54 protein-coding genes and 3 pseudogenes (1 of these 57 cut by a window edge) are annotated in these 56,047 nt (G+C 70.4%); 23 read left to right on the forward strand and 34 right to left on the reverse strand.

Annotated elements, in window-relative coordinates:
• Positions 1–425 precede the first annotated feature (425 nt).
• A complete protein-coding gene (locus ABZU76_RS40495; protein ID WP_354880234.1) occupies positions 426–1,604 on the reverse strand; it encodes a chromosome segregation protein in 1,179 nt (392 codons plus the stop codon).
• A 224-nt stretch (positions 1,605–1,828) separates the two neighbouring features.
• Between ABZU76_RS40495 and ABZU76_RS40500 the strand changes: the two genes are divergently transcribed.
• Together ABZU76_RS40500 and ABZU76_RS40505 are read left to right on the forward strand one after the other, a co-directional pair.
• The gene (locus ABZU76_RS40500) at positions 1,829–2,197 is read left to right on the forward strand and encodes an SPW repeat protein (RefSeq protein WP_354880237.1); all 369 of its coding nucleotides are present in this window, start codon (positions 1,829–1,831) and stop codon (positions 2,195–2,197) included.
• Between the two features lie 10 nt (positions 2,198–2,207).
• Positions 2,208–2,780: a TetR/AcrR family transcriptional regulator gene (locus ABZU76_RS40505; RefSeq protein ID WP_354880239.1), complete on the forward strand. Its 573-nt coding sequence runs from the start codon at positions 2,208–2,210 to the stop codon at positions 2,778–2,780.
• On the opposite strand, the gene mce is transcribed toward ABZU76_RS40505, so the two are convergent.
• Entirely contained in the window at positions 2,777–3,235 is a 459-nt protein-coding gene (gene mce, locus ABZU76_RS40510; RefSeq protein ID WP_354880241.1) for a methylmalonyl-CoA epimerase, read from the reverse strand. The two genes, ABZU76_RS40505 and mce, sit on opposite strands and share 4 nt — an antisense overlap.
• Before the next feature lie 139 nt (positions 3,236–3,374).
• Between mce and ABZU76_RS40515 the strand changes: the two genes are divergently transcribed.
• Positions 3,375–4,565 (forward strand): acetyl-CoA C-acetyltransferase, encoded by a 1,191-nt coding sequence (locus tag ABZU76_RS40515; RefSeq protein WP_354880243.1) that lies wholly within the window; start codon positions 3,375–3,377, stop codon positions 4,563–4,565.
• Positions 4,566–4,611: 46 nt separating this feature from the next.
• On the opposite strand, the gene ABZU76_RS40520 is transcribed toward ABZU76_RS40515, so the two are convergent.
• Positions 4,612–5,625, reverse strand: coding sequence for a hypothetical protein (locus tag ABZU76_RS40520; RefSeq protein WP_354880245.1), 1,014 nt, complete (start codon positions 5,623–5,625; stop codon positions 4,612–4,614).
• Between the two features lie 124 nt (positions 5,626–5,749).
• On the opposite strand from ABZU76_RS40520, the gene ABZU76_RS40525 reads away from it, so the two are divergent.
• Positions 5,750–6,466 carry a peptidylprolyl isomerase gene (locus ABZU76_RS40525; RefSeq protein WP_354880247.1) on the forward strand — a complete coding sequence of 239 codons (717 nt, stop codon included), beginning with the start codon at positions 5,750–5,752 and terminating at the stop codon, positions 6,464–6,466.
• 62 nt (positions 6,467–6,528) lie between these two features.
• Here the strand turns inward: ABZU76_RS40525 and ABZU76_RS40530 are convergent, their stop codons facing one another.
• The 11 genes and pseudogenes from ABZU76_RS40530 to ABZU76_RS40580 form a co-directional block, all read right to left on the reverse strand.
• On the reverse strand, positions 6,529–8,160 hold the full coding sequence (locus ABZU76_RS40530) for a cation acetate symporter (RefSeq protein WP_354880249.1): 1,632 nt from the start codon (positions 8,158–8,160) through the stop codon (positions 6,529–6,531).
• The gene (locus ABZU76_RS40535) at positions 8,157–8,519 is read right to left on the reverse strand and encodes a DUF485 domain-containing protein (protein ID WP_220246894.1); all 363 of its coding nucleotides are present in this window, start codon (positions 8,517–8,519) and stop codon (positions 8,157–8,159) included. Before ABZU76_RS40535 ends, ABZU76_RS40530 begins: the two co-directional genes overlap by 4 nt.
• Before the next feature lie 71 nt (positions 8,520–8,590).
• Entirely contained in the window at positions 8,591–10,333 is a 1,743-nt protein-coding gene (locus ABZU76_RS40540) for a cation acetate symporter (RefSeq protein ID WP_220246895.1), read from the reverse strand.
• Positions 10,334–10,454: 121 nt separating this feature from the next.
• Positions 10,455–10,805: a hypothetical protein gene (locus tag ABZU76_RS40545; RefSeq protein WP_354880251.1), complete on the reverse strand. Its 351-nt coding sequence runs from the start codon at positions 10,803–10,805 to the stop codon at positions 10,455–10,457.
• Positions 10,806–10,827: 22 nt separating this feature from the next.
• Positions 10,828–11,583 carry a LytTR family DNA-binding domain-containing protein gene (locus tag ABZU76_RS40550; RefSeq protein WP_354880254.1) on the reverse strand — a complete coding sequence of 252 codons (756 nt, stop codon included), beginning with the start codon at positions 11,581–11,583 and terminating at the stop codon, positions 10,828–10,830.
• Positions 11,580–12,638 (reverse strand): histidine kinase, encoded by a 1,059-nt coding sequence (locus tag ABZU76_RS40555; protein WP_354880257.1) that lies wholly within the window; start codon positions 12,636–12,638, stop codon positions 11,580–11,582. Before ABZU76_RS40555 ends, ABZU76_RS40550 begins: the two co-directional genes overlap by 4 nt.
• A 106-nt stretch (positions 12,639–12,744) precedes the next feature.
• Positions 12,745–13,218, reverse strand: a pseudogene (locus tag ABZU76_RS40560) (substrate-binding domain-containing protein); the annotation flags it as partial.
• Position 13,219: 1 nt separating this feature from the next.
• Positions 13,220–13,616 (reverse strand): annotated as a pseudogene (locus ABZU76_RS40565) (ABC transporter permease); the annotation flags it as partial.
• Positions 13,613–13,985, reverse strand: a pseudogene (locus ABZU76_RS40570) (ATP-binding cassette domain-containing protein). The pseudogenes ABZU76_RS40570 and ABZU76_RS40565, both read right to left, overlap by 4 nt.
• 3 nt (positions 13,986–13,988) lie before the next feature.
• Entirely contained in the window at positions 13,989–15,026 is a 1,038-nt protein-coding gene (locus ABZU76_RS40575; RefSeq protein WP_354880260.1) for a class I mannose-6-phosphate isomerase, read from the reverse strand.
• Complete coding sequence (locus ABZU76_RS40580; RefSeq protein WP_354880263.1) at positions 15,023–16,006, reverse strand: LacI family DNA-binding transcriptional regulator; 984 nt, start codon at positions 16,004–16,006, stop codon at positions 15,023–15,025. Before ABZU76_RS40580 ends, ABZU76_RS40575 begins: the two co-directional genes overlap by 4 nt.
• A 322-nt stretch (positions 16,007–16,328) precedes the next feature.
• Between ABZU76_RS40580 and ABZU76_RS40585 the strand changes: the two genes are divergently transcribed.
• The 3 genes from ABZU76_RS40585 to ABZU76_RS40595 all read left to right on the forward strand — a co-directional run bounded on the left by ABZU76_RS40585 (position 16,329) and on the right by ABZU76_RS40595 (position 22,777).
• Positions 16,329–19,565, forward strand: a complete 3,237-nt coding sequence (locus ABZU76_RS40585) for a GH92 family glycosyl hydrolase (RefSeq protein WP_354880266.1) — start codon at positions 16,329–16,331, stop codon at positions 19,563–19,565.
• Between the two features lie 138 nt (positions 19,566–19,703).
• Positions 19,704–22,103 carry a GH92 family glycosyl hydrolase gene (locus ABZU76_RS40590; RefSeq protein WP_354880269.1) on the forward strand — a complete coding sequence of 800 codons (2,400 nt, stop codon included), beginning with the start codon at positions 19,704–19,706 and terminating at the stop codon, positions 22,101–22,103.
• 302 nt (positions 22,104–22,405) lie between these two features.
• A complete protein-coding gene (locus ABZU76_RS40595; RefSeq protein ID WP_220237530.1) occupies positions 22,406–22,777 on the forward strand; it encodes a DUF3817 domain-containing protein in 372 nt (123 codons plus the stop codon).
• A gap of 96 nt (positions 22,778–22,873) precedes the next feature.
• Here the strand turns inward: ABZU76_RS40595 and ABZU76_RS40600 are convergent, their stop codons facing one another.
• Complete coding sequence (locus ABZU76_RS40600; RefSeq protein ID WP_220237531.1) at positions 22,874–23,374, reverse strand: MarR family transcriptional regulator; 501 nt, start codon at positions 23,372–23,374, stop codon at positions 22,874–22,876.
• Between the two features lie 88 nt (positions 23,375–23,462).
• Here ABZU76_RS40600 and ABZU76_RS40605 point away from each other — a divergent pair, with 88 nt between their 5' ends.
• On the forward strand, positions 23,463–23,768 hold the full coding sequence (locus tag ABZU76_RS40605; RefSeq protein ID WP_220237532.1) for a thiamine-binding protein: 306 nt from the start codon (positions 23,463–23,465) through the stop codon (positions 23,766–23,768).
• A 4-nt stretch (positions 23,769–23,772) separates the two neighbouring features.
• Here ABZU76_RS40605 and ABZU76_RS40610 read toward each other — a convergent pair whose 3' ends face one another.
• Positions 23,773–24,177, reverse strand: coding sequence for a hypothetical protein (locus ABZU76_RS40610; RefSeq protein WP_354880273.1), 405 nt, complete (start codon positions 24,175–24,177; stop codon positions 23,773–23,775).
• Between the two features lie 164 nt (positions 24,178–24,341).
• Between ABZU76_RS40610 and ABZU76_RS40615 the strand changes: the two genes are divergently transcribed.
• Positions 24,342–25,271 (forward strand): tetratricopeptide repeat protein, encoded by a 930-nt coding sequence (locus ABZU76_RS40615; RefSeq protein WP_354880276.1) that lies wholly within the window; start codon positions 24,342–24,344, stop codon positions 25,269–25,271.
• Positions 25,272–25,411: 140 nt separating this feature from the next.
• Here ABZU76_RS40615 and ABZU76_RS40620 read toward each other — a convergent pair whose 3' ends face one another.
• Entirely contained in the window at positions 25,412–26,836 is a 1,425-nt protein-coding gene (locus ABZU76_RS40620) for a neutral zinc metallopeptidase (protein WP_354880279.1), read from the reverse strand.
• Between the two features lie 98 nt (positions 26,837–26,934).
• On the opposite strand from ABZU76_RS40620, the gene glgP reads away from it, so the two are divergent.
• Together glgP and ABZU76_RS40630 are read left to right on the forward strand one after the other, a co-directional pair.
• The gene (gene glgP / locus ABZU76_RS40625) at positions 26,935–29,478 is read left to right on the forward strand and encodes an alpha-glucan family phosphorylase (protein ID WP_354880282.1); all 2,544 of its coding nucleotides are present in this window, start codon (positions 26,935–26,937) and stop codon (positions 29,476–29,478) included.
• On the forward strand, positions 29,478–29,984 hold the full coding sequence (locus tag ABZU76_RS40630; RefSeq protein WP_354880285.1) for a GNAT family N-acetyltransferase: 507 nt from the start codon (positions 29,478–29,480) through the stop codon (positions 29,982–29,984). The genes glgP and ABZU76_RS40630 overlap by 1 nt, the downstream gene beginning before the upstream one ends.
• A gap of 27 nt (positions 29,985–30,011) precedes the next feature.
• Here the strand turns inward: ABZU76_RS40630 and ABZU76_RS40635 are convergent, their stop codons facing one another.
• The gene (locus ABZU76_RS40635) at positions 30,012–30,407 is read right to left on the reverse strand and encodes a rhodanese-like domain-containing protein (protein ID WP_354880288.1); all 396 of its coding nucleotides are present in this window, start codon (positions 30,405–30,407) and stop codon (positions 30,012–30,014) included.
• Positions 30,404–30,949 (reverse strand): cysteine dioxygenase family protein, encoded by a 546-nt coding sequence (locus ABZU76_RS40640; RefSeq protein WP_354880291.1) that lies wholly within the window; start codon positions 30,947–30,949, stop codon positions 30,404–30,406. The genes ABZU76_RS40635 and ABZU76_RS40640 overlap by 4 nt, the downstream gene beginning before the upstream one ends.
• 327 nt (positions 30,950–31,276) lie before the next feature.
• Here ABZU76_RS40640 and ABZU76_RS40645 point away from each other — a divergent pair, with 327 nt between their 5' ends.
• From ABZU76_RS40645 to ABZU76_RS40665, 5 genes are read left to right on the forward strand one after another with little or no spacing between them, the layout of a single operon-like run.
• Positions 31,277–32,089, forward strand: coding sequence for an ABC transporter ATP-binding protein (locus tag ABZU76_RS40645; protein ID WP_220237539.1), 813 nt, complete (start codon positions 31,277–31,279; stop codon positions 32,087–32,089).
• 55 nt (positions 32,090–32,144) lie between these two features.
• Complete coding sequence (locus tag ABZU76_RS40650) at positions 32,145–32,924, forward strand: enoyl-CoA hydratase-related protein (RefSeq protein ID WP_354880295.1); 780 nt, start codon at positions 32,145–32,147, stop codon at positions 32,922–32,924.
• Complete coding sequence (locus tag ABZU76_RS40655) at positions 32,921–33,886, forward strand: class I SAM-dependent methyltransferase (protein WP_220237541.1); 966 nt, start codon at positions 32,921–32,923, stop codon at positions 33,884–33,886. Before ABZU76_RS40650 ends, ABZU76_RS40655 begins: the two co-directional genes overlap by 4 nt.
• Before the next feature lies 1 nt (position 33,887).
• Complete coding sequence (locus ABZU76_RS40660) at positions 33,888–35,084, forward strand: class I SAM-dependent methyltransferase (RefSeq protein ID WP_354880298.1); 1,197 nt, start codon at positions 33,888–33,890, stop codon at positions 35,082–35,084.
• Positions 35,085–35,138: 54 nt separating this feature from the next.
• Positions 35,139–35,900 carry an HAD family acid phosphatase gene (locus ABZU76_RS40665; protein WP_354880301.1) on the forward strand — a complete coding sequence of 254 codons (762 nt, stop codon included), beginning with the start codon at positions 35,139–35,141 and terminating at the stop codon, positions 35,898–35,900.
• 52 nt (positions 35,901–35,952) lie between these two features.
• Here ABZU76_RS40665 and ABZU76_RS40670 read toward each other — a convergent pair whose 3' ends face one another.
• The 6 genes from ABZU76_RS40670 to ABZU76_RS40695 form a co-directional block, all read right to left on the reverse strand.
• Complete coding sequence (locus tag ABZU76_RS40670; RefSeq protein WP_354880304.1) at positions 35,953–36,825, reverse strand: chitinase; 873 nt, start codon at positions 36,823–36,825, stop codon at positions 35,953–35,955.
• Between the two features lie 1,380 nt (positions 36,826–38,205).
• Complete coding sequence (locus tag ABZU76_RS40675; protein ID WP_354880306.1) at positions 38,206–39,012, reverse strand: hypothetical protein; 807 nt, start codon at positions 39,010–39,012, stop codon at positions 38,206–38,208.
• A gap of 78 nt (positions 39,013–39,090) precedes the next feature.
• On the reverse strand, positions 39,091–39,984 hold the full coding sequence (locus ABZU76_RS40680; protein WP_354880309.1) for a DMT family transporter: 894 nt from the start codon (positions 39,982–39,984) through the stop codon (positions 39,091–39,093).
• Between the two features lie 100 nt (positions 39,985–40,084).
• Positions 40,085–40,480, reverse strand: a complete 396-nt coding sequence (locus tag ABZU76_RS40685; RefSeq protein ID WP_354880312.1) for an MmcQ/YjbR family DNA-binding protein — start codon at positions 40,478–40,480, stop codon at positions 40,085–40,087.
• 178 nt (positions 40,481–40,658) lie between these two features.
• Positions 40,659–41,288, reverse strand: a complete 630-nt coding sequence (locus ABZU76_RS40690) for a class I SAM-dependent methyltransferase (RefSeq protein WP_354880315.1) — start codon at positions 41,286–41,288, stop codon at positions 40,659–40,661.
• 2 nt (positions 41,289–41,290) lie between these two features.
• A complete protein-coding gene (locus ABZU76_RS40695) occupies positions 41,291–42,295 on the reverse strand; it encodes an NAD(P)/FAD-dependent oxidoreductase (protein WP_354880318.1) in 1,005 nt (334 codons plus the stop codon).
• Positions 42,296–42,385: 90 nt separating this feature from the next.
• Here ABZU76_RS40695 and ABZU76_RS40700 point away from each other — a divergent pair, with 90 nt between their 5' ends.
• Genes ABZU76_RS40700 through ABZU76_RS40710 form a run of 3 tightly spaced genes read left to right on the forward strand, consistent with a single transcriptional unit; the run spans position 42,386 to position 43,863 of the window.
• Positions 42,386–42,979, forward strand: a complete 594-nt coding sequence (locus ABZU76_RS40700; protein WP_354880321.1) for a cupin domain-containing protein — start codon at positions 42,386–42,388, stop codon at positions 42,977–42,979.
• Between the two features lie 31 nt (positions 42,980–43,010).
• Entirely contained in the window at positions 43,011–43,418 is a 408-nt protein-coding gene (locus ABZU76_RS40705; protein WP_220237550.1) for a metalloregulator ArsR/SmtB family transcription factor, read from the forward strand.
• Positions 43,369–43,863, forward strand: coding sequence for an SRPBCC family protein (locus ABZU76_RS40710; protein WP_354880324.1), 495 nt, complete (start codon positions 43,369–43,371; stop codon positions 43,861–43,863). The genes ABZU76_RS40705 and ABZU76_RS40710 overlap by 50 nt, the downstream gene beginning before the upstream one ends.
• Positions 43,864–44,012: 149 nt before the next feature.
• On the opposite strand, the gene ABZU76_RS40715 is transcribed toward ABZU76_RS40710, so the two are convergent.
• The 5 genes from ABZU76_RS40715 to ABZU76_RS40735 all read right to left on the reverse strand — a co-directional run bounded on the left by ABZU76_RS40715 (position 44,013) and on the right by ABZU76_RS40735 (position 47,864).
• A complete protein-coding gene (locus tag ABZU76_RS40715; RefSeq protein ID WP_354880327.1) occupies positions 44,013–44,735 on the reverse strand; it encodes an SDR family oxidoreductase in 723 nt (240 codons plus the stop codon).
• Positions 44,736–44,851: 116 nt separating this feature from the next.
• The gene (locus ABZU76_RS40720) at positions 44,852–45,673 is read right to left on the reverse strand and encodes a helix-turn-helix transcriptional regulator (RefSeq protein ID WP_354880330.1); all 822 of its coding nucleotides are present in this window, start codon (positions 45,671–45,673) and stop codon (positions 44,852–44,854) included.
• A gap of 217 nt (positions 45,674–45,890) precedes the next feature.
• On the reverse strand, positions 45,891–46,247 hold the full coding sequence (locus tag ABZU76_RS40725) for a GatB/YqeY domain-containing protein (RefSeq protein WP_354880333.1): 357 nt from the start codon (positions 46,245–46,247) through the stop codon (positions 45,891–45,893).
• Positions 46,248–46,331: 84 nt separating this feature from the next.
• On the reverse strand, positions 46,332–47,234 hold the full coding sequence (locus ABZU76_RS40730; RefSeq protein WP_354880336.1) for a carboxymuconolactone decarboxylase family protein: 903 nt from the start codon (positions 47,232–47,234) through the stop codon (positions 46,332–46,334).
• Between the two features lie 18 nt (positions 47,235–47,252).
• Complete coding sequence (locus ABZU76_RS40735; RefSeq protein WP_354880342.1) at positions 47,253–47,864, reverse strand: helix-turn-helix domain-containing protein; 612 nt, start codon at positions 47,862–47,864, stop codon at positions 47,253–47,255.
• An 85-nt stretch (positions 47,865–47,949) separates the two neighbouring features.
• On the opposite strand from ABZU76_RS40735, the gene ABZU76_RS40740 reads away from it, so the two are divergent.
• Complete coding sequence (locus ABZU76_RS40740; RefSeq protein ID WP_354880345.1) at positions 47,950–48,609, forward strand: TetR/AcrR family transcriptional regulator; 660 nt, start codon at positions 47,950–47,952, stop codon at positions 48,607–48,609.
• A 52-nt stretch (positions 48,610–48,661) separates the two neighbouring features.
• Positions 48,662–50,263 (forward strand): FAD-dependent oxidoreductase, encoded by a 1,602-nt coding sequence (locus ABZU76_RS40745; RefSeq protein ID WP_354880348.1) that lies wholly within the window; start codon positions 48,662–48,664, stop codon positions 50,261–50,263.
• A gap of 3 nt (positions 50,264–50,266) precedes the next feature.
• On the opposite strand, the gene ABZU76_RS40750 is transcribed toward ABZU76_RS40745, so the two are convergent.
• The gene (locus tag ABZU76_RS40750) at positions 50,267–51,433 is read right to left on the reverse strand and encodes a C40 family peptidase (RefSeq protein WP_354880478.1); all 1,167 of its coding nucleotides are present in this window, start codon (positions 51,431–51,433) and stop codon (positions 50,267–50,269) included.
• A 485-nt stretch (positions 51,434–51,918) separates the two neighbouring features.
• Positions 51,919–52,866 (reverse strand): nucleoside hydrolase, encoded by a 948-nt coding sequence (locus ABZU76_RS40755; protein WP_354880351.1) that lies wholly within the window; start codon positions 52,864–52,866, stop codon positions 51,919–51,921.
• Positions 52,867–52,919: 53 nt separating this feature from the next.
• Here ABZU76_RS40755 and ABZU76_RS40760 point away from each other — a divergent pair, with 53 nt between their 5' ends.
• Positions 52,920–53,675, forward strand: coding sequence for an acyltransferase (locus tag ABZU76_RS40760; RefSeq protein WP_220237559.1), 756 nt, complete (start codon positions 52,920–52,922; stop codon positions 53,673–53,675).
• A gap of 75 nt (positions 53,676–53,750) precedes the next feature.
• Here ABZU76_RS40760 and ABZU76_RS40765 read toward each other — a convergent pair whose 3' ends face one another.
• Positions 53,751–55,085: an APC family permease gene (locus ABZU76_RS40765; RefSeq protein WP_354880353.1), complete on the reverse strand. Its 1,335-nt coding sequence runs from the start codon at positions 55,083–55,085 to the stop codon at positions 53,751–53,753.
• Complete coding sequence (locus ABZU76_RS40770; protein WP_354880356.1) at positions 55,082–55,963, reverse strand: carbon-nitrogen hydrolase family protein; 882 nt, start codon at positions 55,961–55,963, stop codon at positions 55,082–55,084. The genes ABZU76_RS40765 and ABZU76_RS40770 overlap by 4 nt, the downstream gene beginning before the upstream one ends.
• Before the next feature lie 77 nt (positions 55,964–56,040).
• On the opposite strand from ABZU76_RS40770, the gene ABZU76_RS40775 reads away from it, so the two are divergent.
• On the forward strand, positions 56,041–56,047 hold the 5' end (the start) of the coding sequence (locus tag ABZU76_RS40775; protein ID WP_354880359.1) for an FCD domain-containing protein. 719 nt of this gene lie beyond the right edge of the window; 7 of the gene's 726 nt are visible here — the first part of the coding sequence; it begins with the start codon at positions 56,041–56,043; the stop codon falls past the right edge of the window.

Consider the following 56,047-nt stretch of genomic DNA (forward strand, 5'->3'; position numbering starts at 1 on the left):
CGGAGACCAGGGAGTGCGTCGGGCGGTGCGATCGGCCCCCGGCCGATCGCACCGCCCGATCCCAACACCGGCGCGATCTCGCGCTGTGGTTGCCTCCAGGACCTGGCCGGTCGATCTGTTGCTTCGGGTGCGTGCCGGTCGGAGGTGCGCCCGGGCGGGCTCGGCGTTCGGGCGCCTCTGTGGGGTTGCGCCGGGGCTGGAAGTCCGGGGTCGGTGGGAGTGCGTATGACCGGGACGGCGAGCAATGTGGGGTGTGGGTTCGGCGGCGGTCCGTCGCGTTGGGTGCGTGTCGGGGCGGCTCGGTGCTGGGGGCCGTTGTGGTTGCCCGGAGGCCCGGGGCAGTGGAGTGCGTCTGGGCTGGACGGCAAGCAACCCGGGTCGGGGACCCGGGTTGCTGGGAACAGACGAGCCTCGTTCGGAGGAGGTCAGTCGCCGGGGGGTTTGCCGGCCCGGCCGGAAGTGGGCTGCGGCTGGGGCTTCGGGACGTCGTTGGTGCGGAGGCGGACTGTCTTCTCGACGTCGCCCGAGGCTGAACCCGAACCGGCGGGGGCGCCAGCCGGGACAGGGGTCTTCGGCCCGGTGGAAGCCTTGATGTCCGCCGGCACCAGCGTTTCCGCCTCGCCGAGCACGTGGTGGGCCTCGGCCAGCACCGTGCGCGCCTGGCGCACCTGCTCGGCCAGGCTGGTCCGGACGTTGCGCAGCGCCTCGACGCGCTCGTTGGCCTGCGTGATGCGGCGGTTCGACTCGTCGGTGGCCGTGCGGACGCGGCGGCGGGCCTCGTCGGCGGCTTCGGCGAGGCGGGCGTTGGCCTCGGTGATCGAGTCCTGCTTGCGCTTGTTCGCGTCGGCGACGGACTCGCGCTGGCGGCGCTCGATGTCGGCGCGGGCCGCTGTTTCTTCTTCCAGCACCTTGGCGCGGATGGCGGCGGCGTCCTCGGCGGCTTCGCGCACGCGGCGCTCGGCTTCGGCCTTCGACGCGGCCTCCTGCTCGGCCAGCACGCGCATCGCCTCGGTGCGGCGGGCGGCCATGGCGATCTCGAAGTCCTCTTCGACCTGCGTGCGGCGGGCCTCAGACTCCGCGTCGAGCTTGTTGCGCTCGGCCTCGGCCTTGTCGGTGATCGACTTCGCCTCGGCGCGGGCGTCCTCGAGGACCTTGCGGTGCTCGGCTTCCATCTCCTTGCGGCGCAGGTCGAGCTCGGTGAGCAGCTGCTCGTACCGCGCGCGCATGGCGCTGGCGTCGGTCTCCGCCTTGGCGCGAATGTGGCCGGCCTCGGCCTCGGCGCGCGCCCGCGTGTCGGCGGACTCGTCCTGCGCGAGGCGCAGCATCCGCTGCAGGCGCTCGGACAGGCCCTCGACGCTCGTCGGCGGCTGCGCCAGCCGGTCGACCTGCCCGCGCAGGTCGGCGATCTCACCGCGCGCGATCTCCAGCTGCCGGGCGAGATCACCCGCCTGAGCGATGGCGGCGTCGCGGTCGCCGGTGAGCATCTTCAGGTCGGAGTCCAGCCGTTCCAGGTGTTCGTCGACCTGCGCTCGGCTGTACCCGCGCTTCGCCACGTCGAAGCCGGCTCCCAGCGGTACAAGCTCCCGTTCCTCGCCAAGGCTCATGGCCCTACCGTAGCCGCTACGGGGTCACGGACGGGTGAGCACCCACGGTGTCCGGACGAGCCTGCGCCGAGCGGCGGAACACAGTAGCCCGATGGCTGAAAACCACGCCGGAACCGGTTGTGCGCAACTGTGACCTACAAATCTTGACCGGCCGGCCAACCAAGGCGCATGATCGAAGCAGGGTAACTTCCTGAACAGCAGGTTCTCTGCGGAGGTGAGCACGAATGAGTGAAGTCTCGACGCGCGCCTGGACCCGGCCCCACGACTGGGCCGAGGTCGTCATCGGTGTTGTCGCCGCTCTTTCACCCCTTTGGCTGAGCACGGACACGATGACGATGTGGACGATGGTGATCCTCGGTGCGCTGATCGCCATCGACGGCCTGGTGTCGCTCGCGGCGCCGGGTGCCGTCTACGGCGAGGGCATCCAGGTCGTCCTCGGGGCGTTGCTGTTCATCGCGCCGTGGGTGATGGGGTACACCGAGTTCAACGGGGCGTCCTGGACGTCCTGGGTCGCCGGTGCGCTCACGATCATCGCCGGCGCCGCCGCGATGCCGATGGCCACCGCCGCCCACCGGACGGCGATGCCGCACTGAAGGAGCTGACATGACGGATGACTCGGCGAAGGAGCGGATCCTCTGCGCGGCTGAGGCGCTCTTCGCCGAGTCCGGCTTCGACGCCACCCCGACGTCCCGCATCGCGGAGCGCGCCGGGGTGCCGAAGGGTCTTGTCCACTACTACTTCCGCCGCAAGTCCGACCTGCTGGCTGCGCTGGTCGCCCGGCTGCCCGACGAGAACATCGAGCCCGCCGCGGTGGTGGTGCCCGGTGATCTCGCCGGGTCGCTGCGCCGGCTCGTTTCGGAGCTCGACCGCCGCTTCGCCGGCTCGCTCGGCCTGTCCCACGTGCTCTGGCGCGAAGCCGACACCCACTACGTCGTGCGCGACGCACTCGGAGAACGCTTCCAGCACCTCGTGCGCCTGGTCCGCTCGGTGATCGTGGACGCCACGGGCGGCCGCCTCGCCGTCGCCGACCTCGACAGCGCGTCGGGCCTGCTCGCCCGCGCCGTCAGCCACCGCCACGCCACCGCCCGCCACTCCGGCGACGACCGCCCCGCCGAGTTCGACGGCGAGCTCACCTTCCTGGCCAACGCGTTGTCGGCGAAGGCGAAAGAGTCCTAACGCGCAGCCGGCTCCACCAGCTCCACCAGCACACCGCCGGCGTCCTTGGGGTGCACGAAGTTCACGCGGCTGTTCGACGTGCCGCGCTTGGCGTCGTCGTACAGCAGCCGCAGGCCTCGCTCGCGCAGGGCGGCCGCGGCGGCGTCCACATCGGACACCCGGAAGGCGAGCTGCTGGAGGCCGGGCCCGTTGCGGCCGAGGAACTTCGCGATCGTCGAGTCGTCGCGCAGGGGGGCGAGGAGCTGGATCATCGTTTCGGTACCGGCGGTGCCGGGTGCGCGCAGCATCGCTTCGCGGACCCCCTGCTCCTCGTTCACTTCCTCGTGCGCGACCTCCAGGCCGAAGTGCTCCTTGTGGAACGCGATCGCTTCGTCGAGGTCGGGTACCGCGATCCCGACGTGGTCGATCGCGGTCACGAACGGGGTGAGCACGGCTTGGATGGACTCAGTGTTCATGGGGGCAGGATAAGGGCCACCACCCTGGTGAAGCCCCCTGAAATCCGACGTGCGCCCCCTCACACTGGCTCCATCAAGAAGCCGCGGGCCCGGGTACAGTCGTGAGACTGTCGGTGTTCAGAATTCTTGGGAGGACGACGTGTCCGGTTCCGTGATCCTGGGTGCGGCCCGTACCCCCATCGGGCGGCTGCTCGGCTCGCTGAAGGACTTCACCGGGGCGCAGCTCGGCGGCATCGCGATCAAGGCCGCGCTGGAGCAGGCCGGGGTTTCGCCGTCCGAGGTCGAGTACACGATCATGGGCCAGGTCCTCACCGCGGGCGCCGGCCAGATTCCCGCCCGCCAGGCCGCTGTCGCCGCGGGCATTTCGATGGACGTCCCGGCGCTCACGATCAACAAGGTGTGCCTCTCGGGCCTCGACGCCATCGCGCTCGCCGACCAGCTGATCCGTGCCGGCGAGTTCGACCTCGTCGTGGCCGGCGGCCAGGAGTCGATGACGCAGGCGCCGCACCTGCTGCCGAAGTCCCGCGGCGGCTTCAAGTACGGCGACGTGACGATGCTCGACCACATGGCCTATGACGGCCTGTTCTGCGCCTTCGACCAGGTCGCCATGGGCGCCTCGACGGAGAAGCACAACACCCGCTACGGCATCACCCGCGAACAGCAGGACGAGTTCTCCGCGCGCTCCCACCAGCGCGCCGCCGCCGCCATCGAGGCCGGCTTCTTCCGCGAGGAGATCGCGCCCGTCACCATCCCGCAGCGCAAGGGCGACCCGATCGTCTTCTCCACCGACGAGGGCGTGCGCGCCGAAACCACCGTCGACGGCCTCGGCAAGCTCCGCCCCGCCTTCGCCTCCGACGGCACCATCACCGCCGGCTCGTCGTCGCAGATCTCCGACGGCGCCGCGGCCGTGATCGTCGCCAGCCCGGAGAAGGCCGCCCAGCTGGGCCTCACGCCTCTGGCCGAGATCGGCGCCCACGGCGTCGTCGCCGGCCCGGACGCGTCGCTGCACGAGCAGCCGTCCAACGCCATCCGCAAGGCCCTGGCGAAGGCCAAGCTCGACGTGAGCGACCTCGACCTGGTGGAGATCAACGAGGCGTTCGCCGCGGTCGGCGTGGTGTCGTCGGACAAGCTCGGCCTGGACGCGTCGAAGGTCAACGTCAACGGCGGCGCCATCGCTCTCGGCCACCCGATCGGCGCCTCGGGCGCTCGGCTGGCCGTGCACCTGATCCACGAGCTGCGCCGCCGCGGCGGCGGCCTGGGCGCCGCGGCCCTGTGCGGCGGTGGCGGCCAGGGTGACGCTCTGCTGCTGCGAGTTCCGGCCGCGAAGTAGCGTTTTCTCGACGAAAGGCCGGGCAAGCTGCCCGGCCTTTCGTCGTTCATCCGAGCCAGGCGTGCTGAGCTGCTTCGAACAACGGCTTCGTCACCGCCGTACTGAACTGCGGACCCACCAGATACCTCGTGCATCCCGCGTCGCGCTCGCACGGCTTGCCCGCGGCGTCGAAGAAGCCCGCCTGCGTGTTGTCGCCGACGACCGTGCCGAGGCCGGTCTTCGCGTCGAAGTCGCGCAGGCGCGGGCCACCGCTGGAGCCGCCGCCCATCACGCACGCCGTGCCCCACTGGTTCGGCGAGTCGGGGAAGTCCGGGGTGCCCGGCCATTCGCGTGCCGGGCCCGTGCAGAACGCCAGGCGCGCGCCCGTGTACTCCGGCAGGCCTTCGCGAGCGGAGTCGGCCGAGGCTCGCGGGTAGCCGAATTGGTAGACGTCGGCGCCGCCGGGGCGGTCGAAGCCGATCTTCTGCGCCGCGCCCACCTTGTCCTGCACGGAAACGCCGTACGCGCCGCGGTTGAGGACCACGAAAGCCTGGTCGAAGGCGTCGAACTTCTGCGCGTCGATCTGGTCGTTCGCGAGCCACGTGCTGTCCGCGACGCCGAAGCGGCCGACGAACTTGCCGTACGGCGCCTGCCCGTCGTGGTAGCCCGGGACGAACATCGAGTGGGCGTTCCACTGGTTGTTCTCGCCGAGGAGGTCGGTGTTGTTCACGCAGTGCCCGGCCGTGACGACGGTGCTGCGGTTCGCGCCGGCCACCACGGTGGCCGTGCAGCTGGAATCCTCGCCGTGGTCGGTGAAGAAGAGCCGGCCGACCGTCTTGGACACGGCGTTGCCGGTGATCCAGGGCGCGCCGTCGGGGCCGCCCGTCGGCGGGTTGTCCGACGAAGGCTGCGTGAGCGCGTTCATCCGTTCGGGGGTCCAGTAGTCGAGCACGGCCTGCTGTTCGGCCGCGGAGACGGCCAGGGGCTGCACGACCGGTCCGGTCGCGGCAGACGCGACCGCGGGCAGCGCGAATGCCACCGCGGCGGCCGCCACCGCGCTGAGGAAGAGGCGAGTGATCATGACCCGGGACGCTAGGGAACAGTTGTCAGGAGCCCGTCAGCGTTTCGTGAGCGCCCGACTTTCGCGGGAAGCCGAATGGTCCGGACCGTTCGTATACTGCTTCTCTCACTGGGAGGGATACCGCATGAAGAGGCTCCTCGTCACCACACTGGCCATCGGCGCGCTGTGCGCAGCGTTCACCCCGGCCGCACAAGCAACGCCGGCCGCTTCGCCCACCACCACCCACGGTGCGTGCCAGTACACCGAAACGCCCGACGAACCCGCCGCCCGTCCCGTGCCCCTGCCGCCCGACCCGCAGCACACCCCCGACCGCGGCAAGGTCGACGTCCCCGTGATCACCAACCAGGGATTGCTGCCGCTGAAACTGGACCGCGCCGAAGCCCCGTGCACGGTGCAGAGCTTCCTGCACCTGGCCCGCCACGGCTTCTTCAACGGCACGACCTGCCACCGCCTCACCGCGTACCCGACGCTGCAGGTCCTGCAGTGCGGCGACCCGACGGGCACCGGCGAAGGCGGCCCGGGCTACAGCTTCCGCGACGAACTGCCCACCGACCTGCCGCCCTCGACCACCAACCCGTCGGGCCCGGGCCGGATCTACTCCCGTGGCCTGGTCGCCATGGCCAACGCCGGCCCCGACACCAACGGCAGCCAGTTCTTCCTCGTCTACGGCGATTCCACCCTGCGTCCCGACTACACCGTGTTCGGCACCGTCGGCCCGCTCGGCCTGAACACACTGGACCGCGTCGCCGCCGGCGGCATCGTGCCGAACGAGGGCGGCGCCATCGACGGAACGCCCGTCCGCAAGACCGACCTGGAACTGGTGCTGCCGCTCGGGTTGTAGGACCCCAGGCACAAAGCGGGCCGGGACCCAACCGGTCCCGGCCCGCTCCTGCAACGCAAACCTCAGTGCTGCACAGCCTTCTCCGCATGCGCCCCCGTCAAGGACCGCACCTCCATCTCCGCGTACTTCTTCGCGTTGTGCTCCTTCGACAGCATCGTGCCGAGCCAGCCGAGGAAGAACGCGACCGGGATGGACACCAGGCCCGGGTTGTCGAGCGGGAACCAGTGGAAGTCCACGCCCTGCAGCATTGACGCGCTCTTGCCGGTCTTCGCGTCGATCGGCTTGCCCGACACCGCCGGCGAGAAGACGATCAGCACCAGCGAAACGATGAGCCCGCCGTAGATGCTCCACAGCGCGCCCTGGGTGTTGAACCGCTTCCAGAACAGCGAGTACAGGATCGTCGGCAGGTTGGCCGACGCCGCCACCGCGAAGGCGAGCGCCACGAGGAACGCGACGTTCTGGCCGTTGGCCAGGATGCCGCCGACGATCGCGACCGCGCCGATGACCACGGCGGTGATCCGCGCGACGCGCACCTCCGAACCCGGCGCCGGCTTGCCGCGCTTCACCACGTTCGCGTACACGTCGTGGGCGAAGGAGGCCGACGCGGTGATCGTCAGGCCGGCCACCACGGCGAGGATCGTGGCGAACGCGATCGCCGAGATCAGGCCCAGCAGCACGGGCCCGCCGAGGTTCAACGCCAGCAGCGGCGCCGCCGAGTTCACGCCGCCGGGGGCGGCCTTGATGTCGTCCGGGCCGACGAGTGCGCCGGCGCCGTAGCCGAGCACCAGCGTGAACAGGTAGAACACGCCGATCAGCACGATCGCCCAGACCACCGAGCGGCGGGCCTCGCGGGCCGTCGGCACGGTGTAGAAGCGCATCAGCACGTGGGGCAGGCCCGCCGTGCCGAGCACCAGCGCGATGCCGAGCGAGAAGAAGTCCAGTTTGGACGTTCCCGTGGCGCCGTACTGCTTGCCCGGCCCGAGCAGCGTCTCGCCGGCCTTGCCCGCCTTGTCGACGGCGCCCTGCAGCAGAGCCGAGAAGTTGAAGCCGTACTTGCCGAGCACCCACAGCGTCATCGCGAGCGCGCCGACGATGAGCAGCACGGCCTTGATGATCTGCACCCACGTGGTGCCCTTCATGCCGCCGATGAGCACGTAGGCGATCATGATCACGCCCACCACGGCGATGACCACCGACTGCGCGGCCTTGCCCTCGATGCCCAGCAGCAGCGCCACGAGGCCGCCGGCGCCGGTCATCTGGGCCAGCAGGTAGAAGAACGACACGATCAGCGTCGAGATCGCCGCCGCGGCCCGCACCGGACGCTGCCGCATGCGGAACGCCAGCACGTCGCCCATCGTGAACTTGCCCGTGTTGCGCAGCAGTTCGGCCACGAGCAGCAGCGCCACCAGCCAGGCCACGAGGAAGCCGATCGAGTACAGGAAGCCGTCGTAGCCGTACACCGCGATGGCGCCCGCGATGCCGAGGAACGACGCGGCCGACAGGTAGTCACCGCTGATCGCGATGCCGTTCTGCGGGCCGGTGAACGCGCGCCCGGCGGCGTAGTAGTCCGACGCCGTCTTCGTGTTGCGGCTCGCGCGGAACACGATCACGAGCGTGATCAGCACGAACACCGCGAAGATGATGATGTTCAGCGTCGGGTTGCTGCCCTCGACGCCTGCCGCGAGGGTTTTCATTCGGACTCCTTGGCGGCGGCCGGGTTCTCGATGTCTTCACGGATCCGCTCGGACAGCGGGTCGAGCTTCCGGTTGGCGTAGCGCACGTACAGCCACGTGATGAGGAAGGTCGACACGAACTGCAGCAGGCCCAACAGCAGGCCCACGGTGAAGTTGCCGGCGATCTTCGTGCTCATGAAGCCGTGGGCGTAGTCCGCCAGCAGCACGTACAGCAGGTACCAGGCCAGGAACAGCGCAGTCATCGGGAAGACGAAGCGGCGCAACCGGCCGCGCAGCTGCCTGAACTCGGCGCTCTCCTGTACGTGTTCCCAGTCCATGTCCGGCGGGTCACCGGTCAGGTCGGTGTCGGTGGGACTCATCGTCACTCCCTCGCGACGCTGCGAATTGTGGTCCGCGCCACAGTAGGGAGGCGAGCGCCCGCGAGGAAGCGTCAGCGGTTCAAACGCCGGGCGACACGACGAACGGTCGACGAGCGGTACGCGGGTGCGGACGAATGGGGCGGCTCCGGGCCGGGCGCTCGCTCGTCGAGGTGCAGGCGGAGCATCGCCGCGCCGGCCCAGGACGGCGGGCGGCCGCGCAGGGAGACGGCCACCATCACGCCGAACGCGAGTGGTACCGACCAGGGTGCCGGTTGTGACACCAAGATCGCCACCCAGCCGTCGAGCCGCGGCCCGGCCAGTGCGAACAGGATCGAGCCGGACGACGCGACCAGCCCCGTCACCACACCGCTGATCGCGCCCGCGGCCGTGAGGCGCGGCCACCAGATGCCGAGCACGAGCAGCGGGCAGAACGTCGACGCGGCCACGGTGAAGCCCCACGTCACGAGCACCCCGGCGTCGAGCTGCGCCGACGGCAGCGCCAGCACCACCATCACGGCGGCGGCGAACACCACGGTCACGCGCAGGCGGCGCAGGCCCCCGGGCATGAGGTCGTAGGCGATGGCACCGGACATCACCAGGAGCAGGCCCAGCGACGTCGCCAGGAACGCCGCGAACGCGCCCGCGGTGAGCAGCGCCGTGAACAGCTCGCCGGCCCAGCCGGTGTCCACTTGCGCCGGCAGCGCGACGACGACCGTGTCCGTGTCGCCGGAGAGGTAGATCTCGGGCACCAGCACGCGGCCGAGCACTCCGTAGACGCCGGGGAACAGGTAGAACACGCCCAGCAGCGCCACGGTGATCGCGGCGGTCCGGCGGGCGGCGCGACCGTCCGGGCTGGTGTGGAAGCGCATCAGGACGTGGGGCAGGCCCATGGTGCCGAGCATCGTCGCGATGAGCACGGCCCACGTGCCCAGCAGCGGATAGCCCTTGTCGAGGTCGAGCAGCGGCCGCTGCCAGTCGGGGCCGCCGAGCGCGGCGCCGTCGCTGACGTCGGGCACGGGCGCGTTGGTGGCGAAGACCAGGCGCTCTCCACTGTGGACGGTCAGCTCGCCCGGCGGGAGCGTGCGCGGCCCGGTCGCGGTGACGATGGTGGTGGGCTCGCGCAGGACCACGGTCACGTCGTGTTCGAAGTCCACCGGCGTCTCGTGGGTGAAGCGGGTGAACTCCACGGGCGTGAGCGCGGCGTCGCGGTCGGCGTCGCTCACGTGCAGTACCAGCCACAGCGCGGGCACAAGGAACAGCAGCAGCTTCAGGAAGAACTGGAACGCCTGCACGTACGTCGCCGCGCGCATGCCGCCCAGCGCGAGCGTGACGCTCACGGCCGTGCCCGCGATGACCACCCCGACCCAGTACGGCGTGCCGCCCACAGCCGTGAGCACCAGCCCGGCCGTGCGGAACTGCGGGACGACGTAGATCGTGCCGATCACCAGCACCACGACTGCCGCGATCCGTCGCAGCGCCGGCGAGGCCAGGCGCGCTTCGGCGAAGTCCGGCACCGTCAGCGCCCCGGACCGCCGCATGGGCGCGGCGACGAGCACGAGCATCGCGATGTACCCCGCCGTGAACCCGACCGGGTACCACAGCGCGCCGACGCCGTCCTTCACCACGAGCCCCGCCACGCCGAGGAACGACGCGGCCGACAGGTACTCCCCGGACACCGCCGCGGAGTTCACGAAAGGCGAGATCCGCCGCGAGGCCACCAGGAAGTCCGACGTCGTGCGCATCGCGGCCACCCCGCGCACGCCGATGAGCAGCGTGATGAGCACGACGGGCGTCACGGCCAGCGCGAGGTCCATCAGCGCACCCCACCAGACCACTGCGCCCCCATGCGGCGTTGGTTGCGCTGAACGCACCGAACGCCGCATTGGGTGCGTTGAGCGCACCCAACGCCGCATTGGGGTGCCGTGCGGAGGGCCGTCACCGGTCGTCCTCGGCCTTCTCCGCGCGCCGCAGCTGCCAGCGTGCCAGCCCGGCCATCACGGGGTAGGGCAGCAGCGCGATCATCAACCAGGACAACGGAATGCCCCACACTCGCACCCCGTCCAGCCCCGGCGCCGCGGCGAACACCACGGGCAGCCCGAGCACGAGCACGAACATGGCGACCAGCGCCGGGATGCCGCGCTTGCGTTGCGTTCGGTAGAGCACGGCGGCACGTTCGGCGTCCGAGGTCCTCAGGCGTGGCATCCGCCACCGGCCGCGCGCCTGCCTGCGGGAGCGGGCGAGGCGCGTCTGCGGGCTCATCACGACGACCCGCCGGACCCGGCTCACAGGGCTCTCGCCAAGGCGGCCCTCACCAGGACGACCCCAGCTGCCCCTGTTGCGCCGCCTCCAGCAACCGGTCCCGCAGCTCCCGCGCGTGCCGCCGGCTCACCGGGACGTCGCCGACGGGGGTGTGGGCCAGCAGTCCACCCGTGGTGTCGCTGCGCAGTTCCAGCACGGCGGACACCGACAGCAGGTAACCCCGGTGCACCCGCGTGAACCCGGTGCCCTCCCAGTACTCCGCGAGCCGCGAGATCGGCATGCGCACGAGGTGCACCCCACCGCGGGTGTGGAGACGGACGTAGTCGCCGTGGGCCTCCACGAACAACACGTCGTCGCGGCGGACGTATCGCGTGCGGCCGCCCGCGTCGACCGGCAGGGCGGCCATCGCGTCCGGCGCCGCGCGCTGGGCTTCCGAAGGCGCCATGCGCACGACCTTCGCCAACGCCGCCGCCAGCCGTTCCGTCCGCACCGGCTTGAGCAGGTAGTCCACGGCGCCGATGCCATACGCCGCGACGGCGTGACCGTCGTGCGCGGTCACGAACACGATCACCGGCGGCTCCGACAGGCGGGCCAGCAGCGTCGCCAGCTCCAGCCCGTCCAGACCCGGCATGGAGATGTCGAGGAACACCGCGTCGAAGTGGTCCGCCTGCAACAGCTTCAGCGCGTGCAACGCATCGCCCGCGCCCACGACCTCGCCGACCTCCGGGGCCTCGCGCAGCATCCGGCACAGCTCGTCCAGCGCCGGCGCCAGGTCGTCGACGGCCAGCACCCGCAGCCCGCTCACGGCAGCACCCCCGGCTGGAACCGCGGCACCCGCACGACCACGCGCGTGCCGGCACCCACTTCCGTCTCCACGGTCAGCCCGTACCAGGCGCCGTAGACGTTGCGCAGCCGTCTGTCCACATTGGCCAGCCCGAGGCCGCTGCCCTCGGTGACCCGGCCGGCGAGGATGTCGGCGGCCAGCTTCGGGTCCATGCCGACCCCGTCGTCCTCCACGCTGATCACGCAGTCGTTCCCTTCCGCCTGCCCGTGGACCTGCACGAGCCCGGTGGTCGCGCGCGGCTCGACGCCGTGGCGGATGGCGTTCTCCACCAGCGGCTCCAGCACCAGGTACGGCACGGCCACCGCCAGCACCTCCGGCGCCACGCGCACCTGCACCTTCAGCCGTTCGCCCAGTACCGCGCGCTGCAGCGCCAGGTACGTCTCCACCGCGCGGAACTCCTCGGCCACCACGGTGTACTCGCCGTGGCGCGCGAGGCTGTAGCGCGTGTAGTCGGCGAAGTCGAGCATCAGATCCCGCGCGCGGTCCGGCTCCGAACGCACCAGCGAAGCGATCACCGTCAGCGCGTTGTACACGAAGTGCGGCGACATCTCCGCCCGCAACGCCCGCAGCTCGGCCTGCGCCGCGTGGTCCGCCGATGCCTCGAGCCGGCCGCGTTCCAGTGCCTGCACCACGACGTCAGCCGCCTGCCGCACCACCTCCGAACCCCGCGCGCCCACCACGAGCAACGCGCCGGCCAGCTCGTCGTGGACGTGCAGGGGCACCGCCTCCACCCCGTCGACGGAAGCGGGCTCCTCGCTGTGCAGCACCTCGTCGAGCACGTGGGCCACGGTGGCATCGGGCCCCGGCCGGCCCGACCACAGCAGCGAGCCAGACAGGTCCGTGAGCCCCAGGCCCGCCGCGCCGAACAGCCGCCGCAGCCCGTGGGCCGCGCGCCGCGCGTGGGTGCCGGCCAGGCCGTCGATGAGGTCGTCGGTGATCTTGCGCGCCGCGGCCAGCACTGGCACGGGGTCGGCGCGCGCGGCGGCGCGCCACGGCAGCCGGACACCCTCGGTCATCGGCGGCCTCCCCTCGGCGACGGGGTCTGGGGGAGTAGATCCTAGCCCCGAACGCGGCGAAGGGGACTTTCCGCGCGGGAAAGTCCCCTCCGAGAACCCGGGAAGGTCAGCAGTTCTGCTTGTAGAAGTACTGCGAGTTCGCGTCCATGTCGTCCTTGGTGATGGAGTGCAGCTGCGCGGTGAGGGTCCGCGTCACGGGCTTGCCCTCCAGTGCCGCCACGGCCTGCTGCACGCCCTGGGTGCCGATCGCGGCCGGGTCCTGGGCGATGAGGCCCTGGTACTCGCCCTTGCGCAGGCCGTCCACTTCGGACGGGCTCGCGTCGAAGCCGACCAGGTTGACCTGGCCGATCTTGCCCGCGTTGCGCAGGCCGGTCGCCGCGCCCTCACCGGTGTTGAGGTTGGTCGCGAAGATGCCGATCAGGTCCGGCGTCGAGGCCAGCGCCGCGGTGACCTTCGAAGCCGCCTGCTCCGGCTCGTTCTGTGTGAACTGGATGCCGGCCGACTTGAGGTTCGGGTGGTTCTTCAGCTCGTCCTCGAAGCCCTTCGCGCGCGCCGCCGTGGTCGACGTGCCCGCGATCGTTCGTGCCTGCGACCACGGCCGCGACCAGCCCGGCGAAGATCACGTCCGAGCCCGCGTTCGTCGCGTTGCCCCCGGGGGCTGAGCGCTTCCATTGTCTTCCCGGCCACCGTGCCCGCGAAGATCAGCACAGCGCCCACGGACAGGTCGATGCCGGCGGTGATGATCACGAACGTCATGCCCACTGAGAGCACGAGCAGCACCGACGTCTTCATCAGCGTCGTCTGGAGCGTGAACAGCGTCGCGAACTCGGCCGGCGCGAGCACCGTGAACACGATGATCAGCGCCCGCAGCACGAGCGCGATTCAGAACGTGTTGGCGCCGATCAGCCGCTTGCCCGGCGGCACTCTGGCGAATCCACCGTCCACAGTGGTCTGGATGTCCTTCGTGGGCGTGCTCACGCGGCCTCCTCCTGAACGAGGGCGCCGGTCATCGGCGCCACGAGGTCTTCGAGCTTCGTGTCCGCCCCGGCGAACCGGGCCACGCGCTTGCCCAGCTGCAGCGCCTCGGGCATGTTGTGGCTCGATCCCGAGCCGCCGCGCGGTCACGGGGGAGTCGAGCTGCACCTCGGAGCCGTCGAGCAGGATCCTGCCGGACGTCGGCTGCTCGGCGCCGGAAAGGCACTTCACGAGCGTCGACTTGCCGGCACCGTTGTCGCCGATCAGGGCCGTGACCTCACCCGCACGGGCCTGGAAGGATGCGCCGCGCAGCGCTTCCACCGAGCCGTAGTGCTTCGTGAGATCCACCGCGTCCAGCAGGATCTCGCTCATGGCCTACCTCTTCTCGAGTGCGGGCGGGCGGCAGCGGATCGCGGTGAGCGTGCCCGACGCCTCGACCTGCCCGGCGTCGAACGGCACCACGTAGGTCTCGCCCTTGGCGAGGGCGAACTCGCCGCCGTGTTCGGTGCGCAGCGTGCCGGCGCCGTCGAGCACCACGAGCACGGAGAACGACGGGTCGAACGCCAGGGAGCCACCGGTCAGCTGCACGCGGTCGGCGCGGAAGAACTCGTCGGAACCCGCGGCCAGCAGATCGACCGACGTTGCCTTGTCCTCGGCGGTGTGCTTCACGATCGTGGTGAGCCGCTCGGCGTCCCAGCCGGACGTGTCGAGCGTTTCGATCGCGGTGTCGAAGCCGATGCCGAGGTGGCCCTTCTCCGGCGAGGCCAGGAAGTCACGCCACTCCAGTGTCAGCGAGAAGTCGGTGGGCTGCTGCAGTTCCACCACGAACACGCCCTCGCCGATCGCGTGCGGCAGCCCGGCCGGGATGTACACGGTGTCGCCGGCCTGCACCGGCACGCTGTTGAGCGCGCCCAGCATGGTCGGTGCGTCCTGCTCGCGCGTCCACTCGGCGACGGTCGCCTTGCTCACCGTCTCCTTGAACCCCGGGTACACGCGCGGGTCGTCGCCGTAGGTGCCCACCACGATCCACGCCTCGGTCTTGCCGAAGTGCGAGTCGAAGTGCTGCTTGGCGAACTCGTCGGACGGGTGGAAGTGCACGGGCAGCCGCTGGCCCGCGTCGAGCAGCTTCACCAGCAGGCCGGTGGAGTCTCCGAGCTTGGCGACGTGCGCGGCACCCAGCCAGGCTTCGGCGTTGCCGCGCACGGCGTCACGCAGCCAAGCGCCGTCGGGGAGCCGGGTAAGACCATTGGTCTCCTGGCCGAACATCGTGGTGACCGAGCCGACCCAGTCCTCCGGCCCGAACTTCGAGTCCGTGCCGGTGGCACCGCGCAGCGCGGCGATCGCGTCGCCACCGCGGTAGAACTGCGGCGGCTGGTTGGCCGGGAGCCGGATCGGTTCGAGGTGCGTGCTCACGGGGCGACCTCACCGGAACCACGGGCTACGAGATGCACGGGCAGGACTACCTTTCTGGGTGCGGACTGATCCCCCTGGATCCGCGCGAACAGCAGCTCTGCCGCCGCGTGCCCCAGGGCGCTGACGTCGTGTGCGACGACCGTCACCGGCGGGTCCAGCAGGTCCGCCAGCTCGAAGTCGTCGAAGCTCACCATGGCGGGCCGGTGATCGGCGTGGGCCAGCGCGCGCAGCAGGTGCACGGCCACGCGGTTGTTGCCCGCGATCACCGCGGTCGCGGCCGACGGACCCGTCAGCAGCGTCGCCACGGAGTGGGCGATCGTCTCCGGCGTCGGTGTGCGCATCACGACGAGGCTCTCGTCGTAGGAGACGCCGTTGCGCACGCAGCCCTCGCGGAAGCCGCGCAGGCGCTCGGCCGCGGTGAAGATGTCGGGGCTGTCACCGAGGAACGCGATGCGGCGGTGGCCGTGCCGCACCAGGTGCGTGACCGCGTCGATGGTGCCACCGAGGTTGTCGACGAGCACGGTGTCGGCCACGATGTCGCCGGCCGGGCGGTCGAGGAACACCACCGGCGTGCCCGCGCGCATCTCCGGCACGAGGTAGCCGTGCTGCATGCCGGCCGGCACCACGAGGATCCCGTCGACCCGGCGCGCGCAGAACTCCAGCGCCAGCTCGCGTTCGCGGTCGGAGTTCTCCTCCGACGAACCGGTGAGCACGTGACGGCCGAACGACGTGGCGATGCGCTCTACCGCGCGGTTGAGCTCGGAGTAGAACGGGTTGCCGACGTCTTCGACGATGAGGCCGATCGTGCCCGTGGTCGAGCCGCGACGCAGGTTGCGGGCGCCGAGGTTGCGGCGGAACCCGAGCTGCTCGATGGCCGCCACCACGCGCTCGGCGGTGTCGGGGTGCACCGCGGGCTCGTCGTTGACCACCCGGGACACGGTTTTGATGCTGACGCCGGCGAGCCGGGCCACATCGCTCATCGTGGCCCGTCGGCTCGCCGGGCGGGGAAGCCCGTCCGCTTCCCGGCCATGAGGAGACAACGTTGTCATAGTGGCGCAGATTGCACACCAAAGGCCGGGTCGCTGTCAATGCCCGCTTCGCGCCGAATGAGATTCAGCCTGCGAAAGTTGTGAGGCAGATGGCTGATCAGTGTGTCCTGAACCGGACAGGCTCTCACGGCGGACTTGACGTTTTCGTGAGGGATTGCCCAAGGTTGCCCGCATCGACGGTGTGCGCGACAAGGTTGTCATCCCACTCCTCCGCGGCCCTGACGGCCGAGTCGCGCCGACGACTGGAGAGGCGATGGCGATGGCGCGAGCGCGCTGGAGAGCCGGACTGATCTTCCTGGCCACGGCGGTGGTGGCGGCGGTCGCGCCGGCCACCGCGGCGGTGGCCGCGAAAGCCCCGGACACTGATTTCGCGAAGTGGGTGAACCCCTTCGTCGGCACCCGGCCGGGCGGTGAGGACCAGGGCACGGGTGGCGGTGCCGGCAACACGTTCCCGGGCGCGGTGGCGCCGTTCGGGATGGTGCAGTGGAGCCCGGACACGGTGAAGTCGCAGCCGGGCGGCTACTTCTACGACGACAACGCCCTCACGGGCTTCAGCCTCACGCACCTCTCGGGTGCGGGCTGCTCGACCTACGAGGACATCCCGTTCATCCCGTACGTCGGCGAGGTCAGCACCTCGCCCGCGACGGACCCGGGCCACTACACGTCGAAGTTCAGCCACGACAACGAGCACGCCACCGCGGGCGAGTACGACGTCACCCTCGACAGCGGCGCGAAGGTCGAGCTGAGCGCGACGCAGCGCACCGGCTCCGCGCGCCTGACCTACCCCGCCGGCGCGTCCTCGACGCTGCTGGTCAACACGTCCGGCTCGGTCAACGGCACCGACGACGCGTCGATCACCATCGGCAAGGACACCATCAGCGGCTGGGCGACCAGCGGCCGCTTCTGCGGCGCGCAGAACACCTACCGCGTGTACTTCTCCGCGAAGTTCGACACCCCGTTCGCCTCGATCGGCACGTGGAAGAACGGCGCGGTGACGCCCGGCAAGACGTCGGAGACCGGCGGGGCGAAGGCGAAGGTGGCGCAGCCCAACGGCGTGAACGCCGCCATCGCGCGCCCGGCCAAGGCCAAGACGCAGGACACCACCGTGAGCGGCCCCGGCAGCGGCGGCTACGTGACCTTCGCGAACCTCAACGGCGCGCAGGTCAACGTGCAGGTCGGCCTGTCGTTCGTGTCCGTGGACGGCGCGAAGGCGAACCTGAAGGCCGAGAACAACGGCAAGAAGTCCTTCGACCAGATCGCGGCCGGCACGCGCAAGGCGTGGAACGACCAGTTCGGCAAGGTCGCCGTCAGCGGTGGCTCCGACGCCGACATGACCACGTTCTACACGTCGCTGTACCACTCGCTGATCCAGCCCAACGTGTTCTCCGATGTGGACGGTTCCTACCCGGGCTTCGACGGCCGGATCCACAAGGCGGACAAGGGCCACGCGATGTACACCAACTTCAGCGGCTGGGACATCTACCGCTCGGAGATCCCGCTGCTGGCCACGATCGACCCGGCCCAGACGTCGGACATCGTGCGCTCGATGATGGCCTACGCCGAGCAGGGCGGCTCGTGGGACCGCTGGACCGTGGCCAACGACTACACCGGCGTGATGAACGGCGACCCGTACCACATCATCGTTTCCAGCGCGTACGCCTTCGGCGCGCGTGACTTCGACGCCCAGAAGGCGTTGCTGCTGATGATCAAGGGCGCCACGCAGCCCACCCAGGGCTACACCGAGCGGCCCGGCCTCGCCGACTACATGCGTCTCGGCTACGTGCCCGGCGCCGGCGCGGACACGCTCGAGTACACCAGCGCCGATTTCGCCATCGCGCAGTTCGCGAAGCGCCTCGGCGACAGCGCCACGTACACCACGTTCATGAAGCGCGCGCAGAACTGGCAGAACCTCTACAACCCGGGCACCGGCCACCTGCAGCCGCGCAACGCCGACGGCTCCTTCGCCGGCACGTACGACCCGGCCAGCTCGCAGGGCTGGGTCGAGGGCAACGGCGCGCAGTACGAGTGGATGGTTCCCTACGACCTCGGCGGCGTCGTCTCGGCGTTCGGTGGCGACACGGCGACCCAGTCGCGGCTGGACACCTTCTTCACGCAGCTGAACGCGGGCACGCAGGAGCCGTTCGCCTTCATGGGCAACGAGCCGAACTCCAACGCGCCCTACGTCTACTCCTACGCGGGTGCCCCGGCCAAGACCCAGGCCATCGTGCACCGGTCGATGGACGAGCTCTACAACCCGCGTCCCGAAGGCCTGATCGGCAACGACGACCTCGGCCAGATGTCGGCCTGGTACGTGTGGTCCGCGCTGGGTGTCTACCCGGAGATCCCGGGCCGCGCCGAGGTGCTGCTGTCCACGCCTCGGTTCGAGCACGCCGTGCTCACGACCGGCGCGGGCAAGAAGATCACGATCAACGCGCCCGGCACAGGTGACTACGTCGGCTCGTTGAAGGTCAACGGTGGGGCGGCCTCGAAGTCGTGGCTGCCCGAGGCCCTGATCTCGACCGGCGGCACGCTCGACTTCACCCGCTCGGCCACGGCCACCCAGTGGGGTGCCGCGGCGGCCGACGCCCCGCCGTCGTTCCGCGAGCAGGAGAAGCCGAGCCTGGCGTTCGCCAACCCGGCCCGCGTGGTGACCCCGGCGGGCTCGACCGCGACGGCGAGCGTCGGTGTGCAGGACCTGTCCGGCACCGCGAAGACGTGGACCTACACCGCGGGCAGCGCCGACGGCATCACGCTCTCGCCCGCATCGGGCTCGGTCGCCGTGCCCGCCAACGGCAAGGCACAGGCCACGGTCAACGTGACCGTCCCCGCAGGCACCGCCGACGGCGCCCGCCGCATCCCGGTCACGTTCTCCGCGCCGGGACTGGCGAGCACCGAGGCCGTGCTCACGGTGCTCGTGGCGCAGCCGGGCAGCTGGCTGGCCACTGTGGACAACGCCGGCATCTCGCCCGACTCCGACTCGACGAAGGCCAACTTCGACGGCGGTGGCTGGAGCTACTCGGCCGACGCGCTGGCCGCGGCCGGCGCCAAGCCGGGCGGCACGGTGACCAGTGACGGCCTCAACTTCACGTGGCCGTCGTTCCCGGCGGGCGACCCGGACAACGTGGTGGCCAACGGCCAGAAGGTGACCGTGACCGGCTCGGGCCGGCTCGCGCTGCTCGGCGCCGGCTCCAACGGCAACGCGCAGGGCACGCTCACCATCACCTACACCGACGGCACCACGTCCACCGCCACGGTCGGCGTGTCCGACTGGACGCTGGGCGGCGGCGCCGCGCAGCCGTCGTTCGGCAACCGGATCGTGCTGTCCACGCCGTACCGCAACGCTTCGGGCACCGACCCGCAGCAGATTCGCACGATGGTGTTCGGCACCGCGCCGATCACCCTCGACGCCGGTAAGACGGTGGCGAGCGTGACGTTGCCGTCGAACGTCAGCGGTGGCGCGATGCACGTCTTCGCCATCGCCGTCGGCTGACCGTCCAAAGCGCCCCAATGTGGCATTGGTTGCGTTGAGCGCACCCAATGTGGCGTTCGTTGCGTTGAGCGCACCGAATGCCACATTGGGGCGCTCGACGCAACCACCCGCCACGGACTCTTTTCCGGAGGGAGCTCGATGAGGAGCAGAACACTGGCGAGTGCGGTCACGCTCGCCGTCGTGGCGGCCGGCCTCACGCCGGTGACCGCCTCGGCCAGACCGGCCGACGCACTGGAGTCCGTGAACACGTTCATCGGCACGCAGGACGAGGGCAACACGTTCCCCGGCGCGTCCGTGCCCTTCGGCATGACGCAGGTGAGTCCGCAAACCACCCACTACGCCGGGTACCTCTACACCGACACCGCGATCCGCGGCTTCGGCCACTTCTTCCTCTCCGGCGCGGGCTGCTGGGAGCAGGGCGGCCTGGTGTCGACACTGCCCACCACGGGCGATGTCGGCCCGGGCGCGGCCTTCGACACGTCCAAGCCCGCCACATTCGACAACGCCAACTACGCCGCGCCCTACACCCACGACGGCGAAGTCGGGAAACCCGGCTACTACAAGGTGCACCTGACCGGCTACGGCGGCGTCGACGTGGAGACCACGGCCTCGACCCGCAGCGGCGTCGAGCGCTACACGTTCGACAAGTCCGGTCCCGCCAACGTGTTCGTGAACGTCGGGCAGGCCAACGCCAAGGAACCCGTGACCGGCAGCAGCGTCCGGATCGTCGACGACCACACGATCTCCGGCACCGTCGAGTCGCAGGCCTTCTGCGGCGGCAAGGCCTACACGACGTACTTCACCACGAAGTTCGACAAGCCGTTCTCCGGCTACGGCACCTGGTCGCCGACCGGCGGCACTCCTTCGAGCAAGTCCTCGGCGGGCGGCGCGGGCCTGCGCGGAGCGTGGCTGAACTTCCCGAAGGGCGACCAGATCACCGCCACCACGTCGATCTCCCAGGTGGACGCCCACGGCGCCGACGTGAACCTCGCCGCTTCGCGGGTGCGCCCGTTCGACGCCGTGAAGGCCGACGCCCAGCGCACGTGGCGCCAGGAACTGTCCAGTGTGGACATCACCGGCGGCACGCCCGACGAGCGCACGGTGTTCTACACCTCGCTCTACCACGCGTTCCTGCAGCCGCTCACCGCGAACGACGCCGACGGCCGCTACTACGGCTTCGACAAGAAGATCCACCGCGCGATCGGCTGGACGTACTACGACTTCTTCTCGCTGTGGGACACCTACCGCAGCCAGAACCAGCTGCTCGCGCTGCTGAAGCCCGACCGGGCGCGCGACATCGCGAAGAGCATCCTCGCGATCCACGAGCAGGGCGGCTGGCTGCCGCGGTGGGCGTACGCGAGCCAGGAGACCAACACCATGACCGGCGACCCGGTCACACCGTTCCTGGTCGACCTGTGGCGCTTCGGCGCGCTGAAGGGTGACGAAGTCGAGGCGTATGAGGCCCTGCTGCAGAACTCGCAGCAGATCCCGCCGGCGTCCTCGCCGTTCCAGGGCCGCTCGGGCAACGCGAGCTACCAGGCCGACGGGTTCGTGCAGTACGACCCGAACTTCCCGAAGAAGGGACAGGACACCGACCCGAACCACGGCGCTTCGGCCACGCTCGAGTACGCCCTCGGCGACTGCTCGCTCTCGACCATGGCCGCGGCACTGGGCAAGAAGCAGGACGCGGCGGCGCTGGCCGCGAAGGGTCGCACGTACCAGACGCTGTGGGACCCGACCGTGACCGACCGCGGCTTCACGGGCTTCTTCCGCCCGAAGGTCGCCGGCGGTGACTGGTTCACGCCGGCGGGCCAGCCGTACAGCCCCCAGAGTCAGGACGGCTTCCACGAGGGCACCGCGTGGCAGTACCAGTGGCTCGTGCAGCAGGACGTGCCCGGGCTGATGAAGGAGATGGGTGGCGCGGACAACACTCACGCCCGCCTCGACGACTTCTTCTCCTACGACAACCTGGTGAAGGACCCGGCGAAGACCGTCCGCGAAGACTGGGTGGTCGGGCCGTACTCCTACTACAACCAGTTCCGCTACAACCCCAACAACGAACCCGACCTGCACTCGCCGTGGATGTACACGCTCACCGGCCAGCCGTGGAAGACCTCCGCCGTGGTGCGCGCGGCCCACACGCTGTTCACGAACGCCCCCAACGGCGTCACGGGCAACGACGACCTCGGCACCATGTCGGCGTGGTACGTCTTCAGCGCGCTCGGTCTCTACCCGGCCGTGCCCGGTACCGGGAACTTCGTGCTGAACGCGCCGCAGTTCGCCAAGTCCGTGCTGCACCTGCAGAACGGGCGTTCGGTCACCATCAAGGCGCCGGGGGCCGACGGGGCGAAACTCCAGTACGTCCGCGGCCTGAACGTGGGCGACGGGTGGCAGGCGCGGTCGTCCGACAAGTCCTACGTGAGCGTCGAGCAGTTGCGGCGCGGGACCACGCTGGACTTCACCCTGACCGCCGACGCTACGCAGGCCACGTGGGCAACATCACCTTCGTCGGCGCCGCCGTCACCTTGTGCCGGTTAGTGTCTGATTGAGAACTATCCGTGAAGGCTCTTTCCCGGAATGCGAGACTGGGAAGGGGCCTTCACGGTTTTCCGGGCATATCCCCACGGTTTTCGAGAGTGGTCCAGACCATATTTCGGAGGGGTCGTGAGGATGGTCACGGGCCCCGGTGTTCCGGTGAGGGCCGTCACGCCTCACACTGGTGTCATACGCGTCCGACAGTGCTGTTGACGTCAAGCGGGTCAGTCCCCCTTGGACAGTGCACCGGACGCGTTTTTGTGTGTGCAGGCAGCACGCACCCGTGTGACGCACAGGAGGAAGTCGTGTCCAGCAAGGCCGCTATCGTGTTCCGCGTGGCCGCAGTCGCCGAAGCCCTGTCCTGGGCCGGTTTGCTGATCGGCATGTTTCTCAAGTACGTCGTGCACTCCTCCGGTGAGGGCGGCGTGCCCGTCATCGGCATGGTCCACGGCGTGATCTTCGTGCTCTACGTCGTGATCTCCCTGTCCGTCGCCAAGCCGCTCGGCTGGCGCCCGAAGACCCTGGTGCTCGCGCTGCTGTCCAGCATCCCGCCGCTGTTCACCTGGATCTTCGAGAAGTGGGCCCTGCGCAACGGCCGCCTCGACGGCCCGCAGCGCCTCACCCACGGCGGCGTCGGCCTGTTCGAGTCCCGCGTGCCGGAGACCGTGAACGCCTGATTTTCCCCGCTTTCGACGGGCCCGTACGACCTCGTGTCGTGCGGGCCCGTTCGCGTTTGCCCGGGCGTGTTCGCCGGGGCGCGCGCGGTTTCGGCGTTATTCGGTGAAGTCGCCCGAGGAGCGGCGGACCTTGGTGAGCAGGTCGGTGAGCTGCTCGACCTGCCGCTCGGTGAGCCCCGTGAGCCCGAAGTCGATCCCCGTCACCGCGGCTGTCGCGGCTTCGCGGCGCGCGCGGCCGTCGTCGGTGATCTCGACCAGCGTCGTGCGGCGATCGGTGGGGTGCGGCACGCGCTTCACGAGCCCGTCGCGCTCGAGGCGGTCGACTATGTTGGTGACACTGGTGGGGTGCAACTGCAGCCGTTCACCCATCACCCGCATCGGCAGCCGCGAGTTGCGGGCGAAGGTGAGCAGCACGAGCGCCTCGTAGCGGGCGAAGGTGAGGCCGTGCGGCTTGAGCGAGCCGTCGACCGCCGACTGGATGATCTGTTGCACCCGCATCAGCCCGGTGACCGCGGCCATGGTTCCGGCGGGACCGATCCGGTCCTCCCAGAGCTCGGCCGCACGGGCGATCGGGTCGAACGGCAGCGGTCGGTTCATGACACGCGAAGTTACCAGCGGGTACCCGGAACGCGGCGATCGCCCTGCTCGCACCGCCATTGTTTTCCCCCGACGAAAGGATCCCGACATGATCGTCGCGTTCAGCGTGAGCCCCTCCGGCGGCGACCCGGACGCCGGCGTGAGCGAAGCCGTGTCCCGCGCCGTGAAGGTCGTCCGCGACAGCGGGCTGCCCAACTCCACCAACGCGATGTTCACGAACGTGGAGGGCGAGTGGGACGAGGTGATGGCCGTCGTGAAGCAGGCCGTGCAAGCCGCGGGGGAGGGCTCGGCGCGCGTCGGCCTCGTCCTCAAGGCCGACATCCGCCCGGGCTACGACACGGGCCAGCTCACCGCGAAGGTCGACCGCGTGGAAGCGCACCTGCGCGAGGACTGAGCGCCTATGGCAGCGGCGGGGTGAACGCCACGGTCCACCGGCCTTCCTCCCTGGTCACCGCCAGGGAGTAGGTGAACCGCGACCCGTGCGTCACCCCGCTGACCACCGCGCGCGTCGGGGAGTGCTCGTCGGGGACGAGTTGCACCGTTATGTCGCGAACGTCCTCTTCGGCGAGCACGGCCACGTAGTCGTCGGCGAAGTCGGAGGCGCCGGAGCCCGGGTAGTCGAGCAGCTCTTCGAGCTCGCCTGAGTCGCGGGCGACCAGGGCGCTGCGCAGCGAATCACGCAGAGCGACGGGCGAGGGCGCGCCCGGGTCCGGCTGGTTCGCGATGAGCACCGTGATCGCCACGACCCACGCCACGCCCACCCCGACGGCCACCGCCACGGTGGCGTTGCGCCGGCTCAGCATCACGGCCTCCCTGATCTTTCCGCCGTGAGCATGCACGAGCCAGGCGCTCCTGCCAATCGTGGCGCGAGTGCGACACCCGGGCACCGGCGGTGAAATGTCCCGCCGCCCCGTGCCAGGATGGAGGCGTGACACACCCACGCGGATCTGCAGCGAACTCAGCGGCCATGTCCGCCGCACTGTCCGGCGCGGTCGACCTGTCCGCGCTCAAGGCCCGGGCTGAAGCGTCCCGGAGCCAGCCCCCCGCGTCGCCCGCGGGTGCGGCGCCGGCCGAGGGCGGCGCACCGCCGTCGGACGTCATCATGGATGTGACGGAAGCCACGTTCCAGGCCGACGTCGTCGAGCGCTCGCTCAACCAGCTCGTGCTCGTGGACCTGTGGGCCGACTGGTGCGGCCCGTGCAAGCAGCTCAGCCCCGTGCTGGAGCGACTCGCCACCGAAGCGGCCGGCGCGTGGGTGCTCGCCCGCGTCGACGTGGACGCCAACCCGCGCATCGCGCAGCTGTTCGGCGCCCAGTCGATCCCGACCGTCGTCGCGATCGGCGGCGGCCAGCCCGTGGACGCGTTCTCCGGCGCCCTGCCGGAGCCCGAGATCCGCAAGTGGCTGGACGCGCTGCTCGACGCCCTGCGCGACAAGCTCCCCGGCACCCGCGCCGCCGAGGAGGTCCGAGGCCCGATCGAGGAGCCCGAGGACCCGCGCTTCACCGAGGCCGAGGAAGCCTTCGAGCAGGGCGACTTCGCCGCCGCGCAGGCCGCCTACGAGCGCATCCTCGACGCCGAGCCCGCCAACGAGCTCGCGAAGAACGCCCTGGCCCAGGTCAAGTTCACCGCCCGCGCCGAAGCGGCCGACCCGGACGCCCGCGCCAAGGCCGACGCCGACCCGTCGAACCTCGACGCCCAGCTGGCGGCCGCCGACCTGGAGATCGCGGAGCAGGACGTGGACGCCGCGTTCACCCGCCTGATCGACACCGTCCGCCGCACCGCCGGCGACGATCGCAACCGCGTCCGCGAACACCTGGTCGCGCTGTTCGACCTCTTCGACCCGGCCGACGAGCGCGTGATGAAGGCCCGCCGCAACCTGGCGAGCGCCCTGTTCTGAGCCGTTCCACCACGAAGGCCCCCGATCCGCGATCGGGGGCCTTCGTCGTGTTCCTGACCCGCCAGGCGCGTTTCCAGGATGCCTGGAAACTCCGTTCACGCTGATTTTCCAGCCTGCGTGGAAAACCCGCCTCCAGATGGTCAGCCGTACTGCTTCGAGCAGACAGCGGAGCCCTCGAGGTAGCCGCGTCGCAGCGACTCGACCCGGTCGAAACCGCTGTCCGGCCGCTTGCCGTTCACGTCCGCCGACACCAGGCCCTCCGGGCGTAGCAGGTCGGCGATCGCCTCGTCGAGGTCACCCGCCGAGAGCCGCAGGCTCCCGGGCCGGTTCGTGAACGCCGCCCAGGCGCCCACCAGACACGACGTCCGAAGCCCCGCGTTCGGGTTGTCCAGCGACGCCCCCACGCCCTTCTGGATCCCCATCGCGTACCGCGAAGCCACCTCCGCGAACGCCGCGAAGTCGCCCAGCCCCGTGCTCTGCTGTCCGGACGCCTCGGCGTCGGGGTCCACGGGCTGGGCCAGCGCCGTGAGCCGCGAAACGTCGATGTTCACCGTGTTGTCGGCCGGGCAGTAAGACGCGGGCGGGGTCGACGGCCCACCCGGGCAGCTGCCGCTGCCCGGCACGATCGTCGGCGCCTTCACCCCCGCGCCGCCGAACGCCGAGTCCAGGCTCGCCTTCAGCAGCGTCAGCGTCTGCTCGGAGATCTTCGCGTCGCCCTTGCCGGTGTCCTTGCTGTCGAAGGGCCGCTCCGTGAGCCGCGCCTGCACGTTCTGCGCGTTCATGCCCGCGCATTCCTTCGGGCCCTTCTCGAACCCGGACTGGAACGCGAACGTCCGGTCGAACGCCGTGCCGTGGGCCTGCCGGTCGGTGGCGCTGGTGCCGGCCTGGTCGCGGATGAAGAACATCGCGGCCATGATCTGGTCGAGGCCCTCGGCCGTGGACACCTGGTAGTACTTGCTCTTCCCCTCGGCAACCCAGCGGAAGTAGCTGCCCGCGAAGCAGTCGGCCTGCTGCTCCTTCACCACGCTCGGCGTGCTCTTCGTGATGCCGGCCTTCGGCCCGAGCCGGTACTGGATCGCGTGGCCGAACTCGTGCGCCAGCACGGTGACCACCGCCATCGGCCCGAAGCGCTGGCGCAGCATCGGCAGCAGCACGCCCCTGTCCCACGCCACGGAGTCGTCGGCGGAGCAGTAGAACGCGTTCACGAGCTTCTTCACGCTGCCGCACGCCGTCTGCTCGGTGTCGGTGCGCGAGTCGTAGGACAGCAGCGACGTCACGGGCTTGAAGTCCTGCCCAAAGTCGGTCGGGAGCGCCTCGCCCCAGAAAGCCTCGACGTCGGCGATCGCGGCCGTGGCCAGCTGGTCGTCCTGGCCGCCCTCGGCGTTCTTCACGGTCAGGTTCGGCTTCGGCGCGCCGCTCTTCAGGCCGCTGTCGAAGTGGGTCACGGGCAGGCCCGCGACGTTGCCGGCCCCCGGCGTCACCGGTCCGGCCGAACCAGTTCCGCAGGCCGCCGCGCCCAGCGCCGCAACCACCGCGAGCGCCAGCAGCGCTCCCCCTCGCCTCATCACGCCCGGGACCCTACCCAGCGGGTGTGCCCGATGTGAGCGTTATCCCCGAACGGGTCGCGAGCGCCGGAACGGGCGGCCCGATATGGTCGCTGACCATGCGTGCTGTCCGCCGGTTCACCGTCCGAGCCAGCCTGCCGGAATCGCTCGCGGGCCTTGGTGCGCTCGCGACGAACCTGCGCTGGACGTGGCACCCACCGACCCGCGACTTGTTCGCGTCGATGGACGCCGAGCTCTTCAACTCCATCCGCGACCCGTTGCGGATGCTCACCGCGCTGCCGCCGGAGCGCCTGCGGGAGCTGTCCGTGGACGAGGACTTCCTGCGCCGCACCCACGAAGCCGCGGCAGGGCTGGAGCAGTACCTCACCGAGCCGCGCTGGTACCAGCGGCGCACCGACGAAGGCCTGCCCGCGGCCGTCGCGTACTTCTCGATGGAGTTCGGCGTCACCGAGGCCCTGCCCAACTACTCGGGCGGCCTCGGCGTGCTCGCGGGCGACCACCTGAAGGCGGCTTCGGACCTCGGCGTGCCGATGGTCGGCGTCGGGCTGCTCTACCGGTCGGGCTACTTCCGCCAGAGCCTGTCGCTCGACGGCTGGCAGGTCGAGCACTACCCGGTGATCGACCCCAACGCGTTCCCGCTGGAGCTGGTGACCGACGGCGGGCACGCGGTGCTCGTCGAGGTCGCCATGCCGGGCGGGCGCACGTTGCACGCGCAGATCTGGCGCGCCCGCGTGGGCCGCATCCCGTTGCTGCTGCTCGACACCGACATCGAGGCCAACGACGAGGACCTGCGCCCCGTCACCGACCGGCTGTACGGCGGCGACGCCGACCACCGCATCCGCCAGGAGATCCTCGCCGGCATCGGCGGCTTCCGGGCCGTGCGGAGGTTCTGCGAGCTCACCGGCCACCCGCAGCCGAACGTCTTCCACACCAACGAGGGCCACGCCGGGTTCCTCGGCCTCGAGCGCGCCCGCGAGATCATCCAGGCCGACCGGCTCGCCTTCGACGAGGCGCTCCCGGCCGTGCGCGCGGGCACCGTGTTCACCACGCACACGCCGGTGAGCGCCGGCATCGACCGGTTCCCCGTCGACCTCGTGCAGCGCTACTTCTCCGACGGCCGGCTCGTGCCCGACATCGACGTGCGCCGCGTGCTGCAACTGGGCGCGGAGGACAACCCGGGCCTGTTCAACATGGCCCACATGGGGCTGCGGCTCGCCCAGCGCGCCAACGGCGTCTCGGAGCTCCACGGCCGCGTCACGCGCCGCATGTTCTCCCGCCTGTGGCCCGGGTTCGACGACGACGAGGTGCCGGTCTCGTCCATCACCAACGGCGTGCACGGGCCCACGTGGGTCGCGCGCGAGCTGAGCGCGCTGCTGGGCGGCAACCACGACGAGTTCGGCCACGAGGGCCGCACGCCGGACAGCTCGCTGCGTGACGGCGTCACCGACCAGCAGCTGTGGGAGCTGCGCCGCGAGCTGCGGGAGAAGCTGGTGGCCGAGGTGCGCCGGCGTGTGCGGGCGGCGTGGATGCAGCGTGGCGCTTCGGCACTGGAGCTGGGCTGGACGGAGCGCGTGTTCGACCCGGACGTGCTGACCGTCGGCTTCGCCCGCCGCGTGCCGACGTACAAACGCCTCACGCTGATGCTGCGCGACCCCGACCGCCTGCGCGCCCTGTTGCTCGACGAGAAGCGGCCGATCCAGATCGTGATCGGCGGCAAGTCGCACCCCGCCGACGAGAACGGCAAGCAGCTCATCCAGCAGATCGTGCGGTTCGTCGACGACCCCGCCGTGCGCCACCGGATCGTCTTCCTGCCCGACTACGACATGTCCATGGCCCGCTACCTCTACCGCGGCTGCGACGTGTGGCTCAACAACCCCGTGCGGCCGCTGGAGGCGTGTGGCACGTCGGGCATGAAGTCGGCCCTCAACGGTGGCCTCAATCTCTCCATCCGCGACGGCTGGTGGGACGAGTGCTACGACGGCTCCAACGGCTGGGCCATCCCCACCGCCGACGGCGTCACGGATCCCTTGCGCCGCGACGACCTCGAGGCCGCCGCGCTCTACGACCTGCTCGGCCAGCAGATCGCGCCGCTCTACTACGACACCGACGCTTCGGGCGTCCCCTCCGGCTGGCTGTCGATGGTCTGGCACACCTTGGAGACGCTCGGCCCGCGCGTGCAGGCGTCGCGCATGGTGCGCGAGTACGTGGACTCCGGCTACCTGCCCGCGTCGCGCATGGTCGCCGCCGCCGTCGACGACGGCTATCGCGGCGCCCTGTCGCTCGCCGACTACCGCACCAAGCTCGAGGTCTCGTGGCCCCGCCTGCGGATCTTCGACTCGGAACTGCTTTATGACCACTCCTCGCGCTTGGTCGTCGGCACCGAGGTCACCGTCCGCGCCCGCATCGACCTCGCCGGCCTGGACCCGTCCGAAGTGGACATCCAGGCCGTCGTCGGCCAGGTCGGCGACGGCGACGAACTCACGGACACCGTCACGGTCCCCATGCACGGCGACGGCATCGGCGCGTTCTCCGCTTCACTGCGCCTGCCCCGAGCCGGCTCGGTGGGCTACACGGTGCGGATGCTGCCGAAGCACCCCCTGCTGGCCAGCCCGGCGGAACTGGCCCGGGTGGTGCTCGCGTAGTGCCGGCGCTGATCGCCCCCACGACCCGGCTGCACCGCGCCTGGCTCGATGCGCACGCCGAGTGGGGCTCCGGCAGCCACGAAGACGGTTTCGGGCTGAAACCGGCCGACGAGGTCCGCTCGGCGGCCGGGTTCGCTGCTTGGGTGGCGCGGCTGGCCGCCGAGTCGGAGGAGGTCACGTACCGGTGGATCGTCGAGGGCGACCGGGTACTCGGCGGAATCGCGCTGCGGCACGGGTTCGACGGCTACGTGCGCCAGGCCGGCCACATCGGCTTCGGCATCCGGCCGACCGCTCGGCGGCGGGGGCTGGCCTCGTGGGCGCTGGGCCAGGTTCTCGACCAGGCGCGGAACCTCGGCATGAACCGCCTGCTGCTCGTCTGCGATCCGGGCAACACCGCTTCGATGAAGACGATCGAGCGCCTCGGCGGCGTCTTCGAGGACACCCGCGACACCGGCCACGGCCAGGGCCGGCGCTACTGGATCGAGCCGGCCGACCCCGGCCTTTGACCGGTCACCGCCGACTTCCCCGACGACTTACGGAACCGCCGGCGACCCACCCTCCACCACAGGCAACCCCTCAGCCGCCCACGCCCGGAACCCGCCCGCGAGATCCGTAGCGTTCTTCAACCCCAACCGCTGCAGATCCGCCGCGGCCAGGCTCGACGAGTAGCCCTCGTTGCACACCACGATCGCCGTCGTGTCAGTGGTCACACCCGGCAGCCGCCAGTCGCTGTCCGGGGCGAGCCGCCACTCCAGGTGGATCCGCTCGACGACCACGGCGCCGGGGATCTCACCCTCGGCGGCGCGGTTGGCGTGCGGGCGGATGTCCACGATCAGCGCGCCTCCGGCCTGCAGCGCGGCCGCGCGCGCCGGCGGAACCCGGTCCAGGGAGGACCGGGCGCCGTCGAGGAAGTCGTCGATCGAGCTCATCGGCCGAGTATGACCGGCAGCGGCGGGATTTCGCCGGGCACGTCGGCCAGCGTCGTGTATTCGCGCGTGGGCACCAGCGGCGGCGAGTATGCGTGCACGCTGGCGGCCGGCTCGTCGCCGAGGCCGCTGACCTGGTGCGCGCGCCCGGCGCCGAAGCCGATGCTCTCGCCCGCCTTGTGCGTGCGGCGCCGGATCGGACCGCCGGGATAGCGGTATTCCTCACCCAGTTCGCCCTGCAGCACGGTGAACGAGCCTGCCGCGCCGCCGTGGTCATGGGGCTTCGTGTGCTGGCCGGGCAGCCACGACAACAGCCACAGCTCGAGCCCGTCGGTGAGCGCGAGCCGCGCCCACCAGCGGCTTTCCTCGTCGAAGCGCAGCACCTCGCGCAGGCTGGAGGTGAGTTCGGTGGTCACGGTCTTGGTGAGGTCGGCGAGCTCACGCGGGGTCCACAGCAGGCGCTCGGGCTGCAGCAGCTGCGCCAGCAGGGGATCGGTCAGACGGGGGTGGATCTCGAAGTCGGGACGGGTGATCGACGTGGTCAACGCGGGTGCTCCTCAAGCAGGGGTGACGGCTGGCAAGACGGCACAGCGCGGCACGAAACCCGCGTTCAGCAGGCGTGCCGCGCTCGCGTACACCCAGACGAGGCCACGAGGAGCAGGTCGATCGTGCGCCGGCGCCAGAACGAGCCCCGGGCTGCGGGGACGGCGGCGGACGCGGACCTGGTCACGTCACCGATCGTGCCACAGCTCGCGGTTTGTACGCTGCGTCGTCCCATCCGCTGGACGCCGTCGCGGGGTCACACGCGCGCGGGTGTGTTGTCAACCCCGGGCGGGTGCGAACGCGCGCGCGTGGACGGCCACAATGGGCTCGTGAGCGAGCCGATCCTGCCCAGCGACCTTGACGACCTCGTGGTGCGGATGTCCGGTGTCGGCGTCCGCCGCAGCGGAAACGACCTTCTCGCGGACCTCGACTGGAACGTCGAACTCGACGAACGATGGGTCGTGCTCGGGCCCAACGGCGCGGGCAAGACGACCCTGCTGCGGCTGGCCGCCGCGGAGCTGCACCCCACGGCCGGCACCGTCGACCTGCTCGGTGACCGCATCGGCCGCGTGAACATCTTCGACCTGCGCCCCCGCATCGGGTTCACCTCCGCCGCCATCGCCCAGCGCATCCCCGGCGACGAGCGCGTGGAAGACGTGGTGGTGAGCGCCGGCTACGCCGTGATGGGCCGCTGGCGCGAGGCCTACGACAGCCTCGACCTCAACCGTGCCGCCGAATTGCTGGGCACGCTCGGCATCGCGCACATGGCGAAGCGCACCTTCGGCACGCTGTCCGAAGGCGAGCGCAAGCGCGTGCTGATCGCGCGTTCGCTGATGACCGACCCGGAGCTGCTGCTGCTCGACGAGCCGGCCGCCGGTCTGGACCTGGGCGGGCGCGAGGACCTCGTGGCGCGGCTGTCCGACCTCGCGATGGACCCGGACGCACCGGCCATGGTCCTCGTCACGCACCACGTCGAGGAGATCCCGCCGGGCTTCACCCACGCGTTGCTGCTGCGCGACGGGCACGCCGTGGTCGGGGGTCTGATGGACGACGTGATCACGAGCGAGAACCTGTCGAAGACGTTCGACCAGGACCTGGTGCTGCAGCGTTCGGGCGAGCGGTTCTTCGCCCGGCGCCGGTAAGTTCGGGCGTACCGGCCGGTAGCCTGCCGGCATCCGTCAACGAGGAGGAAGTCGCGTGGGAGAGTTCGTAAACCTCGAGGTCGAGGACGGGGTCGGCACGATCCGGCTGAACCGGCCGCCGGTCAACGCGATCAACAACCAGCTGCAGACCGAGCTGGCTGAGGCCGCGCGCGAGGCTTCGAACCGCGCAGACGTGCGTGCGGTGATCCTGTACGGCGGCGAGAAGACCTTCGCCGGCGGCGCGGACATCAAGGAGATGGGCGACCGCACCTACCCGGAGATCTCGAAGTTCGGGGCCGAGCTCACCGCGTCCTGCTCGCTCGTCGCGGCCATCCCGAAGCCGGTCGTCGCCGCGATCACCGGTTACGCCCTCGGCGGCGGCCTGGAGCTGGCGCTCACCGCCGACTGGCGCGTGGCGGGCGACAACGTGAAGGTCGGCCAGCCGGAGATCCAGCTCGGCATCATCCCGGGCGCCGGCGGCACGCAGCGGCTTTCGCGCCTGATCGGCCCGAGCAAGGCCAAGGACCTCATCTACACCGGCCGGTTCGTGAAGGCCGACGAAGCGCTGAAGCTCGGCATCGTCGACGAGGTTGTCGCGCCGGACGACGTGTACGCCGCCGCGCACAAGTGGGCCGCGCAGTTCGCAAACGGTCCTGCCGTGGCGCTCAAGGCCGCGAAGGCCGCCATCGACTCGGGGCTCGACGTCGACCTGGCCACCGGCCTGAAGATCGAGACGCAGCTGTTCACGGCGCTGTGGGCCACCGAGGACCAGAAGAACGGGATGAAGTCCTTCGTCGAGAACGGCCCCGGCAAGGCCACTTTCGAGGGGAAGTGACGGCCGTGGCCGACCCGGCCCCGAACCCGCACGCCACGGCCGACGAGGTCAAGGCGGCCTACGGCGACCCGAAGCTCGCCAACGTGCTCTACCACGACTGGGAAGCCGGGACGTACGACGAGAAGTGGTCGATCTCGTACGACGAGCGCTGCATCTCCTACGCCACCGACGTGTTCAACGCCGTCGCGGGCGAGGACGGCCAGCCCTACACCCACGCGATGGAGCTGGGCAGCGGCACCGGGTTCTTCCTGCTGAACCTCATGCAGGGTGGCGTCGCGAAGAAGGGGTCCGTCACGGACCTCTCGCCGGGCATGGTGCAGGTGGCCCTGCGCAACGCGGAGAAGCTGGGCCTCGACGTCGACGGCCGGGTGGCCGACGCGGAGCGGATCCCGTACGAGGACAACACTTTCGACCTCGTGGTCGGCCACGCCGTGTTGCACCACATCCCGGACGTGCGCCAGGCGTTCGGCGAGGTCCTGCGCGTGCTGAAGCCCGGCGGGCGTTTCGTCTTCGCGGGCGAGCCGACCAAGGTCGGCGACTTCTACGCGCGCAAGCTGGGGCAGATCACCTGGTACCTCACCACGCGCGTCACGAAGCTGCCCGCGTTGAACGGCTGGCGGCGCCCGCAGTCCGAACTGGACGAATCCTCGCGCGCGGCGGCCCTGGAAGCCGTGGTGGACATCCACACCTTCGACCCGTCGGAGCTCGAGGGTATGGCGCGCGGTGCTGGTGCCCAGGACGTGCGCGCGGTGACGGACGAGTTCTCGGCCGCGCTGGCCGGGTGGCCGATCCGGACGTTCGAGGCCGCGGTGCCTCAGGAGAAACTCACGGTTCGGTGGCGCCTGTTCGCCTACCACCTGTGGCTGCGGCTGTCCGCTTTGGACAAGAAAGTGCTCTCGAAGGTGCTGCCGCGTGAGCTGTTCTACAACGTGATGATCACCGGGACCAAGCGGCCTTCCTGAGTTGGCTTACGGGTTCTCGCTCGACGACGTCGCCTTCCTGCGCTCCGCCGCGGGACGGGCGGCGCTCGCCGACTGCGCGGCGCTGCCGCTGACGGACGCTTCCCGCATCGCCGACGTCGCCGCCGTGCGCCGCTCGGTGGGGGAGCGGTTCGCCGCGGCGGTGCTGGAAACGGTGGTGCTGCGGCGGAAATCGGCTCTGAAGCTCGCGGACGCGGACTCGTGGCTGTTCACCGGCGACGCTTTGCAACAGGCGAGCGCCACGGTGGTGGCGCGGCATCGGGCGGCCAGGTTGGCCGGCCGCGATGTGCACGACGTGACGTGCTCCGTCGGCGCCGACTTGGTGGAGCTGGCGCGGGTCGCGTCGCGGGCACTGGGGTCCGATGTGGACCGTGTGCGGCTGGAGATGGCGCGGCACAACGCTTCCGCGGCCTCGGTTTCGGTCGGTGTGGTGCAGGCCGACGCTCTGCGCCCCGTCAGCCGGGACACGGTCGTGGTCGCCGACCCGGCCCGTCGCGACTCGGCCGGACGGCGCACGTGGAAACCGGCGGACTTCCTGCCGCCGCTGGACGAGCTCGTCGGCGCCTACGCCGGGCGCACTCTGTCGGTGAAGTGCGCGCCAGGCCTGGACTTCGCCATCGCGCCGTGGGCCGAGGAGGTGGAGCTGGTCTCGCTCGACGGCCAGGTCCGCGAAGCCTGTCTCTGGCGTGGTTTGGACACTGGCGTCTCCCGGCGCGCCACGGTTTTGCGTTCGGACGGTACTCAGTGGACGGTCACCGACACCGAACCGGACGACCTTCCTGGTTCGCCGCCGGGGGAGTGGATCATCGACCCGGACGGCGCCGTCGTCCGCGCCGGCCTCGTCCGCCACTACGCGGCGCGCCACGGCCTGTGGCAGCTGGACGAACGCATCGCGTACCTCACGGGCGACACCCCGCCTCCGGGTGTGCGCGCCTTCCGCGTGCTGGAACACGGCCCGTACAGCGAAAAGTCTCTGCGCGCCACGCTGAAACGCCACGATGTCGGCCGGCTGGAGATCCTCGTCCGTGGTCTCGACATCGACCCGGACGCCCTGCGCCGTCGCCTGAAACTGCGCGGTGGTGCCGAGTCCACTGTGGTGCTCACGCGCATCGGCCGGTCGCCGGTGGCCTTCGTCTGCCGCGCCGAACGCATCCATTCGGAGGGTTCTCCTGGCGCCTGAGGTGGCGTAGATTTCGGGCGCAGTTTACCCGAAGTTCACCTTGGAGGGGTCGCCGTGTCCCGTTTTCCCGCCCTGCTCAAGCTCGCCGCCGCCGTGGCGATCGGCGCCACCGTCGCGAGTGGTGCGACCGCGCTGGCCGGCTCCGACGCCGTGACAGCCGCCCACGGCCGGGAGCCGGCGAACATCGGCCAGGTCAAGAACGACGTGAAGGCCTACTACGGCGATTACCTCGACGCGTCGGGCAAGCACCACTACTCCGACTCGAGCCGGTTCGTCACCGACACCCAGCGAGTAGTGGCCGACGCGAAGCGCTATCTCACGCAGAAGCTCGGCAAGGTGAAGAACCCGGCGATCGTCCTCGACGTCGACGACACGTCCGAGGTCACCTACGGCTGGGAAGCCGACAACGACTTCGGGTTCGACCCGGTCAAGCAGCAGCAGGCGATCGACAACGGCACGTTCGTGGCCAACAGGCCCGTGCTGGAGCTGGCGAACTGGGCCGCTCAGCGCGGCGTGAAGATCTACTTCCTCACCGGCCGCAGCACCCCGCAGGGCCCGCAGTCGCTGAAGAACCTGGCCAACGAGGGCTACCCGGCCCCGGCGGACGCGTTCTTCAAGCCGGCCGGCACGGCGCCCGACTACCTGCCGTGTGGTCTGACCTGCACCACGATCCAGTACAAGTCGGGCACCCGCGCCCACATCCAGGCGACGGGCGCCCACATCGTACTCAACCTGGGGGACCAGTTCAGCGACCTCGAGGGCGGCTACGCCGACCACCCGGTGAAGCTGCCGAACCCGATGTACTACCTGCCCTGACGGCAGTGCCCGGCTTGGCCGTCCTCAATGGACACCCAGGCCGGGCGGCGGGTCAGCCGTTGTACCCGGAGAAGATCTTCGAGAACTCGTAGGGTTGCTGGGAAACGTTGGTGCAGCGGTAAAGCGCGCCGTTGCACGCGTTCGCGTCGCGGCCGGCCTCCCAGAACGACAGCATGCCGAGGTGCACGCTCTTCGCGAAGTTCACCACAGTGGTGGCGTCCTTCTGGTAGAAGATCTCGTTCTGCGAGTCGTTCACGCCCAGCATCGGCGTCAGCCCGACCTTCTTCCACGCGGCCGAGTCCGAGAGGCCGAAGATGGACTTGAGCTGCGCCTGCGTCGCCTTGGCGGCCGAGATCGCCTTCGCGCCCTGGTCGCCGGCGCCCTGGTAGTAGTCCATGGCCATCAGATTGACCAAATCCAGGTTCACACCGGCCGCCTTGGCGGCGTTGACGACCCCGAGGCCGTTGCTGTCGAGCCCGTTGGGCAGCACCGGCAGCGTCAGCGAGATCTTCAGCCCGGGATTGTTGCTCTGCACGGTTTTGAGTGCCTGCGACCGCCGCTGAATCGACGCCGTATCCGCCACGGCCGCACCCTCGATGTCGAGGTCGATGTACTTCAGCCCGTACGCCTTCACCACCGCGTCGTACTCCGCCGCCAGCGACGACACACTGCTGCACGCCTGCGCCAGCTCAATCCCCGACGCACCCCCGAAGGACACCTTCACATCACCCCCGCCCGACCGGATCTTCGCGATTTCACTCGCCTGCCACGCCGACCGCGGGTCATACGCGTTGAACCAGCTGGCCTTACACCCGGCGCCCGTCACGAACCCGAGCGTGAACCCTTTGACACCACCCTTCGCCGCCATCGTCGACAACACCGGCGTCGGCCACGCCCCCATATCCACATACGGCGCCACAGGCACCGGCGACCCAGCCGCCGCAACCGCCACACCCCCCGGCGCAACCAATCCGGCGGCCACAGCCGCCAATCCACCCAACGCGGCAATCAACTTCCGGGGAGAGGGCAGCCTCATGGTGAAACCTCCACAGTGGGGACCTGAAGAGCGGGAAACCTTGTCCAAATGGTATAGACCAATAATGTGACTCGGGCCATACGCCATTCGGATGCCACACCGTCCCAATCACCGGCAACGCTGCCGCTGACCTGCGTTTTCAGCCGGGGTCGATCTTCTGTGTCGCCTCTCCGCGACTTGAGCGACCCCCGCTGCGGCTCTGTCCGGGCTCTCCCGACCGACTCGGCTCGGCGGCTTCGCCCACCAACTCCGTGCAGCCAGGCGCCTTCACCAACCAGCTCCGTGTCCGCCTGGCGGCTTTCGCGTGCCAACGCGCGCACGCTCGGCGGCCTTCGCCGCGGTCCAGCTGCGACTCGAGCGTCCTTCGCTGCGGCTCTGTCCGGGGTATTTCCGCTCAGCCCGCGCGTCCCGCTCGGAAGTCTTCGCCGCGAGCTCCGCTACCGGGCCTCCGCGCTCGCGCGGCCAGATCCCATTGTCAGCTCTGGTCGTGCGGTCCTTCGCGTACTGCATCATTCGACCAGCCTCTGCCCTCAGCGCCGGGCGAGATCCTCTGCGCGCATCCGCGCTCGCGCGGCCGACATCCGCTGTTGGCTCGTGGCGAAACATGGCGACTGCAGCGGGCACTGCCCATCGCCATCACTGGCCGAGGCCCATCGCCGCGATCTTGTCCACCGCGCCTGCCAAGTACGGCGACTGCGCCGGGCACCGCCAGCGAACGCCACACCGCCGCGTGCCCCCTGATTCCGCCCCTGTGGGCCGATGACTTGCGGGATTTCACCTCTCCCTGTCGTCCCTGTCGGCGAATCCCCGTGTTTCTCGGCGGCTCCACCCCAACCATCCACAACCCGACATCGGCTGTGGATAACTCCGGCGCACACCAGTTCCTGTCGGTCCACCCCGGTAAAATGGATCATGGGCGGCCCCCGGGAGGGTGGGTCTTTGCCACCGCGCGGGTTGCAGCGTCACAGGGCTCGCCTCAGCGCCGAGCACTCAGCACAGTTTCGACCACGCCAGGGGAGATCCACCGAGACCGTGCCAACCCACGCGATCCGCAGCAATAGCCACCAGCCCCGACGACCTCGAGCCACAACCGCACTGCCGTTGACCGCCGCGGAGGACCTGATCCGCCACTTCAGCGAGCCACCAACAACCCATCCCCAACCAACTCGACCCCAGCCAACCGCGCCCTCGCACCGCCATAACCCGGCCGCGCCCATCAGCTCCGCGAGCCCCGCAGCCCCGCCGTCAACCCGAGCACCCCAACCGACGTCACCCAACAGCGAGCGCAGTCACCCCCGAGACATACCGCCCGCCCTTCACATCCCCCAACGGCACCAACCGCGGCAGGTCCAGCGCCTTCCCGTCCTCCACTGTCGACAGCAGCAGCGGCCGCCCGCCCACCGAAGCCTCCGCCAGGGTCACCGCGGCCCCGTACCCGTCCGACCCGACGGCGACCACCGTCTTGTCCGACGTCGGCAGCACGCCGGCCAGCAGCAGCACCAGCGAAAACGACGGTCCCGACTCGGTGTGCGTCTGCTGCCCCGCGTCGGACCCGAACCTCGCGGTCACCGTCCGCCGCGGCAGGTGGGCGAGCAGCTCCGGCGGCAGAGTCACGACGCGCCGCCCCACCGTCACGCGCACCGCGCGCGTCGCCGAGGCAGCGTCGGAGACGAGCACCATCACCGACCGGACGTCCGTCACCGTCCGCGACCCATTGCGGTCGCCCGGCACCGTCAGGTCCATACCGTGCCGGCCCGCCCGGAACACGGCCGGATGGTTACCGAACGACGGATCCAGCTCCGCGAGCGCGAACGTCACCGCACGGCTGTCCCCACGAACCTCCACCGTCACCCGCAGCATCATGTTCTTGCCCGGCGGCAACATCGGCGACGACCCCGTCACCACCTGATCCAGATCCGCGCCCGCCAGCTCGGCCGCCGAGAACGCCCGCGGATTCGCCACGGCGCCGCCGACGCTCACCGACTTCTCGGCCGAGGCTGAGGCCGAAGCCGACGCCACCCCCGTAGCCCCGAATGACGTGACGACCACCGCAAGGACAACGACGAGCCTGCGCATCCGCGCCTCCCTCGACCAGTTCCGCCCGCACTCGCGGACAAGCGGGCGAAGTTTAGCCGCTTTCCCGGAGTTCGGGGTTCACTCGACGCACAACGCCACCGCCTGCCGCCGTCGCCGCGAAACGGCGACACCCACGAGCACCACGACCATCCCCACCACCACCCGCGGCCCGATCTCCTCGCCCAGCACCACGGCGCCGAGCACCACCGACACGACCGGCAGCAGATACCCGACCGTCGCCGCCGTCGTCGGCCCCTCATCGGCAATCAGGCGGTAGTTCAGGTAGAACGTCACACCGGTCCCGAACACCCCGAGCACCACCACAGCGACCACCGACAACACCGTGACGTGCGGCGAAGACGACGAACCGACCGGCAACGCCAGCGCACTCAGCCCCGTCGCCGCCAGCAGTCGCGCGGCTGACAGCGCCGACGGCTCCGTCCCGCGACCCACGAGCTTCCGCCCCATGTACGCGTACGCGACCGCATAACTCACCGCCGCCCCGAGCAGCGCGAGCGAACCCCAGCTCGCCAGCCCGGTCTGCGTCCACGGCGCGAAGATCAGCAAGGTCCCCGCAAACCCGATCAGCAGACCCGCGAGCCGCGTCGGCCGGATGCCGCGCTCGCCGCCGAGCGCGAGGCCGATGAGCAGCGACCACAGGGGAGTGGTCGCGTTCAGCACGCCGGCCACGCCGGAGTCAACGGTCCGCTCGCCCACCGCGAACAACGCGAACGGCACCGCGTTGCACAACAACGCCGCGACCGTCAGCCGCCCCCATGTCGTCCGGTCCCGGGGCAGCTTCTGCCGCGCCGCCACCGCGAGTCCGAGCAGCACCAACGATCCGAGCGCGCACCGGATCACCGTCACGACCACCGGCGAAAAGCCTTCGAGGGCGAGTTTGATCCACAGGAACGTCGAGCCCCAGAGCACGGCCAGCGCCGCCATCCGCACCACCGTGCCGCTGCCGGACATCCGCGCTCCCCCTGGTCGATTCGCTTTCCACGCTGCCCCAGCCCGATCGACAGGACAAGTGAAAGATCTTGGACGAATCGTTAAGGAGAGCTGGACAATGTCAGCCGGTGCCGCGCTCCTCCAAATACTGCTTCCCGACCTTCTTCGGCACCCGACACAGCCACCCCTCGACGAGCGCCTCTTCGAGCGTCGGCAGATCGATCTCGGCCAGCCGCACGAGCACGGCCGGGTAGCCGTCGAAGTGCGGCGTGGTGAAGAAGACGCCCGGCTCGTCCGCCAGCAACGCCTCCTTCGCCCCGACATCCGGCACCCGAACGGCCAGCACGTCGCCCTCCGGCGCCGCGTCCCCGAGCGCGTCCAGATCGGTTTTGCGCAAGGGCCGCTCCCACGCGTACGCCTTTCCCTTGACACCCCATGACCGCGTATCCCTCTTGACGACCAGCTCCGTCCCCGGCAGCTGCGCCCCCAGTCGCGCCACGTCATCCCAAGTCGCCATGCCGCCCAGGCTAACCCGGCTTCCCCTGCGCGGCCCCGTTTTTCGCCCGTCCACCAGCCGATCGCCACTCACCGGCGAACGGCGTCGCCCCTGAACGGCGACAACCGTCAGCCTCCGGCGAAATCCCCGGCCGGACACCCGTCGCCGCCAAACGGCAACAGGCGCCCGGCCGAGAGAATCACCGCTTCCGCGCCACCAACACTGTGTCGCGAATGGACACTTCGTGTCCCTCGATCACGTGCGCCCGCTCCCGCGCATCGGTCACCACGGATTCCCACGACTCGTCCAACGTCGCCGCCACGTCCTCCGCGAGGAAGAACATGTCCGGCACGTTCGGCCGATGCGCGGCGCCCTCCACGTCCGTCGGGTGGTGGCCGACGATGAGCAACGTCCCGCCCGGCGCCACCGCGTCCGCGAGCCGCGCGAAGATCGGCACGCGCTGGGCGGTCGGCAGGTGCAGGAAGTGCGACGTGACGAGGTCGTACTTCTCGTCGGGCACCCACGTCGTGAGGTCGGTCGTGAGCCACCGGATCCGGTCGCCCAGGCCCAGCTCAGCCGCCTGCGCCGCACCCCGGTCGAGGGCGGTGGCCGCGAAGTCCGCCGCCGTCACGCGCCAGCCATTCTGCGCGAGCCACAACGCGTCGCCGCCTTCGCCGGAGCCGGCGTCGAGCGCGCTGCCCGGCAGTAGGTCGGCGGCCTCCGTCACGAGCTGCGCGTTGGGCCGCCCGCTCCAGATCGCGGGCTTCGACCGGTACCGCTCGTCCCAGGAATCCTGGTCGAACGGGACTTCTTCGTGCTGCTCAGCCATCGTCACACCCCGTGCTTCGTCGAGCCGCCGACCAGCGCGGCAACCTGTCGTTCCATTTCGTGCGCGAAAGGCTCCCGCGCGCGTCGTACGTCCTCGGCCACGAGATCGCCGTTGATCACCGCGCCGGCCGTCAGCCCGGCCGCCGCGGAAACGACGACCTGCGACTTCATGTCGGTCACGTTCCCGGCCACCCACACCCCGGGCACTGAGGTGGCGCCGTTCGCATCGGCCGGCACCGAGCTGCCGATCACGTGCCCGTCGACCTCGAGCTCCACCGGCTCCAGCCCCAGCGACACGAGCACATCGGCCCGCGCCGTGAACCGCGGCGCGACCACCACGGCCTCTCGCGCCACCACCTCGCCCGAGAGCAGCACGACTCCGGTGAGCGCGTCGTCTTCCACACGAAGCGCTGCTACCTCGCCGTCGACGACGCGGATCCCGCGCGCGGTCAGCTGCGCGAGCTGTTCCTCGTCGAATGCGGCCGTGTGCCGGAAAACGACGACGTCGTCCGACAGCTGCCGCCACATCAGCGCCTGATGGACGGCCATCGGGTTCGTCGCCAGCACGCCGATCGCCTGGTCACGCGCCTCCCAGCCGTGGCAGTACGGGCAGTGCAGCACGTCGCGGCCCCACCGCTCGGCGACGCCCGGGACGTCCGGCAGCTCGTCGACGAGCCCCGTCGCCACCAGGAGGCGACGCGCCCGCGTGGTCCTCCCGTCGGCGAGAGTCACGGCGAATCCGCCGCCGTCCAGCCCGGCGGCCGAGGCCACCGCGCCGGCCACGATCTCGCCCCCGTACCCGATGACCTCTTCGCGCCCGGCCGCCAGCAGCTCGCCGGGTGGCGTGCTTTCGCGGGCGAGGTAGTTGTGCACGTGGCCGGCCGGCGCGTTGCGCGGCTCGCCGGCGTCCACCACCAGCACGGAACGCCGTGAGCGCGCAAGCGCCACCGCGCCGCTGAGGCCCGCGGCGCCGCCGCCGACCACTACGACGTCGTAGTTCTCGTTCACCTGGTCCTCCTGTAGTTCGTCCCTCCACTCGGACTATCCGCAGATCTCGCCGACTTGACAAATACGTTTGCCGAAGTAGCAAATGGAGACATGGACGGTGAACTCGCGGACGTCGACGGCGTCCTAGAATCGGTGGGACCGCGGCTGCGCGCGCTCCGCCAGCAGAACAACGCCACGCTCGCCCAGCTGTCGGAGACCACCGGCATCTCGGTGAGCACGCTCTCGCGCCTCGAATCCGGCCGGCGCAAGCCGACGCTCGAACTCCTGCTCGCCCTCGCACGCGCCCACCAGGTGCCGCTCGACGAGCTCGTCGGCACCGCGCCGACCAGCGACCCGCGGCTGCACGAGAACTCCTTCGTGCGCCACGGCATCACGTTCTTCCCGCTCACACGCCGGCCCGGCGGGCTGCGCGCGTACAAGCAGATCTTCCCGCCGCACTGGCCCGACACGGACCCCGATCCGCGCGTGCACGAGGGGTACGAATGGGCCTATGTCCTTTCCGGACAGTTGCGGCTCATCCTCGGTGAGCACGACGTGATCCTCAAACCGGGTGAAGTCGTGGAGTTCGACACGCACGTTCCGCATTGGTTCGGCAACCCCGGCGACGTGCCGTGCGAGGTTCTCGCCCTTTTCGGGCCACAGGGCGAGCGGTTCCACGTCCGCGCCCGGCCGGCGTCTTCTTGACACATACCCATATGGGAATACGATGGTGGGCGTGGCACGAGCAGCGACGACGACCGACGTGTTCAACGCCGTGGCCGAACCGCGGCGACGGGAGATTCTCGATGTGCTCGCCGGTGGCGAGTACCCCGTGAACGACCTCGTCCGGCTGCTCGGCATGGGGCAGCCGCAGGTGTCGAAACACCTGCGCGTGCTGCGCGAAGTGGGCGCGGTCGACGTCAGGGACGAAGGACGTCAGCGCTTGTACCGGCTCAACGGCCGTGCCTTGAAGCCGATCCACGACTGGGTGCGGCAGTTCGAGCGCTCCTGGGAGGAGCGGTTCGAGCTGCTGGATTCCGTGCTGGAGGAACTCGAACGCACCGACGACCGATCCACGGGCGAGGAGAGCGACCATGACCGAGACGACAACGGGCACGGCGAAGGTGACCCTGCCGGCCGATGACCAGATCCTGATCACCCGCGAGTTCGCCGCCCCGCGGCACGTCGTCTACCGCGCGTGGACCACGCCCGAGCTGGTCAAACGCTTCTGGGCGGGCCACCGCGGCACCATGCGGTCCGTCGAGATCGACCTGCGCGTCGGTGGCCGGTGGCGCTACGTCCTCGACGCCAACGGCGGCTTCGAGGTCGCGTTCCACGGCGAGTACCGCGAGATCGTCCCGAACGAACGCATCGTCAGCAGCGAGGTCTACGAAACCCCCGGCGCGTCCGACGAGGACGCCGCCCTCACCACCACGATCTTCGCCGGCTCGGGCGACCGCACCAGCCTGTCGATCCTCATGGAGACGGGCAACCGCGAAGTCCGCGACGCCATCATCGAGTCCGGTATGGAGGGTGGCATGCAGGAGCAGATGGACCTGCTGGAGGAGCTGGCCGCTTCGCTGGCCTGACTCGCGGATCTGTTCTGCGGCACCGGATTCTGCCCGGCGCCGAGTCCGGTGTCGCGAAGGGACCTGTCGGGTCGAAAGCGGACACGATGGGTCCCGCCACGCCGGATCGGCACGACGGGTCCCGCCGCGCCGAGCGGGCGCGCGACGGCTCAGGTCTGGGCCGTCGGCCGAACCACGATCTCGTTCACGTCCACCGCCTCCGGCTGGCTCACGGCGTAAGCGATGGCGTCCGCGACAGCCGAAGCCGGGATGCCCAGCTGCTCGCTCGCCGCACGCGCCGCCGCCTGCGTCTCGGGGTCGCCGCCCTGGTCGGCGAGCTCGGAGTGTGTGAAGCCCGGGCTGACGATGGTGACGCGGATGTTCGTGTTCTCCTGGCGCAGACCTTCGGAAAGCGCCCGCACCCCGAACTTCGTCGCGCAGTACACGGCCGCCGTCGGGTCCACGCGCAGGCCGGACGTCGACGCGACGTTCACGATGTGCCCCCCGGTTTCGCCCATCAGCGGCAACACGGCGGCGATCCCGTGCAGCGTGCCGCGCAGGTTCACGTCGATCATGCGGTTCCAGTCGTCGACGCGGAGCTTGTCCAGAGTGGACAGCGGCATCACGCCGGCGTTGTTCACCAGCACGTCCACTCGGCCGTGGGTCTCGTGCGCGGCCGTCACGAACGCGCGCACGCTCTCCAGGCTGGTCACGTCCAGTTGCCGGAAGTCGGCATCACCGCCGTTCGCGCGGATCTTCTCCGTGAGCGCCGCGAGCCGGTCGGTGCGGCGCGCGCCCAGGACGACGTGGTGACCGTCGGCGGCCAGACGCAGCGCGGTGGCCTCCCCGATGCCGCTGCTCGCGCCCGTGATCAGCGCGATCTTGCCGTTCATGCGTACTCCTCGTGAGGTCTGCGCGGTCGTGGGGACCGTCGTAACCTCGAGGCTGCCCGCGGCGAAACGCCTCCGGAAGGACGCCGTTGCCTAGGAGTGGCACACCCTGGCCGGGCTCAGCGCGGCTGGTCGGCCACCGCGTGCAACGACCCCAGCAACGCCAGCGCGTCGGCACTCGCGCTGTTCGGCTCCGCGATGCCCACCAGCAGGTACTGGCCGGACGCGTCGCGCACGTCGAACGTCTGGTAGTCCAGCACGATCCGCCCGACGGCGGGGTGGTGGAACGTCTTGCGCGTACCCGCGAGCCCCTTCACACCGTGGTTTCGCCACAGAACGGCGAATTCCTCGCTCGTGGCCAGCAGCTCGTCCACGAGCTCGCCGACCTCCTCGCGGTCGTAGCCGCTCGCGAGCCGCAACGCGTCGACGGCGCTGGCCACGATGTCGTCCCACTCCACGAACAGCTCGCGCGCTGCCGGGTCGTCGAACAGCGTGCGCACCATGTTCGCCGGCTTGCCGACGGGGGACAGGAGTGCGTCGGCGAGCGCGTTGGTCGCCAGCAGGTCGAGGCGCCGGTTGGTGACGTACGCGACCGCGTTGGGGAAGGTGTCCATGAGCCGCAGCAGCTCGGGCGAGACGTCGTCGCGCCGGTGCTCCGGCACCCGCGGCACGAGCCCGGCGAGGCGGTAGGCGTGCCAGAGGCCATCGGCGTTCAGCCGCAGCGCCCGCCCGATCGCGTCCAGCACCGGCCCGGACGGGTTGCGCTCGCGCCCCTGCTCGAGGCGCGCGTAGTAGTCCGCGCTGACGCCCGCCAGCACCGCGACCTCCTCGCGCCGCAGCCCGCTCACCCTCCTCGGGCGATGACTGGTCACGCCCGCGTCCTCGGGCGCCAGCCGGGCCCGCTGCGCGCGCAGGAATTCTCCCAGCTCGTTGCCGCTCACGTCACCACGGTACCGGGCGCTCCGGCTTCCCGACGGTGCTGTCCACGCGGTATCACCGCAGGCAGAACGGGCTTTGGATCTGGCGAAACTCCGCAACGGCGAAAGGGAATCCGACGTCACCGGCAAGCGGCTGGCACCTCGCCGAGGTCGTTGCCGGAAATCGGCGACACCGAGGTCAGCGCCGATTTCCGGCCCGCCGTCGTCGCCGGATCCAACCTCAGGAGGCCGGCTCCAGGTGCTGCCTCAGCACGTCGGCTTCCGAGCGCAGCCGCTCCGCGGCTTCGGTCCGGCCGAGCCGCTCGTACTCGTCCGCGGCAGTCGTGCGCTCCAGCACCTCGTTCTCGACGATCGTGCGCACATCGGCTTCCGTCAGATCACGGCGCTGGGCCTCGGCGGCGCCGACACCCAGCGCCGCACCCACGACGTGTTCCGTCCCGGTCGCCGTGGTCAGCTGATCGACCGGCACGGCCTCGGCGTTGTCGATCGCCGCCAGTGCCGAGCGCAGGGCGGTGGTGGCGACGCGGTCGCGGTTCTTGAGTGCCGTCGTCAGGCCGGCACGAAGGCTGGCGCGCATAGTGCGAATTCCATCCGGGAGTCGGAACGAACGATCCCGACGCTAGCAGCCGAGCACCGCCTCAAGCGCGCCATTTTCGCGACGTCACCTCGCGCGCACACCTGAAAACGGGAACGTTCCGCCGCCCGAAATCGTCACCGATCCGGTGAACACGTCGCCGTCGACCTTGCCCACCACGCCGATGTCGAACCGCGCCGGATCGGTCACCACGGCGGTGAACTCCAGCCGATCACCGGCGACACTGCCCGACACGATGGGGACCGTCACGCCCAGCTGAGTGTCCACGATGGACCCAGCCACGCCGTCGGCGACGGTTTCGAGGTTCAGCACCAGCTCCTTGCTCCCCGCGGGGTGTGTGAAGGTGATGTGCCAGGTCCCGTCGACGCCGGTTTCGCCACTGAACGGCAACGCGCCGACCACGACCGCCTCCGCGACGACCGCCGGCGCCACACGCTCGCCCAGCACCGGCTGCCCCGGCTTCACCTCGACCCCCGCGGAGTTCAGGAACCCCGCCATCATCCGGTAGTAGCCGACGAGGAACAGCACCTCGAGGATCGTCGCCTCATCGAGCGTCGACGCGAGCGCCGCCCATGTTTCGTCCGAGAAGAATGCCGCGGCGCACAACTCGTCGGCCGCCCGCAGCACCGCGTCGTCTTCCGGCGACCACGACGCGGTCGGGTCCGACAACGCGTTGATCTCGTCCGCCGTCGCACCGGCGCCGAGCGCGGCGGGCACGTGGTTGGCCCACTCGTACGGCGCTTCACACCGCAGCGCGACCCGCAAGATCGCCAACTCCCGGACACGCGGGTGCAGCTTGCCTTGAGACAGCAGGTGTTCGCCGAGACTCGACGAAGCCTTCATCAACGACGGGTTCCGTGCGAGCACCCGGATCACCTCGTCGGCACCGAGTTTCGCGAGCTTCTGCTCCTCCGGCGCCATTTCCTCCAACGGAAGCGGCGCGATCCGGGGATGGGTCGTATGAGGCATGACAGGTTCCTTCCAAAGTCAACGATGCCGCTCGATCCCGTCGAGCGCCTTTCGCGCGTCCTCGGCGCTGAGCATCGGGTGCGAATAGAGGTCGATCAGGGTGCGTGCGAGCAGGACGTCGCCCTCGGGGCTGAACACGTCGACGCCCATCGCGCGCGACACGTGCTCGTGCAGCACCGTGATCGACAGCGCCATCGCGGTGCTCACCGCCGCCCGCACTTCGGGCGCGACGTCCGGCGCGTCCGGCCGCGTCCGATCGACGTCGGCGAGCCACTGCGCCCCCAGCCGCACCATCTCGTCGAACAACGGCGCGGCGCCGCCGTCCACCAACGCCCGCGAGAGGTACGCCTGGTACGGCCCGACGGCGATCCGCGCGGCCGCCACGTGGTTGCCGCCCGCGCCCGCGAGCGCCTGGTCGTTGAGGCGGTGGATCAGCTTCACCAGGTGCGCGTCGCACGCATCGCGCAACGCTTGCTTGGACCCGAAGTGGTGCCGCACCAGGCCCGACGACACTCCCGCCGCCTCCGCGATGCCACGGATCGTCGCGCCCTCGAACCCTCGCTCGCCGAAGAGCTGCATCGCCGCGTCGCGGATCCGGGCGCGCGCCGTCAGGTCCTCGGGTTCGGCCACGGCATCCTCCTCACTACACAAACGTACAGCCGACTATACGCTTGTGTAGCCGGGGTGGATGATCGAACGGTGCGAGACTGCGAACATGGCTGAGACAGCACCAGGCCGGCCGGGCCGTCCCGCGCGCTGGTCGCGTGACGACATCGTCGAGGCGGCCCGCCGGATCGTCACGACCGAGGGCGTCGACGCGCTGACCATGCGCCGGGTCGCCCGTGAGCTCGGCTGCTCACCGATGGCCCTCTACCGGCACGTCCGCGACAAGGACGAGCTCCTGTTGCTCCTGCTCGACCACGTCGCCGCCACACTGCCCCGGCCGACGTTGCCGGAAGACCCCCGCCTGCGCGTGGTCGTTTTGTGGCGACAGCTGCACGATGCCCTGGCAGAGCACCCGTGGGTGGTCGGAGTGCTGGCGCAGGGGGACCTGGCCGGCCCGTCCGTGCTGTGGCTGGTGGAGGAGATTCTGGCCGGGTTCGTCGCCGCCGGTCTCGCCCCCCGGCAGGCCGCCGCGGCGTATCGGATCGTCTGGCAGTACACGGTGGGCGTGCTGACCATTCGCCACGCGACGACGACGCACGCGGCCGAGCGCGACCAGGACGTGCCGCAGGTGCAACGCACCATGCTCCTCGACGCCGACCCTGCGGAGCTTCCGTTGATCTCGTCCCTGGCCGGCGAATGGCCGCACGCCTGGGACAACTACGCCGACGGCCTCGATGCGCTGCTGGACGGCCTCCTCCCACGCGCTTGACATCCACCTCCCAGGTTTGTGTACTAGTACGCAAACCTGGGAGGTGTGGTCCATGAACGACACGACGGACTTGGTGGTCGTCGGCTCGGGCGCCGCGGGGCTGGCCGCGGCGCTGGCTGCCGCCGGCCGCGGCGAGGACGTGGTCGTGCTGGAGGCGTCGCGACGCTGGGGCGGTTCGACGGCGGTGTCCGGCGGTCAAGTCTGGGCGCCGAACAACCACCTGCAGGCCGAAACCGGCTTCGCCGACAGCGAGGACGAGGCCCTGGCCTACTGCCGCGCCGCCGCGCCCGGCCGTGACCCGGAGCTGGTCGAGACCTTCGTGCGGTCCGTGCCGGCGGCGATCCGCTTCGTCGAGGAAAACAGCCCGATCCGCTTCACCGTGGTCCACGGCTACCCCGACACGTTCGCCGAGCTCCCCGGCGGCAAACCCGCCCGCCACCTCGAGGCTCAGCCGCTGACCACCGACGGCCTGGGCGCGCCCGACGAGCTCCTGTGGCCCCCGCCGTACGGCGCGGCTGTGCTCACCAACGACGAGTTCTTCGAGCACCGCATGTTCGCCGGCGGCGCGCCGCCCTTCGAGCTGATGCAGCGGCGGCTCGCCGCGGGAGAGGTCGCGCTCGGCGCGGGCCTCGTCGTCGGCCTGCTGCGCGGCTGCCGGGCCGCCGGCGTTGAGCTGGTCCGCGGCTGCCGCGTACGACGGCTGATCCGGACCGACGGGCGGATCACCGGCGTCGAAGCCGAACGGGACGGCACCCCGTGGCGGCTGCCGGCGCGCCGCGTTGTACTCGCGACCGGCGGGTTCGAGCACGACCCCGACCTGCGGTCGCAGCTGCTCGCCGGCCCGCTCAGCCACCTCGCCACCCCGCCCGTCCAGCACGGCGACGGCCTTCGCCTGGCCGCCGACGTCGGCGCGCAGTTGTCCCGCACCGGCGAATACTGGTCCTGGCCCGCGTTCCAGGCACCCGACCGGCGCTGGCCCGACGACGCCGGCACCCCGCAGGCCCAACTCGTGATGGCCGAGCGCTACCTGCCGCACGTGATCTGGGTGAACGCCGCCGGCCGTCGGTTTGTCAACGAGGCCAGCCACAACTGCGCCGTCTCCTTCGCCGAGCTCGACGCCAACACCCACCGCCCACGCAACCTCCCCGCCTGGGCGATCGGCGACGCGCAGTTCCGCGCCCGCTACTCCGTCGGCGGCGTGCCGCCCCACCAGCCGTTGCCGGATTGGCTTCCCAGCGCCGACAGCCTCGACAAGCTCGCCGCCCTGATCGGCATCGACGCCGCTGCGTTGCAGCACACCGTCGCCCGCTTCAATGCCGCCGTCGACGCCGGCCGCGACGACGACTTCCGCCGCGGCGAAACGGCCTACGAACGTGCCTTCGGTGACGCCACCGCGCCACACCGCAACCTCGGCACGGTTTCCGAGCCGCCGTTCTTCGCGCTCCCAGTGCACGCGAGCGCCGTCGGCACCAAGGGCGGCGCCCGGACCGACCACCGCGCCCGCGTGCTCGACTGGACCGGTCAGCCCATCCCCGGGCTGTACGCGGCAGGCAACGCCGCCGCGGCCGTTTTCGGGCCGGGCACCATCGCCGGCGGCATCACCATCGCGTCTGCGCTGACCTGGGGTTGGATCGCGGGGTCCGACGCGCCGTGACCGTCAGGCCGTCGGCCGCCCCGCGCCGGCGTAGTCGTCGCCGGGCTTGCGGTACGGGTGCACCTGCACGGCCTGGCCCGTCTGCGGGGCGTCGATCATCTGCTGGTTGCCGATGTAGAGGCCGACGTGGTGGATCTTCGTGGTGGGTTCACCGTAGAAGATCAGGTCGCCCAGCTGGGGTTCGCTCACGTGGGCGACGCTGTGGAACTGCGTGTCCGCCGTGCGCATGAGCTTCACGCCCGCGCTGCCGTACGCGGCCGTCGTCAGGCCGGAGCAGTCGAAGCCCGGATCCGGGTCGCCGCTGCCGTTGCCGCCCCACACATAGGGGAGACCGATCTGGTCGATCGCGAAGTCAACTGCGCTCAGCACGGCGGGGTTCGGCGCCTGACTGCTCTGCCCGACGGTGCCGTACACGTTCACCGTCGCCAGGATCCGGTGCAGCGAAACGGGCGCGCCCTGCAGCGACGAAACGGCGTTCCACCAGTCCGTCGCCAAATCGCGGCCACCGGCGCACAGCGCGCGACCCGCGGTGAGGGCGGCGTCGTCGATGTTCTGCGGATCGGGCTTGCCGCCCGACGCGCTGCGCTGCCACTTCGACCACACCGCCGGCGCCAGCTGCATCGGCCCGGACGCGTTGGCCGTCGACACGACGCGGCCGTAGAAGTCGCGGACCTGGACGGTGCCCAGCGGCTTGGTCAGCACGCCGTCGGCGCCGACGTGATCGCCCTGCGCCCGCCCGTGGTCGCTCGCGACCTTGCCGATGGCCGCGAGCGTCACCCACGACAGGTGGCACGCGGGTTGTTCCTTGGTGAGCGTGACGGTCGCCTGCGCGTACCCCGTCATCGCCCGAAGCGGGATGTCGAGCCACTGGCTCGTCTTCGACGCCCACGCGTCGAACTCACTGGGCTGCGGCACGTTCGGCTGCGTCGTCGGCACCGCCGCACTCGACGTGGCCACCGACGGCACCGACGCCTGCGCTGACGACGACGGCTCGGCGGCCGTGGTCGCGACCTGCTCCGACCCCGGCGCGAACTGCACGGCCACCACCAGCGCCGCGACAGCCACGACGACCGCCGCGACCACCACCGCCGCCCGCCCCCGCCGCGACTTCCGCTTCCCGACCTGGGGCTTCTCGCCGTCGCCACTCAGCGGCGACAGGTGCTCGGTCATCGCCGAGGAGAACGGCGGCAGCGGCTCGACCGGAGCCGAAAACTCGCGCCCGACCTGGCTGTCGCCGCTGACTGGCGACGTTTCCAAGCCGGCCTTGTCGCCCTCGAGCGGCGACGCGCCAGTGCTCTCGTAGCCATCCAGAGGCGACGGTCTGGCGGATTCCCCTCTGTTGCCCTTCATCGGCGCCGCCGCGATGGTCTGGTCGTCGCCATCCAACGGCAAATCAGCCCGGGCGTCGCCATCGAGTGGCGAAAGCGCGGTGTGGTCATCGAGCGGCGACACCTCGGTGCTCGCCGTGCCGTCGCCTCTGAGTGGCGACGGCTCAGTGATCTGGTCGCCATTGACCGGCGACTCGGCGCCGGCCGAGTTGTCGCCTTCAATCGGCGAAGGCCCGCTGACCTGGCCGTCGCCACTGATCGGCGACACCGCGTTCGCGCCGTCGCCACCCAGCGGCGACGGCTGCGAACCGCCCGGCGGCCCCGCCATCACCGGCCCCCGGCAAGTCTCGAAAGCACGAACTCCCGCAGCCCGTCGAGGTCGGTGTCGACAGCGACCTCGATCGGCCGTCCCGTCGGATCGATCGGCACCGCGCGGCGATCGACGAGCGTCATGCCACGCGCCGGCCCCGCGGTCACGTCGATGTCGACCGGGTAGGTCTCCGTCTGGAGAATCCCGGGGCTGATCGCCTCCGCGACGGCCACCGCGTCGTGCATCACGATGCCGTCGAAGCCCAGGACCTGCCGGTAGTGGGCGAGGTAGTCGGGCGTCAGCCCGTGCAGCGTCTGGCCCAGCGGCCCCGAGGCGGCGAGCTTCGCCAGCCACGCGCTGTCCACGGCGCAGCGGTGCGTGAGGTCGAGGGGGACCATCACGCACGGCACGTCGTCCTCGGCGATCACGCGGCGCGCGGCTTCGGGGTCGGCCCAGATGTTGAACTCGGCGACGGCCGTGCTGTTGCCGCGCGCGACGCCGCCGCCCATCAGCACGATTCGCGAGATCTTCGACTTGACGCCGGGGTGCGCGGCGAGCAGCGCGGCGATGTTGGTGAGCGGTCCGATCGGCGCGATCGTCACCGGCTCGTCGGACGCTTCCAGCAGCGAGACCATCAGTCCCACGGCGTCCAGCGACTCCAACGGCCGCTTCGCCTCGGGCAGCGTCGCGGCGTGGCCCGAGAGCCCGTCGTTGCCGTGGACGTGGCTCGAACCGCGTTTGTTCAGGTGCACCAACGGCCGTGAAGCCCCGGCGGCGACCGGCACGTCGGGGCGGTCGCACAGCTGGAGCAGGCGCCGCGCATTGGCGGTGGTGCTGGTCAGCGGCACGTTGCCGAAGACCGTGGTCACCCCCAGCAGCTCGACGTCGGCGGAAACCGCCGCCAGCGCGATCGCGAAAGCGTCGTCGACACCGGGGTCGGTGTCGATGATCAGCTTGCTCCCCATCCGTGCTCCCCTTGCCTGTGGCGGGCGTCCCTGTACAGGTTACGGTCATCGGCATGACGTCGATGTGGGGTGCGCCCGCGTTGTCCCGCGTGCGTGCCTGGCGGCGGGCCCGGCGCGACCCGCACCAGGCGAAGTTCCTGACGCGTGACTCGCTGCGCTGGGTCTTGCGCAATCGGGCGTACACGCCGTGGTATCTCGTGCGGTACTTCCGCCTGCTCAAGTTCCGGCTCGCCAACCCGCACATCATCCTGCGCGGCATGGTGTTCCTCGGGAAGAACGTGGAGATCCACTGCCGTCCCGGCTACGGCCGGCTCGAGATCGGCCGCTGGGTCCACATCGGTGACGGAAACGCGATCCGCTGCCACGAGGGGTCCCTTCGCATCGGCGACAAGTCCGTGTTCGGGCGGCAGAACGTGATCAACTGCTACCTCGACATCGAGCTCGGCGCCGCCACCCTCGTCGCAGACTGGGTGTACATCTGCGACTTCGACCACGTGACGGCCGACATCCACGTGCCCATCAAGGACCAGGGCATCGTGAAGTCGCCGGTGCGCATCGGTCCGGACACGTGGCTCGGCACGAAGGTCAGTGTCCTCAAGGGAACGCGTGTCGGCCGCGGCTGCGTGCTCGGCGCACACGCCGTGGTCCGCGGCGACATCCCGGACTACTCCATCGCGGTGGGCTCGCCCGCGCGCGTGGTGCGCAACCGTCAAGACGACTACGCCGCCGACGCCGCCCGCCGCGAAGCCGTCGCCGACATGGCGCGCAAGGCGAACAAGGCCCTGCAGAAGACACTCGGCGAGGGCTGACGGTTCGCCACTCAGCGGCGACGACCTGGTTGTCGCCGCTGAACGGCAACTTGGCCATCCAGCGGCGACAACCCGTCACTCCTCGAACGACATCTCCGGCGGCGGCCGGCGGAACCCACGCGTCAGCACGACCAGGTAGACGATCCCGATCCCCAGCCACACCAGGCCGAAGGTCAGGGCGAGCCCGTCGAGGTTCACCAGCAGCCACAGGTCCACCACTGCGCCGATCGCGGGAGCGACCAGCCACGTCAGCACGTTGCGCGAAATCGTGTGCCGCGTGCGGATCCAGGTCGCGATCACGCTCACGTTGACCATCGTGAAGGCCGTGAACGCGCCGAAGTTGATGAACGACGTCGACGTGGTCACGTCCAGCGCCAGCGCGATCAGCCCGACGATGCCCGTCAGCCCGATCGCGAACGCCGGCGTGTTCAGCTTCGGCTGCAACCGGCCGAAGATCCGCGGCAGCACCCCGTCGCGGCCCATCGCGAACATCAGCCGCGACGCGCTGGCCTGCGCGGCGATGCCCGACGCGAACTGCGCCACGACCAGCCCCGCCAGGAACAACGCCCCGAACAGCGAGCCGCCGATGTGGCGCGCGATCTCGAACGCGGCCGACGACTCGTCGTCGAACAAGAAACCCGGGTGCACGAGCTGGGTGACGTACGCGAGCACGATGAACACGCCGCCGCCGATGAGGGCCGTCAGCAGGATCGCGCGCGGGATCGTCCGCTTCGGCTCCACGGCTTCCTCGGTCAACGTCGTCACGGCGTCGAAGCCCAGGAACGAGTACGCCGCTACCGCGGCGCCGCCCGAGATCGTGCCGAACGTGCTGCCCGGGTGGAAGAACGGGTCACCGCTCGCCACTGAGTGGCCATCGGCGAGCACCTGCTTGAGCGAAAGCACCACGAAGAACACGATCACCAGTACCTGGAAGGCCATGAGGACGAAGTTGGCCTTCTCGGCGATCTTGATGCCCAGCACGTTGAGCAGCGACGTCAGCACGATGAACGCGATCAGCCACAGCCAGCTCGGCACGTCCGGGAACTGAGCCGACAGGTAGGCGCCGCCGATCAGCCAGATCACCATCGGCAGGAAGAAGTAGTCGAGCAGCACCGCCCAGCCGACGAGGAAGCCGAGCCGGGAGTCGATGGCCTTGCGCACGTACGTGTAAGCGGAGCCGGCGACGGGGTGCGTCGCGGCCATCTTGCCGTAGCTCGCGGCCGTGAACAGCATCGCGACCAGCGCCACGACGTACGCCGATGGCACCGTGCCCGCGGTCGTCGTCGCCACGACGCCGAACGTGCCCAGCACGATCAGCGGCGCCATGTACGCGAGTCCGAAAAGGACGACGCCGGGCAGCCCGAGCCGTCGTTCGAGCTTGGCTCCGGGGGTCACCTTCGTGGTGCTCATCGGACTCCTTCTCCTCGCGGACGCCACCGGTCCGGCTCGATGCGGCCCCCGTACAGGGGGAGTTCCAGCGGTTTGTCACCCGGCGTGAACTGGTCCCACATCCGGTTGACGCCGGCGGTCCCTTCGCGACGGACGCGGGCGACCTCGTCCAGGTCGACCGTGCTCGCGAGCACGCCGGATGCGGCGCCCGGCAGCTCGCCGAGCACGGTGCCCTCGGGGTCGACCAGGATGCTGTCTCCTACCCCGACGGGCCCGGCCGTATTCACGCTCGCCACGAAAACCTGGTTGGTGATCGCGTTGGCGCGCGCGAGCACGAGCTCCTGCGCCCGGTCGGGAGTGGTGGTCTGCACCGGGTTGAGCACGAGCTCCGCGCCGAGCCACGCGAGGTGACGCGTGACCTCGGGGAACCAGGCGTCATAGCAGATCGAGAAGCCGATTCGCCCCTCATCGGCGAGATCGGCGACCACGAAACGGTCACCCGGGTCATAAGGCTCATACGGCCGCCACGGGAACACCTTTCGGTAGCTGCCGGCCAGCTCGCCTTCGGGGGAGAAGACGAGGGCGGTGTTGAACAGCTCGCCGTGCTCGCCGCGTTCGCAGACGCTGCCCGGCGATAGCCACACGCCGAGGTCGCCGGCCAGCTGGGCCAGGTCGCGGGTTCGCGGGCCGTCGAGGGGCTGCGCGGCGGCGTTGAGCTGCTCGGTGCGTTCGTCAGCGGTCCCTTCGACCCCGCAGAGGTGGAGCTCGGGAAAGGCGACGAGGCGGGTTCCGGGGTGCGCGGCCAGCACGGTCCCGACCTGGTCCGCGAACGCCGCGACGGACTCGGTGTACGGCCGCGGTGGCAACTGCGCCAGCGCGATCGGCAGGGGGCGGGGCATGCGCCGAAAAATAGTCCATCTTGCTCACTTAAACAATAGTGTTCACTTTGAGATGTTTTGTTGGGTATGGTCTCCGCATGGCTG

It is taken from the genome of Amycolatopsis sp. NPDC005232 (genome assembly GCF_040607795.1).
Taxonomy (GTDB): Bacteria; Actinomycetota; Actinomycetes; order Mycobacteriales; family Pseudonocardiaceae; genus Amycolatopsis.

Excerpts from the sequence above, each read along its gene's own strand:
- glgP (WP_354880282.1), top strand. The coding sequence starts at position 26,935 with ATGCGTGCTGTCCGCCGGTTCACCGTCCGAGCCAGCCTGCCGGAATCG.
- ABZU76_RS40615 (WP_354880276.1), top strand. The coding sequence starts at position 24,342 with ATGTCCGCCGCACTGTCCGGCGCGGTCGACCTGTCCGCGCTCAAGGCC.
- ABZU76_RS40680 (WP_354880309.1), bottom strand. The coding sequence starts at position 39,984 with ATGTCCGGCAGCGGCACGGTGGTGCGGATGGCGGCGCTGGCCGTGCTC.
- ABZU76_RS40585 (WP_354880266.1), top strand. The coding sequence starts at position 16,329 with ATGGCGATGGCGCGAGCGCGCTGGAGAGCCGGACTGATCTTCCTGGCC.
- ABZU76_RS40590 (WP_354880269.1), top strand. The coding sequence starts at position 19,704 with ATGAGGAGCAGAACACTGGCGAGTGCGGTCACGCTCGCCGTCGTGGCG.
- ABZU76_RS40750 (WP_354880478.1), bottom strand. The coding sequence starts at position 51,433 with ATGACCGAGCACCTGTCGCCGCTGAGTGGCGACGGCGAGAAGCCCCAG.
- ABZU76_RS40635 (WP_354880288.1), bottom strand. The coding sequence starts at position 30,407 with ATGAGCTCGATCGACGACTTCCTCGACGGCGCCCGGTCCTCCCTGGAC.
- ABZU76_RS40555 (WP_354880257.1), bottom strand. The coding sequence starts at position 12,638 with ATGACCGAGGGTGTCCGGCTGCCGTGGCGCGCCGCCGCGCGCGCCGAC.
- ABZU76_RS40760 (WP_220237559.1), top strand. The coding sequence starts at position 52,920 with ATGACGTCGATGTGGGGTGCGCCCGCGTTGTCCCGCGTGCGTGCCTGG.
- ABZU76_RS40675 (WP_354880306.1), bottom strand. The coding sequence starts at position 39,012 with ATGCGCAGGCTCGTCGTTGTCCTTGCGGTGGTCGTCACGTCATTCGGG.
- ABZU76_RS40620 (WP_354880279.1), bottom strand. The coding sequence starts at position 26,836 with ATGAGGCGAGGGGGAGCGCTGCTGGCGCTCGCGGTGGTTGCGGCGCTG.
- ABZU76_RS40535 (WP_220246894.1), bottom strand. The coding sequence starts at position 8,519 with ATGAGTCCCACCGACACCGACCTGACCGGTGACCCGCCGGACATGGAC.
- ABZU76_RS40685 (WP_354880312.1), bottom strand. The coding sequence starts at position 40,480 with ATGGCGACTTGGGATGACGTGGCGCGACTGGGGGCGCAGCTGCCGGGG.
- ABZU76_RS40600 (WP_220237531.1), bottom strand. The coding sequence starts at position 23,374 with ATGAACCGACCGCTGCCGTTCGACCCGATCGCCCGTGCGGCCGAGCTC.
- ABZU76_RS40525 (WP_354880247.1), top strand. The coding sequence starts at position 5,750 with ATGAAGAGGCTCCTCGTCACCACACTGGCCATCGGCGCGCTGTGCGCA.
- ABZU76_RS40505 (WP_354880239.1), top strand. The coding sequence starts at position 2,208 with ATGACGGATGACTCGGCGAAGGAGCGGATCCTCTGCGCGGCTGAGGCG.
- ABZU76_RS40580 (WP_354880263.1), bottom strand. The coding sequence starts at position 16,006 with ATGAGCGATGTGGCCCGGCTCGCCGGCGTCAGCATCAAAACCGTGTCC.
- ABZU76_RS40690 (WP_354880315.1), bottom strand. The coding sequence starts at position 41,288 with ATGGCTGAGCAGCACGAAGAAGTCCCGTTCGACCAGGATTCCTGGGAC.
- ABZU76_RS40530 (WP_354880249.1), bottom strand. The coding sequence starts at position 8,160 with ATGAAAACCCTCGCGGCAGGCGTCGAGGGCAGCAACCCGACGCTGAAC.
- ABZU76_RS40710 (WP_354880324.1), top strand. The coding sequence starts at position 43,369 with ATGACCGAGACGACAACGGGCACGGCGAAGGTGACCCTGCCGGCCGAT.
- ABZU76_RS40700 (WP_354880321.1), top strand. The coding sequence starts at position 42,386 with ATGGACGGTGAACTCGCGGACGTCGACGGCGTCCTAGAATCGGTGGGA.
- ABZU76_RS40755 (WP_354880351.1), bottom strand. The coding sequence starts at position 52,866 with ATGGGGAGCAAGCTGATCATCGACACCGACCCCGGTGTCGACGACGCT.
- ABZU76_RS40770 (WP_354880356.1), bottom strand. The coding sequence starts at position 55,963 with ATGCCCCGCCCCCTGCCGATCGCGCTGGCGCAGTTGCCACCGCGGCCG.
- ABZU76_RS40715 (WP_354880327.1), bottom strand. The coding sequence starts at position 44,735 with ATGAACGGCAAGATCGCGCTGATCACGGGCGCGAGCAGCGGCATCGGG.
- ABZU76_RS40730 (WP_354880336.1), bottom strand. The coding sequence starts at position 47,234 with ATGCCTCATACGACCCATCCCCGGATCGCGCCGCTTCCGTTGGAGGAA.
- ABZU76_RS40520 (WP_354880245.1), bottom strand. The coding sequence starts at position 5,625 with ATGATCACTCGCCTCTTCCTCAGCGCGGTGGCGGCCGCCGCGGTGGCA.
- ABZU76_RS40495 (WP_354880234.1), bottom strand. The coding sequence starts at position 1,604 with ATGAGCCTTGGCGAGGAACGGGAGCTTGTACCGCTGGGAGCCGGCTTC.
- ABZU76_RS40605 (WP_220237532.1), top strand. The coding sequence starts at position 23,463 with ATGATCGTCGCGTTCAGCGTGAGCCCCTCCGGCGGCGACCCGGACGCC.
- ABZU76_RS40500 (WP_354880237.1), top strand. The coding sequence starts at position 1,829 with ATGAGTGAAGTCTCGACGCGCGCCTGGACCCGGCCCCACGACTGGGCC.
- ABZU76_RS40745 (WP_354880348.1), top strand. The coding sequence starts at position 48,662 with ATGAACGACACGACGGACTTGGTGGTCGTCGGCTCGGGCGCCGCGGGG.
- ABZU76_RS40725 (WP_354880333.1), bottom strand. The coding sequence starts at position 46,247 with ATGCGCGCCAGCCTTCGTGCCGGCCTGACGACGGCACTCAAGAACCGC.
- ABZU76_RS40540 (WP_220246895.1), bottom strand. The coding sequence starts at position 10,333 with ATGGACCTCGCGCTGGCCGTGACGCCCGTCGTGCTCATCACGCTGCTC.
- ABZU76_RS40610 (WP_354880273.1), bottom strand. The coding sequence starts at position 24,177 with ATGCTGAGCCGGCGCAACGCCACCGTGGCGGTGGCCGTCGGGGTGGGC.
- ABZU76_RS40765 (WP_354880353.1), bottom strand. The coding sequence starts at position 55,085 with ATGAGCACCACGAAGGTGACCCCCGGAGCCAAGCTCGAACGACGGCTC.
- mce (WP_354880241.1), bottom strand. The coding sequence starts at position 3,235 with ATGAACACTGAGTCCATCCAAGCCGTGCTCACCCCGTTCGTGACCGCG.
- ABZU76_RS40740 (WP_354880345.1), top strand. The coding sequence starts at position 47,950 with ATGGCTGAGACAGCACCAGGCCGGCCGGGCCGTCCCGCGCGCTGGTCG.